The 56,668-nt window shown below is 70.7% G+C and carries 51 protein-coding genes, 3 tRNA genes and 2 pseudogenes (1 of these 56 cut by a window edge); 28 read left to right on the top strand and 28 right to left on the bottom strand.

Annotation, left to right across the window (positions count from 1 at the left end; genetic code table 11):
• Nucleotides 1–375: the 5' portion of a trypsin-like serine protease gene (locus tag ABZU25_RS13545; RefSeq protein ID WP_355029619.1), read on the bottom strand. 309 nt of this gene lie to the left of the window's left edge; 375 of the gene's 684 nt are visible here — the first part of the coding sequence; its start codon is at nt 373–375; its stop codon lies beyond the left edge, outside the window.
• Nucleotides 376–730: 355 nt separating this feature from the next.
• Here ABZU25_RS13545 and purS point away from each other — a divergent pair, with 355 nt between their 5' ends.
• The 4 genes from purS to ABZU25_RS13525 all read left to right on the top strand — a co-directional run bounded on the left by purS (nt 731) and on the right by ABZU25_RS13525 (nt 5,159).
• Nucleotides 731–994 carry a phosphoribosylformylglycinamidine synthase subunit PurS gene (gene purS / locus ABZU25_RS13540; protein ID WP_204942808.1) on the top strand — a complete coding sequence of 88 codons (264 nt, stop codon included), beginning with the start codon at nt 731–733 and terminating at the stop codon, nt 992–994.
• Nucleotides 991–1,674: a phosphoribosylformylglycinamidine synthase subunit PurQ gene (gene purQ / locus ABZU25_RS13535; protein ID WP_238685297.1), complete on the top strand. Its 684-nt coding sequence runs from the start codon at nt 991–993 to the stop codon at nt 1,672–1,674. Before purS ends, purQ begins: the two co-directional genes overlap by 4 nt.
• A 67-nt stretch (nt 1,675–1,741) precedes the next feature.
• A complete protein-coding gene (gene purL / locus ABZU25_RS13530; RefSeq protein WP_355029618.1) occupies nt 1,742–4,399 on the top strand; it encodes a phosphoribosylformylglycinamidine synthase subunit PurL in 2,658 nt (885 codons plus the stop codon).
• A gap of 4 nt (nt 4,400–4,403) precedes the next feature.
• Nucleotides 4,404–5,159, top strand: coding sequence for a 2-phosphosulfolactate phosphatase (locus tag ABZU25_RS13525; RefSeq protein WP_355029693.1), 756 nt, complete (start codon nt 4,404–4,406; stop codon nt 5,157–5,159).
• 101 nt (nt 5,160–5,260) lie between these two features.
• On the opposite strand, the gene ABZU25_RS13520 is transcribed toward ABZU25_RS13525, so the two are convergent.
• Complete coding sequence (locus ABZU25_RS13520; protein WP_355029617.1) at nt 5,261–7,327, bottom strand: hypothetical protein; 2,067 nt, start codon at nt 7,325–7,327, stop codon at nt 5,261–5,263.
• A 161-nt stretch (nt 7,328–7,488) separates the two neighbouring features.
• Between ABZU25_RS13520 and ABZU25_RS13515 the strand changes: the two genes are divergently transcribed.
• The 5 genes from ABZU25_RS13515 (at nt 7,489) to amcA (ending at nt 12,186) form a co-directional block, all read left to right on the top strand.
• The gene (locus tag ABZU25_RS13515; RefSeq protein ID WP_355029616.1) at nt 7,489–7,842 is read left to right on the top strand and encodes a sterol carrier family protein; all 354 of its coding nucleotides are present in this window, start codon (nt 7,489–7,491) and stop codon (nt 7,840–7,842) included.
• A gap of 165 nt (nt 7,843–8,007) precedes the next feature.
• A complete protein-coding gene (gene purF, locus ABZU25_RS13510) occupies nt 8,008–9,546 on the top strand; it encodes an amidophosphoribosyltransferase (protein WP_355029615.1) in 1,539 nt (512 codons plus the stop codon).
• Nucleotides 9,547–9,605: 59 nt separating this feature from the next.
• Complete coding sequence (purM, locus tag ABZU25_RS13505; RefSeq protein ID WP_355029614.1) at nt 9,606–10,760, top strand: phosphoribosylformylglycinamidine cyclo-ligase; 1,155 nt, start codon at nt 9,606–9,608, stop codon at nt 10,758–10,760.
• A gap of 126 nt (nt 10,761–10,886) precedes the next feature.
• The gene (gene amcB / locus ABZU25_RS13500; protein ID WP_355029692.1) at nt 10,887–11,990 is read left to right on the top strand and encodes a cyclophane-forming radical SAM peptide maturase AmcB; all 1,104 of its coding nucleotides are present in this window, start codon (nt 10,887–10,889) and stop codon (nt 11,988–11,990) included.
• Complete coding sequence (gene amcA / locus ABZU25_RS13495; protein WP_355029613.1) at nt 11,959–12,186, top strand: multiple cyclophane-containing RiPP AmcA; 228 nt, start codon at nt 11,959–11,961, stop codon at nt 12,184–12,186. Before amcB ends, amcA begins: the two co-directional genes overlap by 32 nt.
• Before the next feature lie 136 nt (nt 12,187–12,322).
• Here the strand turns inward: amcA and ABZU25_RS13490 are convergent, their stop codons facing one another.
• Nucleotides 12,323–12,538: a DUF3073 domain-containing protein gene (locus ABZU25_RS13490; RefSeq protein ID WP_272614600.1), complete on the bottom strand. Its 216-nt coding sequence runs from the start codon at nt 12,536–12,538 to the stop codon at nt 12,323–12,325.
• Nucleotides 12,539–12,839: 301 nt separating this feature from the next.
• On the bottom strand, nt 12,840–13,922 hold the full coding sequence (locus tag ABZU25_RS13485; protein WP_355029612.1) for a Glu/Leu/Phe/Val dehydrogenase: 1,083 nt from the start codon (nt 13,920–13,922) through the stop codon (nt 12,840–12,842).
• 193 nt (nt 13,923–14,115) lie between these two features.
• Between ABZU25_RS13485 and ABZU25_RS13480 the strand changes: the two genes are divergently transcribed.
• Together ABZU25_RS13480 and ABZU25_RS13475 are read left to right on the top strand one after the other, a co-directional pair.
• On the top strand, nt 14,116–14,955 hold the full coding sequence (locus tag ABZU25_RS13480) for a hypothetical protein (RefSeq protein ID WP_355029611.1): 840 nt from the start codon (nt 14,116–14,118) through the stop codon (nt 14,953–14,955).
• Nucleotides 14,956–15,205: 250 nt separating this feature from the next.
• Nucleotides 15,206–15,415 carry a BldC family transcriptional regulator gene (locus tag ABZU25_RS13475; RefSeq protein WP_007073996.1) on the top strand — a complete coding sequence of 70 codons (210 nt, stop codon included), beginning with the start codon at nt 15,206–15,208 and terminating at the stop codon, nt 15,413–15,415.
• A gap of 112 nt (nt 15,416–15,527) precedes the next feature.
• On the opposite strand, the gene ABZU25_RS13470 is transcribed toward ABZU25_RS13475, so the two are convergent.
• Complete coding sequence (locus ABZU25_RS13470; protein ID WP_355029610.1) at nt 15,528–15,917, bottom strand: PPOX class F420-dependent oxidoreductase; 390 nt, start codon at nt 15,915–15,917, stop codon at nt 15,528–15,530.
• Between the two features lie 54 nt (nt 15,918–15,971).
• Between ABZU25_RS13470 and ABZU25_RS13465 the strand changes: the two genes are divergently transcribed.
• Nucleotides 15,972–16,751, top strand: coding sequence for a class I SAM-dependent methyltransferase (locus ABZU25_RS13465; protein ID WP_355029609.1), 780 nt, complete (start codon nt 15,972–15,974; stop codon nt 16,749–16,751).
• A gap of 43 nt (nt 16,752–16,794) precedes the next feature.
• Here ABZU25_RS13465 and ABZU25_RS13460 read toward each other — a convergent pair whose 3' ends face one another.
• A complete protein-coding gene (locus tag ABZU25_RS13460; RefSeq protein WP_091396025.1) occupies nt 16,795–17,082 on the bottom strand; it encodes a hypothetical protein in 288 nt (95 codons plus the stop codon).
• Nucleotides 17,083–17,258: 176 nt separating this feature from the next.
• Between ABZU25_RS13460 and ABZU25_RS13455 the strand changes: the two genes are divergently transcribed.
• Nucleotides 17,259–18,116: a 3-hydroxyacyl-CoA dehydrogenase family protein gene (locus ABZU25_RS13455; RefSeq protein ID WP_355029608.1), complete on the top strand. Its 858-nt coding sequence runs from the start codon at nt 17,259–17,261 to the stop codon at nt 18,114–18,116.
• Complete coding sequence (locus ABZU25_RS13450; RefSeq protein WP_355029607.1) at nt 18,113–18,856, top strand: enoyl-CoA hydratase/isomerase family protein; 744 nt, start codon at nt 18,113–18,115, stop codon at nt 18,854–18,856. Before ABZU25_RS13455 ends, ABZU25_RS13450 begins: the two co-directional genes overlap by 4 nt.
• A 58-nt stretch (nt 18,857–18,914) precedes the next feature.
• Here ABZU25_RS13450 and ABZU25_RS13445 read toward each other — a convergent pair whose 3' ends face one another.
• The gene (locus tag ABZU25_RS13445) at nt 18,915–20,258 is read right to left on the bottom strand and encodes an ABC transporter substrate-binding protein (protein WP_355029606.1); all 1,344 of its coding nucleotides are present in this window, start codon (nt 20,256–20,258) and stop codon (nt 18,915–18,917) included.
• Between the two features lie 155 nt (nt 20,259–20,413).
• On the opposite strand from ABZU25_RS13445, the gene ABZU25_RS13440 reads away from it, so the two are divergent.
• On the top strand, nt 20,414–20,803 hold the full coding sequence (locus ABZU25_RS13440) for a hypothetical protein (protein ID WP_355029605.1): 390 nt from the start codon (nt 20,414–20,416) through the stop codon (nt 20,801–20,803).
• A gap of 54 nt (nt 20,804–20,857) precedes the next feature.
• On the opposite strand, the gene ABZU25_RS13435 is transcribed toward ABZU25_RS13440, so the two are convergent.
• Entirely contained in the window at nt 20,858–21,298 is a 441-nt protein-coding gene (locus tag ABZU25_RS13435; RefSeq protein WP_355029604.1) for a hypothetical protein, read from the bottom strand.
• Nucleotides 21,299–21,424: 126 nt separating this feature from the next.
• On the opposite strand from ABZU25_RS13435, the gene ABZU25_RS13430 reads away from it, so the two are divergent.
• Nucleotides 21,425–22,132 carry a DUF2786 domain-containing protein gene (locus ABZU25_RS13430; RefSeq protein ID WP_355029603.1) on the top strand — a complete coding sequence of 236 codons (708 nt, stop codon included), beginning with the start codon at nt 21,425–21,427 and terminating at the stop codon, nt 22,130–22,132.
• A 20-nt stretch (nt 22,133–22,152) separates the two neighbouring features.
• On the opposite strand, the gene ABZU25_RS13425 is transcribed toward ABZU25_RS13430, so the two are convergent.
• Entirely contained in the window at nt 22,153–22,680 is a 528-nt protein-coding gene (locus ABZU25_RS13425; protein WP_355029602.1) for an SRPBCC family protein, read from the bottom strand.
• A gap of 164 nt (nt 22,681–22,844) precedes the next feature.
• Between ABZU25_RS13425 and ABZU25_RS13420 the strand changes: the two genes are divergently transcribed.
• Complete coding sequence (locus tag ABZU25_RS13420) at nt 22,845–23,981, top strand: hypothetical protein (protein WP_355029601.1); 1,137 nt, start codon at nt 22,845–22,847, stop codon at nt 23,979–23,981.
• A 264-nt stretch (nt 23,982–24,245) separates the two neighbouring features.
• Here ABZU25_RS13420 and ABZU25_RS13415 read toward each other — a convergent pair whose 3' ends face one another.
• The 9 genes from ABZU25_RS13415 to ABZU25_RS13375 all read right to left on the bottom strand — a co-directional run bounded on the left by ABZU25_RS13415 (nt 24,246) and on the right by ABZU25_RS13375 (nt 30,778).
• Nucleotides 24,246–24,644 (bottom strand): tyrosine-type recombinase/integrase, encoded by a 399-nt coding sequence (locus ABZU25_RS13415; RefSeq protein ID WP_355029600.1) that lies wholly within the window; start codon nt 24,642–24,644, stop codon nt 24,246–24,248.
• A gap of 567 nt (nt 24,645–25,211) precedes the next feature.
• Nucleotides 25,212–25,285: transfer RNA gene (locus ABZU25_RS13410), tRNA-Phe, on the bottom strand.
• A gap of 102 nt (nt 25,286–25,387) precedes the next feature.
• Nucleotides 25,388–25,461 (bottom strand) — tRNA-Asp (locus tag ABZU25_RS13405).
• A 31-nt stretch (nt 25,462–25,492) separates the two neighbouring features.
• Nucleotides 25,493–25,565, bottom strand: a tRNA-Glu gene (locus ABZU25_RS13400).
• A gap of 154 nt (nt 25,566–25,719) precedes the next feature.
• The gene (locus tag ABZU25_RS13395; RefSeq protein WP_355029599.1) at nt 25,720–26,550 is read right to left on the bottom strand and encodes a polysaccharide deacetylase family protein; all 831 of its coding nucleotides are present in this window, start codon (nt 26,548–26,550) and stop codon (nt 25,720–25,722) included.
• Between the two features lie 24 nt (nt 26,551–26,574).
• Nucleotides 26,575–27,519, bottom strand: coding sequence for a MerR family transcriptional regulator (locus ABZU25_RS13390; protein WP_355029691.1), 945 nt, complete (start codon nt 27,517–27,519; stop codon nt 26,575–26,577).
• On the bottom strand, nt 27,509–28,129 hold the full coding sequence (gene idi, locus ABZU25_RS13385; protein WP_355029598.1) for an isopentenyl-diphosphate Delta-isomerase: 621 nt from the start codon (nt 28,127–28,129) through the stop codon (nt 27,509–27,511). Before idi ends, ABZU25_RS13390 begins: the two co-directional genes overlap by 11 nt.
• Complete coding sequence (gene crtI, locus ABZU25_RS13380) at nt 28,126–29,607, bottom strand: phytoene desaturase family protein (RefSeq protein ID WP_355029597.1); 1,482 nt, start codon at nt 29,605–29,607, stop codon at nt 28,126–28,128. The genes idi and crtI overlap by 4 nt, the downstream gene beginning before the upstream one ends.
• A gap of 28 nt (nt 29,608–29,635) precedes the next feature.
• Nucleotides 29,636–30,778, bottom strand: coding sequence for a polyprenyl synthetase family protein (locus tag ABZU25_RS13375; RefSeq protein ID WP_355029596.1), 1,143 nt, complete (start codon nt 30,776–30,778; stop codon nt 29,636–29,638).
• A gap of 65 nt (nt 30,779–30,843) precedes the next feature.
• On the opposite strand from ABZU25_RS13375, the gene ABZU25_RS13370 reads away from it, so the two are divergent.
• Nucleotides 30,844–31,767 (top strand): phytoene/squalene synthase family protein, encoded by a 924-nt coding sequence (locus tag ABZU25_RS13370; RefSeq protein ID WP_355029595.1) that lies wholly within the window; start codon nt 30,844–30,846, stop codon nt 31,765–31,767.
• Nucleotides 31,764–33,089, top strand: a complete 1,326-nt coding sequence (locus tag ABZU25_RS13365; RefSeq protein ID WP_355029594.1) for a deoxyribodipyrimidine photo-lyase — start codon at nt 31,764–31,766, stop codon at nt 33,087–33,089. The genes ABZU25_RS13370 and ABZU25_RS13365 overlap by 4 nt, the downstream gene beginning before the upstream one ends.
• On the opposite strand, the gene ABZU25_RS13360 is transcribed toward ABZU25_RS13365, so the two are convergent.
• Nucleotides 33,090–34,166, bottom strand: a complete 1,077-nt coding sequence (locus tag ABZU25_RS13360; RefSeq protein WP_355029593.1) for a serine hydrolase domain-containing protein — start codon at nt 34,164–34,166, stop codon at nt 33,090–33,092.
• A 79-nt stretch (nt 34,167–34,245) separates the two neighbouring features.
• Here ABZU25_RS13360 and ABZU25_RS13355 point away from each other — a divergent pair, with 79 nt between their 5' ends.
• From ABZU25_RS13355 to ABZU25_RS13320, 8 genes are all read left to right on the top strand, one after another.
• Nucleotides 34,246–35,721 (top strand): FAD-dependent oxidoreductase, encoded by a 1,476-nt coding sequence (locus ABZU25_RS13355; protein ID WP_355029592.1) that lies wholly within the window; start codon nt 34,246–34,248, stop codon nt 35,719–35,721.
• Between the two features lie 460 nt (nt 35,722–36,181).
• The gene (locus tag ABZU25_RS13350) at nt 36,182–37,186 is read left to right on the top strand and encodes a LacI family DNA-binding transcriptional regulator (protein ID WP_355029591.1); all 1,005 of its coding nucleotides are present in this window, start codon (nt 36,182–36,184) and stop codon (nt 37,184–37,186) included.
• A 359-nt stretch (nt 37,187–37,545) separates the two neighbouring features.
• Complete coding sequence (locus ABZU25_RS13345; RefSeq protein ID WP_355029590.1) at nt 37,546–38,925, top strand: extracellular solute-binding protein; 1,380 nt, start codon at nt 37,546–37,548, stop codon at nt 38,923–38,925.
• Nucleotides 38,926–39,012: 87 nt separating this feature from the next.
• Complete coding sequence (locus tag ABZU25_RS13340) at nt 39,013–39,969, top strand: sugar ABC transporter permease (RefSeq protein ID WP_355029589.1); 957 nt, start codon at nt 39,013–39,015, stop codon at nt 39,967–39,969.
• 11 nt (nt 39,970–39,980) lie between these two features.
• Nucleotides 39,981–40,868: a carbohydrate ABC transporter permease gene (locus tag ABZU25_RS13335; protein WP_355029588.1), complete on the top strand. Its 888-nt coding sequence runs from the start codon at nt 39,981–39,983 to the stop codon at nt 40,866–40,868.
• Between the two features lie 137 nt (nt 40,869–41,005).
• Nucleotides 41,006–42,631, top strand: coding sequence for a glycoside hydrolase family 13 protein (locus ABZU25_RS13330; protein ID WP_355029587.1), 1,626 nt, complete (start codon nt 41,006–41,008; stop codon nt 42,629–42,631).
• Nucleotides 42,632–42,762: 131 nt separating this feature from the next.
• Nucleotides 42,763–45,663, top strand: coding sequence for a discoidin domain-containing protein (locus ABZU25_RS13325; RefSeq protein ID WP_355029586.1), 2,901 nt, complete (start codon nt 42,763–42,765; stop codon nt 45,661–45,663).
• Between the two features lie 191 nt (nt 45,664–45,854).
• The gene (locus ABZU25_RS13320; RefSeq protein WP_355029585.1) at nt 45,855–49,541 is read left to right on the top strand and encodes a discoidin domain-containing protein; all 3,687 of its coding nucleotides are present in this window, start codon (nt 45,855–45,857) and stop codon (nt 49,539–49,541) included.
• Between the two features lies 1 nt (nt 49,542).
• Here the strand turns inward: ABZU25_RS13320 and ABZU25_RS13315 are convergent, their stop codons facing one another.
• A complete protein-coding gene (locus ABZU25_RS13315; RefSeq protein ID WP_355029584.1) occupies nt 49,543–50,343 on the bottom strand; it encodes a crotonase/enoyl-CoA hydratase family protein in 801 nt (266 codons plus the stop codon).
• A gap of 176 nt (nt 50,344–50,519) precedes the next feature.
• Between ABZU25_RS13315 and ABZU25_RS13310 the strand changes: the two genes are divergently transcribed.
• Entirely contained in the window at nt 50,520–51,374 is an 855-nt protein-coding gene (locus ABZU25_RS13310; RefSeq protein WP_355029583.1) for a Rieske 2Fe-2S domain-containing protein, read from the top strand.
• Between the two features lie 415 nt (nt 51,375–51,789).
• Here the strand turns inward: ABZU25_RS13310 and ABZU25_RS13305 are convergent.
• The 8 genes and pseudogenes from ABZU25_RS13305 to ABZU25_RS13270 all read right to left on the bottom strand — a co-directional run.
• A pseudogene (locus ABZU25_RS13305) lies at nt 51,790–52,818 on the bottom strand (LysM domain-containing protein); the annotation flags it as partial.
• A 15-nt stretch (nt 52,819–52,833) separates the two neighbouring features.
• Nucleotides 52,834–53,286: a pilus assembly protein TadG-related protein gene (locus ABZU25_RS13300; protein WP_355029582.1), complete on the bottom strand. Its 453-nt coding sequence runs from the start codon at nt 53,284–53,286 to the stop codon at nt 52,834–52,836.
• Nucleotides 53,283–53,750 (bottom strand): TadE/TadG family type IV pilus assembly protein, encoded by a 468-nt coding sequence (locus ABZU25_RS13295; RefSeq protein ID WP_355029581.1) that lies wholly within the window; start codon nt 53,748–53,750, stop codon nt 53,283–53,285. Before ABZU25_RS13295 ends, ABZU25_RS13300 begins: the two co-directional genes overlap by 4 nt.
• The gene (locus tag ABZU25_RS13290) at nt 53,747–54,193 is read right to left on the bottom strand and encodes a TadE/TadG family type IV pilus assembly protein (protein WP_355029580.1); all 447 of its coding nucleotides are present in this window, start codon (nt 54,191–54,193) and stop codon (nt 53,747–53,749) included. Before ABZU25_RS13290 ends, ABZU25_RS13295 begins: the two co-directional genes overlap by 4 nt.
• Nucleotides 54,194–54,201: 8 nt before the next feature.
• Nucleotides 54,202–54,408, bottom strand: a complete 207-nt coding sequence (locus ABZU25_RS13285; RefSeq protein WP_355029579.1) for a hypothetical protein — start codon at nt 54,406–54,408, stop codon at nt 54,202–54,204.
• A gap of 24 nt (nt 54,409–54,432) precedes the next feature.
• On the bottom strand, nt 54,433–55,302 hold the full coding sequence (locus ABZU25_RS13280) for a type II secretion system F family protein (protein ID WP_355029690.1): 870 nt from the start codon (nt 55,300–55,302) through the stop codon (nt 54,433–54,435).
• Entirely contained in the window at nt 55,302–56,204 is a 903-nt protein-coding gene (locus tag ABZU25_RS13275) for a type II secretion system F family protein (RefSeq protein WP_355029689.1), read from the bottom strand. The genes ABZU25_RS13280 and ABZU25_RS13275 overlap by 1 nt, the downstream gene beginning before the upstream one ends.
• A gap of 4 nt (nt 56,205–56,208) precedes the next feature.
• Nucleotides 56,209–56,668 (bottom strand): annotated as a pseudogene (locus ABZU25_RS13270) (CpaF family protein); the annotation flags it as partial.

Genomic DNA, 56,668 nt, shown 5'->3' with positions numbered 1-56,668 from the left:
GTTGCTGCTGGCCAGGGTGACCGTCGACGTGCTGACGGTGCTGGAGAGCCGCATGAGGGCGAGGTCGTTGCGGGTGTAGGTGGCGCTGACCGTGCGGGTGACCCCGCCCGAGGCGCGGTAGACGCTGCCGACCCGGACCGACATGGTGCCGCTGATGCAGTGGCGGGCGGTGAGCACCCACTGCGCGGCGATGACGCTGCCGGAGCAGGTGAACGAGCCGTTGCTCAGCACCGCGGCGGCCCAGGGCGCGGACGTGACGGTGTTGCCGCCGATGATGGGTTGCGGGCCGGGCGGGGCGGCGGACGCGGCGGACGCGGCGCCGAGGGCGCCGACCAACGCGGTGCTGAGTACGGCGAGCAGGGGGCGGATGCGCATCGGGGGGACTCCTTGGACGGGGCGGACCCGGGGTCGCCGGGTGCGGGAGGGCGACAGCGGGGGTTCCCGCCGTCGCCTGAATCGACTTACGTCGATGTACAGTAGGGCCCGAGGTCAGCGTTATCAAGATTTTGATCAAGATTGATCAATGTAACGATTCGGCCACCGGAAGCGCCGTGTATGTCCTGCTGAGGCCGCCTGTCGCGCTCCCTGGGTCACAGTGAGCGCCGGTAATGTCGATCACTGCCTGAAGTGCACCCGGCCGGTGCGCCCGTGGCGATATCTGCCAGGTACGCTGGCTGCGCTCGCCCGTTGTGGGTCGGCACCCAACTGCGTACACAGTCAGGAGTGCCCAGTGCCTCGCGTCGTCGTCGACGTCATGCTCAAGCCCGAGATCCTCGATCCGCAGGGCCAGGCCGTCGCAAACGCGCTGCCCCGGCTCGGCGTCGGTGACGTCGCCTCGGTTCGGATCGGCAGGCGGATCGAGATCGAGTTCACCGGTGAACCGGACCTGGACCGCGCTCGGGAGATTGCCGACAAGTTGCTCGCCAACCCGGTCATCGAGGACTTCACCATCCGCGTGGTCGAGGCCGACGAGACCGCGGACGCCCGCTCGTGACCGCCCGGGTCGGTGTCGTCACCTTCCCTGGCTCGCTCGACGACGGGGACGCGGCCCGCGCCGTCCGGATCGCCGGTGCCGAGCCGGTCCGGCTCTGGCACGGTGACCCGGATCTGCACGGCGTCGACGCGGTCGTGCTGCCCGGCGGCTTCTCCTACGGTGACTACCTGCGCTGCGGCGCCATCGCCCGGTTCGCCCCGGTGATGGAGACGATCGTGGACGCCGCCCAGGGTGGCCTGCCGGTGCTCGGCATCTGCAACGGCTTCCAGATCCTGTGCGAGGCGCACCTGCTGCCCGGTGCGCTCACCCGCAACCAGCACCTGCACTTCCGCAACCGGGACCAGGTCCTGCGCATCGAGTCGGCCGGCACCGCGTGGACCAACGCGTTCCAGCCCGGCCAGGAGGTGCTCATCCCGGTCAAGAACGGCGAGGGCTGCTACGTCGCGGACACCGCGACGCTGGACCAGCTCGAAGCCGAGGGCCGGGTGGTCGCCCGGTACGTCGGCGGCAACCCCAACGGGTCGCAGCGCGACATCGCCGCGATCACCAACGCCGCGGGCAACGTGGTCGGCATCATGCCGCACCCCGAGCACGCGGTGGAGGCACTCACCGGTCCTTCGTTGGACGGCCTCGGCTTCTTCACGTCGGTCCTCAAGCACCTGGTGGGGGCGCCGGCATGACCGGCGACACGATCATCGGTCTGCTCAACCGCCGGTCTGGCGGGCACGAGCGCAGCGAGGAGAGGTCATGACCACCCATCCGGACCCGGTACGCGACACGCCCGAGGCGTACTCCGCCCCGGCGCAGCCGACCGAGCCGAGCCCGGTGCAGCCCGCCGCCCCGGCCCCGCTGGACACCGCCGTGTGGACCGAGGGCGTGGACACCGTGCCGCGCGCCGGTGGCACTCCGGGCGAGCTCCAGCCGTACACCGAGCTTGGTCTGCGCGACGACGAGTACGACCGGATCCGGCAGATCCTCGGCCGTCGGCCCACGCAGTCCGAACTCGCGATGTACTCGATCATGTGGAGCGAGCACTGCTCCTACAAGTCGAGCAAGGTGCACCTGCGCCAGTTCGGTGAGAAGGCCCCGCACAGCGACCGGCTGCTCGCCGGCATCGGCGAGAACGCCGGCGTCGTACAGATCTCCGACGAGCTGGCGGTGACCTTCAAGGTCGAGTCGCACAACCACCCGAGCTTCGTCGAGCCGTACCAGGGCGCGGCGACCGGCGTCGGTGGCATCGTCCGGGACATCCTCGCCATGGGTGCCCGCCCGGTCGCGGTGATGGACCCGCTGCGCTTCGGTGCCGCGGACCACCCGGACACCGCCCGGGTGCTCACCGGCGTGGTCGCCGGCGTCGGCGGCTACGGCAACTGCCTCGGCCTGCCCAACATCGGTGGTGAGCTGGTCTTCGACCCCTCCTACCAGGGCAACCCGCTGCTCAACGCGCTGTGCCTCGGTGTGCTGCCGGTGGACCGGCTGCAGAACAAGGCTGCCGCCGGCCCGGGCAACGTTGTCGTCCTGATGGGCGCCAAGACCGGCCGGGACGGCATCGGCGGCGTGTCGGTGCTGGCCAGCGCCACCTTCGACGAGGGCAGCGAGGCGCGCCGCCCCGCCGTGCAGGTAGGCGACCCGTTCACCGAGAAGCTGCTGATCGAGGCGTGCCTCGAGCTGTACGACGGCCAGCTGGTCGTCGGTATCCAGGACCTCGGTGGCGCCGGCCTGACCTGCGCGCTCACCGAGACCGCCGCCGCGGCCGGCACCGGCATGCGGGTCTGGCTGGAGCGGGTGCCGCTGCGCGAGCCGTCGATGGACCCGCACGAGATCCTGGCCAGCGAGTCGCAGGAGCGGATGCTGCTTGTCGTCGAGCCGGACAAGCTCGACGCGGTGCTCAAGACCTGCGAGAAGTGGGGGGTCCTCGGCACCGCGATCGGTGAGGTCACCGCACCGGAGCCGGACGGCCGCCCGGGTCGACTGCTGATCACCTGGCAGGACCACCTGGTCGTCGACGTGCCGCCGGGTTCGCTTGTCGACGACGGCCCGGTCTACGCCCGGCCGATGCGTGAGCCGGCCGACCTGATCCTGCTCCAGGCCGACCGGGCCGAGACGCTGCCCCGCCCGGCCGACCCGGAGGCGCTGCGGGAGACAGTGCTGCGCATGATCGCGTCGCCGAACCTGGCCGACAAGACCTGGGTCACCGAGCAGTACGACCGCTACGTGCTGGGCAACACCGTGCTCGCCCAGCCGGAGGACGGCGGCGTGATCCGGATCGACGAGCGGACCGGGTTGGGTGTGGCGCTGTCGGTGGACGGCAACGGCCGGTACGCCCGACTGGACCCGTACAACGGCACCAAGCTGGCCCTGGCCGAGGCGTACCGGAACGTGGCGGTGACCGGCGCGAAGCCGATTGCCGTGACCAACTGCCTCAACTTCGGCTCCCCGGAGGACCCGGGCGTGATGTGGCAGTTCGCCGAGGCCGTGCGTGGCCTGGCGGACGGTTGCCTGGAGCTGGGCATCCCGGTGACCGGCGGCAACGTCAGCTTCTACAACCAGACCGGCGCGGCGGCCATCCACCCGACCCCCGTGGTCGGTGTGCTGGGTGTGCTGGACAACGTCGCTGACCGGGTGCCGATGGGCTTCGTCCCGCGTGCCGGTGGTGACCACGACCAGCTCTACCTGCTCGGCGAGACGAACGTGGAGCTGTCCGGCTCGGAGTGGGCCTGGGTGACGCACGAGCACCTCGGCGGCATCCCGCCGCAGGTCGACCTGGCCCGGGAGAAGGCGCTCGCCGACCTGCTGGCCGAGGCCGCCCGGGTGGGTCACCTGGCCTCCGCGCACGACCTCTCCGACGGTGGCCTCGCCCAGAGCCTGGTCGAGTCCTGCCTGCGCCGCGGCGTCGGTGCCCGGGTCGCGGTGCCGGAGCAGTTCGCCGAGGGCTCGATGCCGTTCGTCTACCTGTTCAGCGAGTCCGCCACGCGGGCGCTGGTGTCGGTGCCGCGCGGCCACGACAAGGCGTTCGCGGCGCTCTGCGCCGAGCGGGGGGTGCCGTTGGAGCTGATCGGCGTCACCGACCCGTCCGGCGGCGCGCTTGAGGTGCACGGTCAGTTCCGGATCGACCTGGACGAGCTGCGCAGGGCGCACACCGAGACGTTGCCGCGCCTCTTCGGGGGTTCGGCGACCGTCGAGGTGCCCGCGCCGGCCGCCGGCGTGGCGGGCGCGGTCGAGGCCGTCCCGCTGCCGGTCGCCCCGGCCGAGCCGGTCGACCCGGCCGAGGTGGTCTCCGAGCCGATCGCCTCTTCGGGGCCTTCCCCGGAGACCGGCGCTGTCGAGCCGATCGGTCCGGCACAGCCCGGGCGGTCGTCCGAGTCTGACACCGGTGTCACCGAACCGTCGCCTGACGAGCGCTGAGGCGTTGGCGGCCGCTGTCTACGGCCAACCCGGTTCCGGTGCCCGGTTCGACTGGGGGCTGACCGGGGCGGCCGAGCTCGGCCGGGTCTGCGCGGCGCTGGTGGTGGTGGACGTGCTGTCGTTCACCACCGCCGTGGAGGTGGCGGTCGCCCGGGGCATGCGGGTGCACCCGTTCCCCTGGGGTGAGCAGGCCGCCGAGTACGCGGTGCGCGTCGGCGCGGTCGCCGCGGTGGGCCGACGTCGGGTGAACGCGGAGCATCCGTGGTCGCTCTCGCCCGCCGCACTGAGCACCGCACCGGTGGTGGCGGACCTGGTACTACCCTCGCCGAACGGTTCCGCCATCAGCGCCGCCGCCAGCGCCACCGGCCTCCCGGTGGTCGCGGCGTGCCTGCGTAACGCGCGGGCCGTCGGGCGTTGGCTGCGCCGCCAGGGGTACGGCACCGTGGACGCTCCGATCGGCGTGATCGCCTCGGGGGAGCGGTGGCCCGACGGGTCGCTGCGCCCGTCGGTGGAGGACCAACTCGGCGCCGCCTTGGTGCTCGACGCTCTCTCCGGCGTACCGGGCGGGTTGTCCGTGGAGGCTGCCATGGCACTTGCCGCGCTGGCGAGCACCCCGGATGTGGCTGCCGCTGTGCGGGGGAGCGTTTCCGGGCGGGAACTGACCGAGGGCGGCTTCGCCGAGGACGTGGACGTCGCCGTCCGGGTCGGCGTCTCGGACGTCGTGCCGGTGCTCAACCAGGGCGTCTTCTCCGCCGCCTGATCGGTGCGGGATACACCACGACTTCATTGACCACGAGTAGATCTTGAGTGCGAAACGGCCACCCGGAGATCCGGGTGGCCGTTTCCGTGCGCTGTGGTCGGTCAGTCGTCCAGCCAGTCGAGGCGTCGGCCGCCCCGGTCGGTCGGCGGCGGGGTCTCCGGTCGGGACCGACCGGCGGCCGGTTGGCCGTAGCCGCCCTGCTCGTAGCCTCGGTCGTCGTAGCCGCCGCGCTGCTGCGGCGGAGGCTCCTGACCGTAGGTGCCGCCCTGGTCGTACCCGCCGGCCGGTTGACCGTAGCCGCCCTGCTCGTAGCCTCGGTCGTCGTAGCCGCCGCGCTGCTGCGGCGGAGGCTCCTGACCGTAGGTGCCGCCCTGGTCGTACCCGCCAGCCGGTTGACCGTAGCCGCCCTGCTCGTAGCCGCCGGCCTGCTGGCCGCCATACCCGGCGGTCGGCTCGGCGGTCCGGCCGCCGTACGGAGCCGGGTCGGGTTGGCCGTACCCCTGTCCCTGCTCCGGCTGGTAGACGCCGGTGGCGTACGGGTCGGCCGGTGCCGGGTACTGGGTGTCGCCGGTGTACCGGCCGGTCGGCTCGTCGTACCGCTCGCCGTAGGCCGCTCCACCAGCGGGAGCCGGCGGGTAGGCGGCGGTCCCCCCGGCCGGAGCCGCGTAGTCGCGGCTGCCGTAACCGCCGCCGGAGGCCGGCGCGTTGCCGTAGCCGCCACCGGACGCGGGCGCGCCGCCGTAGCCGCCGCCGGAGGCCGGCGCGCCGCCGTAACCAGCGCCGGAACCGGGTGTCGCACCGTAGCCGTCACCGGCGCCGTAGCCGCCCTCGGCACCTGCCGGGGCGCCGTAACCGCCACCGGAGGCGGGCGCGTTGCCGTAACCGCCACCCGACGCGGGGGCGTTGCCGTAACCGCCGGCCCCGTACCCGCCGGGTGCTGGCTCGTCGCCGTAGCCGGCGCCGCCCCAACCCTGCTGCCCCGCACCGCCGTACGCCTGCGCCGGCGCACCGTACGGGTCCGGTGGGACGTCGTCGACCACCGGGCGGTGCATCATCGTCGGTGCCTCGCTCAGCGCCGCACCGCCGACCATGGTCGGGTCCGCCCCGCCACCGGGCCGGCCGCCGACCATCCGGGTCTGGTCGTCGGGGCCGCGGAAACCGCCCCGTGCCGGCGGCACCACACCGCCGCCACCAGCCGCAGCCGGGGCGTCGTCGTCGCCGCCGCTTTCCTTGCGCTTCATCCAGAGCAGGACGATCGTGCCCACACCAGCGGCCACCAGCAGACCACCGAGCAGAATGATCAGGTACGAGCCCGCGCCGCCGCCGTCCTCGTTCTTCGAGGCGTTCGCCGGAGGGCCGGCGCTGGCGTCGTCGGCGGCCTCGTCCTCCGCGCCCTCGTCGGCCGGCTCCTCCGGGGGAGTCGCCTCGGCGGTGGCGGACGGTGTGGCGCTGGGCGTCACCTCGACCTTGATCGCGAGGCTGATCCGTTGCCCGGTGATGGACTGCCCGGCAGCGGCGTTCAGAGTCTTCCGGGCCTGCACGTTGTCGAAGGTGGCACCCAGGTCGATCCGACCCGGTGTGATCGGGTTGCTCGTGCTGCCGGTGAAGCGGAAGTTGCCGCTGCCGTCGCTTGTGGTGTCGAAGCGCTTGCCGGTGCTGTCCAGCAGCATGACCACCGCGTTCGGCACCGCCTTGCTGTCGGCCTGTACGACCACCTTGCCGGAGATCGACTGCACGGTCTGCACCTGCGGGGGCGGAGCGGCCTTGGCTGCGAGGTTGACCGTGGTCGAGCCCTGCCCGTTCCCAAGCCCAGCACTGGCCTTGACGGTGATGCGGGTGGACCCGTTCGAGGCGTCGTCTGCCAACTTGAACTTGGCGGTGTAGGTCTTGGCCTCGCTCACGTTCCCCTGCGAGCAGCCCTCAATGCACTGGAGCTTGGAGTTGTCGGAGCTGACAGTTACATCAGCGGGCACTGCCGGGTCGTCAAAGCTGAGCGTGTAGCTCACTGTCGTCTCGCCGCCCGCTTGGACGGTGCCTGGTGAGGCTGAGACGTCGGTGACCTTGGGAGCGGCCATTGCTGGTGTGGCGGGGACGGTGAGCAGAGCGCCGGCAACCAGCGCTACGACCACACCGGCCCGCTGGTTCCAGGCACGTCGGTGTGTTGACACGTCCACCGCCTTCCGGGCTGACTTCCCTCCGACCGGCGGGGCGCCGGGCCGGGGATCATCACGGTTCGAATACGCCGTCGGCAACTATGCCTTGTCCGACTGGATCGGCGCGACCCAGGGCCAACGTCAGGTGTTCGGCCTGGGGGTCGTATCGTCCCTTCGTGTCCTCTCCGCACAGTAAGTCCGCTGCCGTTGCGGCGGCGTTGTCGGCGCTCGACGAGGGGCGTACACCCGAACGGCCGGTGTTCCGAGAGGCGGTCCGGTCGCTGTTGGCCGTCCTCGCGGAGCGCGCCCCCGGCCGATCGGTGGAGGTGCGCGTCCCACCATACGGTGCGATCCAGTGCGTACCCGGTCCTCGACACACCAGGGGAAACCCGTCAAACGTGGTCGAGATGGCCGCCGACACGTGGTTGGAGCTGGCTACCGGACGGATCGGGTGGGCGGAGGCGGTCACCGAGGGTCGTGTCCAGATGAGCGGCGTCCGGGCTGACCTCTCTGCCTATCTGCCCCTCTGATCGTCCGATGTCCTACTGATCGTGACGCTCAGCATGGGAAACGTGACTATCTGTGTCGATGGCGATTCGCGTACACTGTCAGGCGATGAGAGTGGTCCCGGCAGACGAGTGTGGATCCGCCAGTGATCCCGCCCAGCCGGTCCAGACCAGCATGAGGGAGCGGTAGTGCCCCGAGGCGACGGCCGGCTGAGCCACGACCTTGACCCACAACGACCTGGCCCCCAAGACGCCTGTGGTGTCTTCGGCGTCTGGGCGCCCGGCGAAGAGGTTGCCAATCTGACCTACTTCGGCCTCTACGCCCTGCAGCACCGCGGCCAGGAGGCAGCGGGCATCGCGGTCAGCGATGGCTCCGGTGTGGTGGTCTACAAGGATCTTGGCCTGGTGGCCCAGGTCTTCGACGAGCCCACCCTGGCGAGCCTGCGCGGCCACCTGGCCATCGGGCACGCCCGTTACTCCACTACCGGCGCGTCCAACTGGGAGAACGCCCAGCCGACGATCCGGTCCACCACCTCCGGCACGACCATCGCGCTGGCCCACAACGGCAACCTGGTCAACACCGCCGAGCTGGAGAAGGAGGTCGCCGAGCGCGGCCTCATCGCGGACGGTTCGACAAACGACACCTCCCTGGTGACGATGCTGCTCGCCAGCCGACCGGATCTGTCGGTCGAGGCGGCCGCACTGGAGGTGCTGCCGCAGCTGCGCGGCGCGTTCAGTTTCGTCTTCATGGACGAGTCGACCCTCTACGCGGCCCGCGATCCGCACGGCGTCCGCCCGCTGGTGCTCGGCCGTCTGGAGCGCGGATGGGTGGTGGCCAGTGAGACTGCCGCCCTGGACATCGTCGGCGCGAGTGTGGTCCGCGAGGTCGAGCCGGGCGAGCTGATCGCGATCGACGAGAACGGGCTGCGCTCCACCCGGTTCGCCGCGCCCGAGCCGAAGGGCTGCCTCTTCGAGTACGTCTACATCGCCCGCCCGGACGCCACGATCGCCGGGCGCAACGTCCACGCGGCGCGGGTGCAGATTGGTCGGCAGTTGGCCAAGGAGCACCCGGTCGAGGCCGACCTGGTGATCCCGGTGCCGGAGTCCGGCACCCCGGCCGCGATCGGCTACGCGGAGGCGTCCGGCATCACCTACGGCGCCGGCCTCATGAAGAACCCGTACGTGGGCCGCACGTTCATCCAGCCGTCGCAGACCCTGCGTCAGCTCGGCATCCGCCTCAAGCTCAACCCGCTGCGGGAGAACGTCCGGGGCAAGCGGTTGGTGGTCGTTGACGACTCGATCGTGCGGGGCAACACCCAGCGCGCCATCGTCCGGATGCTGCGCGAGGCGGGGGCGCTGGAGGTGCACGTCCGGATCTCCTCCCCGCCCGTCAGTTGGCCGTGCTTCTACGGCATCGACTTCGCCACCCGGGCGGAGCTGCTGGCCAACGGGTTGGACAACGACGGCATCCGGCGCTCGATCGGCGCCGACACGCTGGGTTACGTTTCCCTTCCTGGTCTGATCGCCGCAACCGAGCAGCCGAAGACCCGGCTGTGTCGGGCATGTTTCGATGGGGAGTACCCGATCGAGTTGCCGGAAGGCAACCTGATCGGCAAGCACGTGCTCGAAGGGGTGGGGCGACGGGTCGCGAACTCGACGCCGGAAGCCCCGCACACCAACGGCTCGTCCGTCGCCACTCCGGGTGGCGTTACCGCAAACCGCCCGTAGCACCAACCGGCGCGGCCCGGCCACCGTCGGCGCGGCACCGAGAACCAAAGGGGAGAACCGTGACGCACGTGTCCGAGCGCAACGGCGCAGGAAGCAGCCCGACCGGCGCCGGCGGCGACCGACAGCCCTGGACGGCCGGCACCAGCCGGCAGGCCCGCAAACGCTCGGTTTCGTACGCCGACGCCGGAGTCTCCATCGACGCGGGCGACCGCGCGGTGGAGCTGCTCAAGTCGAAGGTGCGCCAGACCCGCCGCCCTGAGGTGCTGGGTGACCTCGGTGGGTTCGCCGGTCTGTTCCGACTGGACACGAAGAAGTACAAGAGCCCGATCCTGGCGTCCTCCACCGACGGCGTGGGCACCAAGCTGGTGATCGCTCAGCAGATGGACATCCACGACACCGTCGGCATCGACCTGGTCGCGATGGTCGTGGACGACCTGGTGGCCTGTGGTGCCGAGCCGCTGTTCCTGCTCGACTACATCGCCACCGGCGAGGTCGTGCCGGACAAGGTCGCCGAGATCGGCGCGGGCATCGCGGACGGCTGCCGCTACGCCGGCTGCGCCCTGCTGGGTGGGGAGACCGCGGAGCACCCCGGAGTGCTTCGCCCGGACGAGTACGACATCTCCGCGACCGGCGTCGGCGTGGTCGAGGAAGCCGACATCCTCAGCCCGGAGCGGGTCGAGGTGGGCGACGTGGTGATCGCCATGCGCTCGTCCGGCCTGCACTCCAACGGCTACTCGCTGGTCCGGCACGTGCTGCTCGGCGCCGCCCGGATGCGACTGGACATCGTGATCGACGACTTCGGTCGGCAGCGGACCCTGGGCGAGGAGCTGCTCACTCCGACGAAGATCTACGCCAAGGACTGCCTCAAGCTGATCGCCGAGGCGGAGGTGCGGGCGTTGTCCCACATCACCGGCGGCGGCATCCCCGGCAACCTGGTCCGGGTGCTGCCGGAGCACGTCGACGCGGTGGTCAACCGGTCCACGTGGAAGCCGCAGCCGATCTTCGACCTGATCCAGTCGAAGGGTCGCATCGACGACCAGGACATGGAGTCGACGTTCAACATGGGCGTCGGCATGTTCGCGATCGTGTCGGCCGAGGACGCTGACCGCGCGCTGGCCACGCTGACCGGCCGTGGGGTCGAGGCGTGGCCGGCTGGCGAGATCATCGAGGGCACCGGCAATGTGCAGATGGTCGGTCAGCACACCCGAGGTTGATCACACGCTGGTGATCGTACGGGCACCTGATCAGGGCTTCACCCGAGTGGCCAATGCCGCCTAGCCTGAAGGGCTCAGGCTAGGCGGAGGAGGGTGATGGCTGCTCGGGGACAGTCGTTCAGCGGGATGCGCGGTCTGGCGGCCGTCCCGTCGTACGTCGTCATGCAGCCGACCACCCTCTGCAACCTCGATTGCACGTACTGCTATCTGCCGTTTCGGGCCGCCGACCAGCGGATGCCGGTGGCGGTCGCGGTGGCGGTCGCGGCGGCGGTCAACCCCTGGGCGACGACGGGCCGGTTCTCGGTGGTGTGGCACGGCGGTGAGCCGCTGGCGGCCGGCCGGGAGCACCTGGCCGACCTGATGGCCCCGTTCGGGCCCGAGGTCGAGCATCACGTGCAGACCAACGCCACCCTGATCGACGACGACTGGTGTGACTTCTTCACCCGGCACGAGATGCGGGTGAGCGTGAGCGTCGACGGGCCCCGGGCGCGCAACGGTGACCGGGTCAACCGGGGCGGCCAGCCGGCGTACGACCGGATCGTGCGGGGCGTCGCCGCGCTGCGTCGGCACGGCCTGCCGTTCTCCGCGCTGGCAGTGGTGTCCCGTCCGGAGCCGGGGCTCGCCACCGAGCTGTACGACTACTTCCTCGACCTGGGTTGCGACGTGTTGGGCGTCAACATCGAGGAGACCGAAGGGGTCAACACCCGCGACAACAGCCACGACCCGGCGGCGGTGACCGGTTTCTGGGCCGAACTGGTCGCGGCCTGGCGTCGGGAGCCCCGAATCCACCTGCGTGAGATCGAGTGGTCGCTGCGCTACGCCGCGGCCGTGCTCGACAACTCGGCCGACGGGGTGCTGCCCCGCCAGTTGGACCCGATCCCGACGATCGGTCACGACGGCTCGGTGATCGTGCTGTCCCCGGAGTTGGCCGGCTTCAGCGACCCTCGCTATGGCGACTTCAGCAGTGGCAACGTGTTGCAGACCCCGCTGGCGGAGATCCTCGCCGGTGCGGGGGCGACGCCGTGGGTCGGCGAGTTCCTGGCTGGGGTGGAGGCGTGCCGGGTCTCCTGCCCGTACTTCGGCTTCTGCGGGGGTGGCCATGCCGCCAACCGATACTTCGAGCTGGGGCGTTTTGACGGTACCGAGACCGAGCACTGCCGCAACAGCAAGATCCGCCTATTGGAGGGAGTGTTGGAGCATGCCCGAGACCACCAGTCACCGGCGCCCTGAGCGCGAAGCGGACGACGGCGTCACCGAACGGGTGCGGGAGGCGGGTCCCGCGCTCATCGCGCTGCTGCAGGAGGCCGAGGACGCGCGGAGGCTGCGCTCCGAGGTTTCGGGAAGCGACGGCGCCAGCGCGGTCTGCGCCTGGAACCACTTCGAGAACATCCCGACGTTCTACAACTGGAACAACCGCCCACGCTGAGGGGAGCCACGATCGGGGGCCTGTCGAGCGACCGGAGTGACTCCGGTCGGGTCAGGCCCCTGATCGTCGGCTACTGCACCTGCACGGAACGTGCGTGAGCACGCGGACTTACCGCGTGCTCAGTTGCGTCGAGCGGTCAGCGGGTCGGACGGACCCAGGGATCCGGATCGTCGTCCGCGTGATCCTCATCATCGTCGTCGACGGACTCTTTCGAGTCGTCGACGAAGTGGTGCTCAGACTTACCAGCACCCGCCAGTTCGCGCTGCAAGGCGGTGAGGTCGGTGTTCGGGGAGTGGTACTTCAACTCCCGGGCCACCTTTGTCTGCTTGGCCTTAGCACGGCCGCGCCCCATGGCTCGACCCCCTCGCACAGAATGCGGGGCAGCCCGAAGGCGGGCCCCGATGACGTCAGGCATCTCTCGTGGCTCTTACGGTACATGGGGATGCCATCGTTCGGCACCTCGGGTTACCGTCAGCCGGCTCTGCGCGTCGCGTCGATCCGGCCGTCACCCAGTGTACCGGGTAAGGAGCGGAACGGTTAGCACCCGTGACACCGGACAAACCGCATCAAAGTTGACCCGACTTCAGCTTACCCAGGCGAGCCGGCCATGGGGGCCCGGAGGCGGATCCCGTCGATCCGCCTCCGGGGAACGCTCAGCGCAGGTGGATCCCGCGCAGCCGGCCGATGTCCGCCATCCGCCGCTCCGCCAGCCGGTCCGCGGCCACCGCCGGCGGCACACCCTCGGCGTCAGCCAGGCGCAGGATCTCGCGGGTGGTGTCGTAGATCCGGGTCGCCCGCAGCTTCGCCCGCTCGAAGTTGAAGCCCTCGATCTCGTCGGCCACCTGGATGACGCCGCCCGCGTTGACGACGTAGTCCGGGGTGTAGAGGATGCCCCGGTCGGCCAGCAGCTTCTCGATGCCCGGGTGGGCGAGCTGGTTGTTCGCCGCGCCGGCCACCACCTTGGCGCGCAGCGCCGGCACGGTGTCGTCGTTCAGGGCGCCACCCAGCGCGCAGGGCGCGTACACGTCGATGTCCGCGGCGGCCAGCGCGCTGGCGTCGTCCAGCAGGGTGACCTGCGGGTGGTTGGTGCGTACCCAGGCCAGGGCCTTCGGGTTGACGTCGGTGGCGACCACCTCGGCGCCATCTTCGAGCAGGTGCCCGGTGAGGTATTTGCCGACCTTGCCCAACCCGGCCACACCGATCCGCCGGCCCCGCAGGCTCGGAGTGCCCCAGACGTGCTCGGCCGCCGCCCGCATGCCCTGGAAGACGCCCCAGGCGGTGAGGATCGACGAGTCGCCGGCGCCGCCGTGCTCCACGCTGCGCCCGGTCACGTAGCGGGTCTCCCGGGCCACGACGTCCATGTCCGCCACGTACGTGCCGACGTCGCAGGCGGTGTAGTAGCGACCGCCCAGCGACTCCACGAAGCGACCGTACGCGCGCAGCAACGCCTCGCTCTTGATCTGCTCCGGGTCGCCCCAGATGACGGCCTTGCCACCGCCCAGGTCCAGCCCGGCGAGCGCGTTCTTGTACGCCATCCCGCGCGATAGGTCGAGCACGTCGGCGAGGGCGTCCTCCTCGCTGGCGTACGGGTAGAAGCGGGTGCCGCCGAGCGCCGGACCCAGCGCGGTGGAGTAGATCCCGATGATCGCCTTCAGGCCACTCTGCTTGTCCTGGCAGAACACGACCTGTTCGTGACCGGTCGATACCGGGTCGTCGGTGCTCGCGAATACACCCATTGTTGGCTCCTGGAGTGGTGTGCGCCCTTGTGGGACGCGGACCTGGTGGACGCCGGCGGGGATGCTGCCGGTGTGATCGAGCCTAGTATCGGCCGCCGTGCGAGCGCTCGACGCGCCGCCGCCGTCCCATGTTGCGGCGCGTGTGGTCCGGCCGCTGACCGCGTACGGGTGCGGTTCGTGGGAGGATCGCGCCGTGCCGTCGCTCTTCGCTTCTTACCTGCGCGTGTACGAACCGTTGACCGCCTTCGACCGAGACCGGCAGAGCTACTGGCGCCGCTACGTCTCGGAGGGGCGGGCGGTGGCCCCGGTCGAGGGTCCCGGCCGGCAACGGACGGCGGTGATCGAGGCGCTGGGCGCTGGCTGGACCCGGCTGCCGGACCTGCCGGAGGAGGCGTACGTCCTGGAGACGGACGACAGCCTGCTGGTCTGCCCGTGGAACCTGCGGATCCGGGTCGCTGAGGCGGCGCTCAGCGCCCGGGACGGGGTGCCCTCGGTGCTCGCCGACGCCTTCGTGCCGCCGGTGCTGGCCGGGCAGGCCCGGGCGGTGGTCGACGACTGGCGCAGCGGGGCCCGGGTGCTGGAGCACGGCGTGCCCCGGGTGCACGAGCAGATCGCCACGTGGGGCGTGCCGCTGCGCTGGTTCGTGCTCTTCGAGCCCGCCGAACGGGATCTGGTGACCCAGCCGGGCCGACGGGCGCTGCGCTACCGCACGGAGATCTCCAAGGCCCGTCGTCGGTCGTCACGGGCGTTGTCGGTGCTGCGCAAGTCGGTGGGCGAGGCGCCGATCACCGAGGCGGTGGAGGAGGCGGCTCGCTGGCTGGAGGAGTTCCATCCTCGGTCGGTTGTCGAATTGGACTACGGCGGCCTGGTTGACCTGCTCTCCGACGAGACTCTCGCGGCGGATGACTCGCCCGAACTGGTCGCCGAGGGCCTGGCGGGGCTGTCGCGGGGTGAGGCCGAGGAGGCGTCCGCCGCGTACGACAAGTTGGTGGCCCGGTGGCGCGCTGTGCAGCTGCTGGAGCGGTGCAACTAGGGCAAATGGTCGTAGGAGCGCTCCCAAGGTGAGTTGTGCTCGTAGTTGACGCATCACGAACCGTGATCATGAGTCCGAATAAGGTAGATTCTGCCGTGTAAAAGTCGTAAAAATCGGGCATGGTTCATCCGTCCGTCTAGGGACCTTCATCCGTTCGGCCCATGTCGGACATCGGGGACTAGCCGGACCATGGGAGACGCGTCGGCCGGCGGGACCCCGGCCGATGTCTATACACGTGGAGGAGTGACCGATGGCATCGCGAACGCACGAACCAGAGCCGCTACTCACGCCGGCCGAGGTGGCGTCGATGTTCCGTGTCGACCCGAAGACGGTGACCCGGTGGGCGAAGGCGGGCAAGCTCAGTGCCATCCGCACTCTGGGTGGCCACCGTCGATACCGCGAGTCGGAGGTCAGGGCGCTGCTGCAGGGTCAGATCCCGCAGCAGCGGCAGGGCGACTGAGAGCGGCACCAGTTTTTCCGGTCAGGGGCGGTGGATCTCGATCCGCCGCCCCTTTCCATGGCCGGGGCGAGGTGCGACCGACCTCAGCGTCGGCCCTCGGTCAGCGTCACGCTCAACGCGGGCCCTCGGTCAGCGTCACGCGGATGCCGACCGTGCTGCCCTCGCCGCGGCGCAACCGGCTGCCCAGCAGGCTCAGCCGGCCGATCAGCCGGTACTTGTGCTTGAGCAGATCACGAACCCGGCCGGTGTCACCGCCGCCACAGATCGTGGCGTGAGCTGACACCTCCGCCCCGTGCGGACGCCCCCGCACGTCGCAGGGTGCCACTGTCACCTGGCCGTTGTTCCGGATCCGTCTGACCTTGCCCGAGTCGGCCCGGGTCCAGACCGCCAGCGCCTCACCGTCGCGGACCGCCCAGACCGGGGTCGGCACCGCCCGACCGTCCTTGCGGAAGGTCGTGAGCAGGATGTACTTCTCGGCCGCCAGCCGGTCCAGCGTGGTCACGCCGCCAGGATACGGCCGCTACCGGCCGCTGAGTGGACAGATAGCGTGAACGTCGTGACGGGCGAGCCTCAAATCGGTGACGTGATCGGCGAACTGCTGCGGGACACGCTTGCCGTGGCCACCGGGGTGGGCCCCCGACCGCTTGTCGGCGGCCGACTACCCCGGCCGGTCATCGAGATCATCGAGCGGGACGACGGTCTGATCAATGGCGCTCCGGCCGCGCACTACCTGGACGGGCCGCGGGAGTGGCAGCCGTACGACCACCGGGCCGTGGACCGGGTACGCGGCGAGACGCTCGACATCGGCACCGGCGCCGGCCGGATCGCGCTGCTGCTCCAGGAGCGCGGCGTACCGGTCACCGGGCTGGACACCTCCGCGGGCGCGCTCGCGGTCAGCCGGCGTCGTGGCGTCCGGCGGCTGGTGCACGGCACCGTCGACACGCACGTCGCCGACGGTCAGCGGTACGACACGTTCCTGCTGCTCGGCAACAACCTCGGGTTGTTCGAGGGTCGGCAGCGTGCCCCCGGATTCCTGGCCGCGCTCGCCGCGCTGGCCCGACCGGGAGCGCAGATCATCGCGCACGGCACCGACCCGTACGGCACCCGCGACCCGCTGCACACCAGCTACCACGAGCGCAACCGCCGTCGGGGCCGGCTCGGCGGTCAACTCCGGCTCCGGCTGCGCTACCGCGAGCTGAGCACCGAATGGTTCGACTACCTGGTTTGTTCGGCCGACGAGTTCGCCTCGCTGGTGCACGGCACCGGCTGGCGGCTGACCGATGTGGACGACCGGGACGCCCCCTACTACCTGGCCACCCTGCGCCTCGCCGAGTGAGCGACGGCCCCTGCGCCAGCCAGCGCAGGGGCCGTCGTTCCGCTCAGACCTGGACGGTCGGCGGGAGCTGCTCGGGCGGGAGGCCGCCGTCGCCGTCGACCACCTCGTCCGGCTGGCCGTCCTCGTCGATGTCGACCATGGTGATGTCCACCTTGCCGTCACCGTCGGTGTCGAACTGGAACAGGTCGGCCTTGCCGTCGCCGTCGGTGTCCACCACCCACACATCGGTCTTGCCGTCGTTGTTGGTGTCCGCGCGCAGCAGCTCGACCCGCTCGTCGCCCCGGGTCTCCACGATCTCCCCGTCGGTGACGCTCTCCGGTGCCTGGCTCATGTCGACTGGTCCTTCCCTCGATTGACGGGCCGTCATTACCCGATCCCGCGCTCCCCCAAGCATGGACCGGATCGTCGAGCTGTCTAGGGTCGCAGCATGAGCGAGCGGAGCAGGCGAAACACCCAGCTCGGTGTGGCGGGGACCCCGCGCGCCGGCAGGCGGGACAGGGAGGCGTGATGAGCGGACGTTTCGTGGTTGTCGGTGCCGGCACGATGGGGCTCGGCATCGCGTACGTGGCGGCCGGGGCCGGGCACACCGTCGAACTGGTCGAGGTGGACCCGGAGCGGGGCAGGACCGCGCTGAACCGGCTCGCCGAGCTGTGGGAGCGGGCCGTGCAGCGCGGAATGCTGAGCGCCGACGAGGCCGCCACGCACCGGCAGCTGGTCACGCTGCGTCCGACGCTCGCCGAGGTCGCCCCCGCCCCCGAGGTGATCGTGGAGGCGGTGCCGGAGCGGCTCGACCTGAAGCGGGCGGTGCTGCGCGACGCCGAGGCACTGCGCCCGGCGTTGCTGGCCAGCAACACCTCCAGCATCGCCATCGGTGAACTGGCCGCCGGGCTGGACGCGCCCGAGCGTTTCCTCGGCCTGCACTTCTTCAACCCGGTCTGGGCGATGGCCCTCCTGGAGGTCGTGGTCGGCCCGGCCACCGCCGAGGAGACCACCGCCGCGGCCGTCGCGCTCGCCGGCCGGTTGGGCAAGGACCCCGTCGTCGTACGCGACCTGCCCGGCTTCGCCACCTCCCGACTCGGGGTCACCCTCGGGCTGGAGGCGATCCGGATGGTCGCCGACGGGGTGGCCAGCCCAGCCGACATCGACAAGGCGATGGTGCTCGGCTACCGGCACCCGATCGGGCCGTTGGAGCTCACCGACCTGGTTGGCCTCGACGTCCGGCTGGACATCGCCCGTACCCTGCAGGCCGCGTACGGGGACCGCTTCGCGCCGCCGCCGCTGCTCGTGGAGATGGTGGACGAGGGGCGGCTGGGTAAGAAGTCGGGGCACGGCTTCTACCTGTGGAACGGCGGGGTCAAGCAGTGAGCGGGCTGCGGATCGAGGAGCGGCCGGACCGGCTGGTGGTGACCCTGGACCGGCCGGAGAAGCGCAACGCCATCGACGCTGACCTGATCGCCGAGCTGCACCAGGTCTGCGCCGAGTTGGAAGCGCGCCCCCGGCTGCTGCTGCTCACCGGTGGCACGGCCGGCATCTTCGCCGGTGGCGCCGACATCGCTCAGCTCCGGGAGCGGGGCCGCACGGACGCCCTGGCCGCTATCAATTCCGCCGCCTTCGCTCGGATCCGGGCGTTGCCGATGCCCACCGTCGCGGCCGTCGACGGACCGGCGCTGGGCGGTGGCGCGGAACTGGCGTACGCCTGCGATCTGCGGGTGTGCACGGCGCGGGCGGTCTTCGGTCAGCCGGAGGTGCGGTTGGGGATTCTGGCCGGCGCGGGCGCGACCCACCGGCTACCCGCGTTGATCGGTGAGGGCAGGGCCAAGGAGCTGCTGTTCACCGGCCGGCGGGTGGACGCCGCAGAGGCGCTGCGGATCGGTCTGGTTAACCGGGTGGTGGACGAGCCCGAGGAACTGCTCACTGTGGCGCACGCGGTGCTGGACGAGATCGCCCTGGGCTCGCCGCTGGCGCTGCGGCTGACGAAGCTGGCGGTGGACGCACCCGCCGCCGCGCACCCACACCTCGACCTGGTCAGCCAGGCGGTGCTCTTCGAGGACGAGGAGAAGCACCGGCGGATGACCGAGTTCCTGGAGCGCCGCCGGACCCGTTGATCGCTGAACGGCCGCACCGGCGGTTGCCGGTGCGGCCGTTTCGGGGCTGCGGTGGGGCTCAGTGCCGGATCTGCACCCCGCTGTCGGCCAGCGAACGGATCACCGAGGCCGACTCGCCGAAGCCGATGATCAGTACGGCGTCCGCGCCGAAGTCCTTGATCTCGTTGGCACCACCGGAAAAGTCCACCGGGGGAGCCTTGGCGTCGGCGGGCGGCTCGTAGGTGAGCAGCTTGAGGCGGTCGCCGGCGATGCCGGCCTTCTCCAGCTCGTCACGGACGGTGGCCTGAAGGCCCTCACCGTAGGAGTCCTTGCGGGCGACGATGACGATCTTCTGCGAGCCGTCGCGGAGGATCACGTCAGCCAGTGCGCGGCCCTGCAGGCTGTCCGGCGGGGCAGTGCGGAAGTAGAGGCCCCGGTCCTCGACGTCGGTCAGGCCGCTGTCGGTGTTGGACGGGGAGAAGAGGATCCTTCCCGCCTGCACCACGTCCGGCAGTACCTCCCGGGAGATACCCGAGCCGCCAGCGCCGATGATCACGCTGACACCGTCCGTCACGTGCCTGGCCACCGTTGCCTTGGCCACCACCGGGCTGGTGCCGTCGTCGCCATCCAGCCAGGTCACCGGCTTGCCCAGCGCACCGCCGGCGGCGTTGACCTCCCTGATCGCCAACGCGGCACCGGCCGCCATCGGCGGGTAGGCGATCGCCAGGTCACCGGTCTTCGGCAGCAGGCCGCCCAGGATCAGCGGCTTCTGGTCGGGGTCCACGTTCGGCCGCTGCTTCTTCGCCTTTGGCGGCGTCTTGGTGCTCGCCGCCGACTCGATGCCCGCCCCGACGAACTCGGTCTTTCCGTCGTTGATCTGCTGCCCGTCGAAGGTCAGCGTGGCGTAGCTCGCAGTGGCCGGCTCACCCTTGTCGGTGAACCCCGCCCGGGTCAGCGAAACGCTGCGGTACTCGATGTCCTGCCCGGCACGGGCCAGCGTGAGACAACTGGCCGGGTCCTCGCAGCGCTGCCCGTCGTTTGTCACACCGACGATCTGCTTGGCGATGGCAGCCGGGTCGGTGCTGCCGGCCAACTGGGCGGCGAGCACGGCGATCACCACCGCGTCGTACGTCTCGGCGGAGTACAGGTAGTCCGTCAGCGCCGGATTGACGACCCGTAACCGGCTCTTGAAGTCGTCCGGCAACGGGGTGAGCGGCGTGGTCCCCTTCATCCCGTCGACGAGACTTGCACGTTCCTTCAACTCCGCGGGATAGGAGTTGAGCATGTTGCCGTCCGTGCCATAGAGGCGCACCTGTTGGGCGCTTGACTCCTTGGCCTTTTCATCCCCGCAGGCGCTTGTGGCGAGCAGGATCGTCGCGCAGGCAGCCAGTGAGGCCACCCGCGAGCGGCGTGATACGAGCATGGTCGTCCTTCCTCCGGCGAAGGTCCGCTGCGCACATTAGCGTGCCGGCGCCAGCGGCGGGACCGTGGAGGTGGCGTAAAGCGCAGGTAGCTCGCGTTGAACACGGACAGTGACGGCCGCCAGGTCACTTGACCGCCCGTCCTACTGTGCGCTGCGTGACGGACCTACCACAGCAGACGTTCGACGACGCGGCCGCCGTGCTCCGCTCGGCGCTGACCGGAGATGGGGACGCGGTGGTGGGAGCGTTCGACGCGGTTGTCGACCGGGCTGGCCTCGACGGCGCGTACGGGGTGGCGTGGTGCCTGGCCGCGACGATGGTCGGCGACGCGCCAGCGGCCAGCGGGGCGGCGCTCGACTTTCCGGGCATCGAGCAGGCTGACTACGACACCCGCTGGGTGGCCCGCTTCGTCAGCGCGTACGCCAATCGGGACGAACCGACCGGAGCGGCGCTGTTCGGTGCCGCGGCGGCCGACGGGCTGCTCCCGGACTGCCTGCTCACCCTCGCCGGCTCGACGATCGCCACCCTGCGCAGCCGCGCCGAGTGACGCCCGTCGGGTCGCGGCGTCCGGCGGGACGGACGCCGCGACCGCACGGGTCACTCAGAACGCGTGGTACGCGATCAGCGGCTCGTACTCGTAACGCAGGTTCTCGAAGCGGACCTGGAAGTTCACCCCGTCCCGGACGTTGGTCGCCACCGTGATCCAGCCCGAGTTGGCCGGGAGGTAGGTCCAGTAGTTGCAGGCGCTCGTCTTGTCGACGAAGATCACGCACGCCTCGGTGGCGTACACGCTCGCGTTGCGGACGTTGATGTCGCGACAGCGGGTCGTGGTGCGGAACTGGCCGGCCTGGCCACCGTAGCGGCCGGTTTCGAAGTACGACCGGACCGCGCCGCCGTAGCAGGTGGCGAGCGGGGCGAAGATGTTCGGCCCGGCGCTGACCGGTGTGACCGGTCCGGTCGGTTCGGCCTGTGCGGGCGCGCCGACGAAGAGCAGTGCGGTGGCCGTGGCGACGGCGAACAGCCGAGCGGTTGGGGATGACATGCATTCCTCCGGAAGCGGTTGACTGACCGTCCGTATTGGACTGATCATCGATCGTGACGATGATAACGATCGATTGATCGCAGTGCCGCCCCGGTGGTGTCCGACCCGTGTGATAGCTCTGTAGTCATGTCCGAGGCCATGCTGAGCAAGGTGCGTAAGCTGCTCGCCCAAGCCGAGGACCCGGCCTGCACACCCGCCGAGGCGGAGGCGTTCACCGCCAAGGCGACCCAGTTGATCGCCCGCTACGGCGTGGACCGGGCGCTGCTCGCCGCCCGTGACCCGACCACCGACCCGGTCGGCGACCGGGTCCTGGACATCGTCGCCCCCTACGCCCGCGACAAGGTCGGCCTGCTCGCCGCGGTCGCCGAACCACTGCGCTGCCGCTGCGTACGCCGCCGGCAGGGCAACGGCTTCGCGCTGCACCTGTTCGGCTTCGCCAGCGATCTGGAACGGGTGGACCTGCTCTTCACCTCACTGCTCGTGCAGGCGGCGCACGGCCTGGCCGCCACTGCGGTGCCGTCGGACGACCATCCCGCCGCCTTCCGCCGGTCCTGGCTGGCCGGGTTCGCGGAGGTGATCGGAGGCCGGCTCTGGGCTGCGGAAACGGCGGCGGCCAGCGAGTCGGGGACCCCGTCGGTGGCACTGGTGCTGGCCGACCGGTCCGACCGGGTGCAGCGGCGGCTCGCCGAGCAGTACCCGCGGCTGCGCACCGCACCGCCACGCAGGTTGGGCGGCACCGGCTTCGGGTCGGGGGCGGAGGCCGGCCGCCACGCGGACCTGGGTGGTCGGAACCTCGGCGGCAGCACCGCACCGGCACGGCAACTCGGCCACTGACGACCGCGTGACGGCGGCGGTCAGGCGGGGTTGGTGGGCTGGTGCCGTGACACCGACGCGACGTAGCGGGTGAGCAACTCGTGCCAGCCGACGGTGAGCGCCTCGCGATATCCCTCGGCAGCCTCGCCGTGCCGGTCGAAGTGTCGGTGCTCCAGCTCGACCCGGGTGCGCTCCGGCCCCTCGGACTGGAACAGCACCTCGACCTCGCTCGCGCGGGCCGGGTCCGGCACCGGCGCCCGGTCGGGGCCGATCTGCCAGACGAAGACCAACCGGCGCGGCGGATCCCAGGTGAGCACCCGACCCCAGTCGGCGCGGAAGCCGTACGGGCCGATCTCGTAGAGCATGCCGCCAGCCTGCGGCTCCATGCCCAGCTCGGCCAGCGCGTCCGGGCCGGACCAGGTGTATTCGGTGACCCACCAGTCCGTCAGCTCGTCGGTGAAGACCGCGAATGCCTGCTCGGCGGAACTCGGGACGTGGAGGCTGCACCGTAAGGAGAACCGGTCGACGTCCTGCCGGATGTCGGCCGGATCAGTCATTTCCTGTCCCATAGGCCCGGACCATACCGGCTGATGCCCGCGTGTGCAGCTTCACAGGTGCCCGGTTCCGGACAGGCCGTGGTCGATGCGCCACGGACGGGATGCCCCGCCGGAAAGCGGGTAACCGCGCCGAACGGCCCGGACGACCGGGTCGGTGTGCAGGCGGGCGGGAGAGCATGAGCGAGAGCGCACAGCAGCGGGAGCCGGACCGGGTGGACCCGGACGTCCTGCTCGACATTCCGAAGGTTTCCGTCGACTCGATCCGGCTGGCGGTCGACGGCCTGGACGCCGACCTCTCGCTGCGGGCCCGGGTGGCCAACCTGATCCAGGTCGACGCCGGCGTACGGGTGCACCTGACCAGCGCTGAGCTGGACATCAACGGGGTGCACGCCGAGGCGCAGCTGCGGGTGCGGTTGGAGCAGTTGACCATGATCCTCGGGCGAGCGCTCGACACACTCGACCACAACCCGCAGATCATCGAGGCGCTCGCTCGGACGGCTGCCACCGCCCTCGACGACGTGAACCGCAGCGCACAGCAGTCAGCCCACGAGGCCGTGGCGGTCGAGGCGTCGGCGCGCCGCTCCGACGGCGTACTCGGCGGGCCGGGCCAGCCGGTGGGCGCTGCCGGCACCGTCGCCGGCCCGACCCGAGAGGGCGCCGACCGGTCGAGCGCCGACCGGTCGAGCGCCGACCGAGTGGGCGCCGATCGGTCGGGCGCCGATCGACCGGGAATGGGTCGGCCAGGAGCGGGTCGGCCAGGTTCTGATCGGCCGGGAGCGGGTAGGCCGGGCGTCGATCGGCCAGGTTCTGATCGGCCGGGCGTCGGTCGGCCGGGCTCGGGGCCACCTGCGGGAGGCCCCGAGCCGCACGCTGGTGGTCCGGGACCCAGCGCTGGGGGACCCGGGGCCCCCTTTGGGCCAGCGGAACAGCTACGACCGGAGTCCGGCGGTACGCAGGACCACCAACCGGCAGGCCGGCAACACGGGGAGCGGCACCACCCCGAAGGGCAGCGGCCGGCAGATTCGGGTGATGGGCAGCGGCCGTCCGGGGCGGGTCGGGGCACCGAGGGCCCGGCGGAGTCGTCGACCGGGCAGGCCCGCAACCGACCCGATCAGTCGCCCGCCGCCGGCCCGAGCCCGTCTGGGGCTGGTGACGGCGGTAGTGGTCCCCTGGGTGGGGCGCAGGCCGCAGCGCAGAGCGCGGCTCAGCTCGCCGAGCAGGCGGGGGAGACGCTGCGACAGGCCGGGCGCAGCGTGTGGGAGGCGATCCAGAGCGGCATGGCGCAGCACCGCCAGCAGGGGCGCGAGGACTGACGGCCGGGCAGCGAACCCAGCGCCAACTCATGATCGACGCGATTGTGGCAATGTCGCGGCATCCCGCGTATCCGGATGCCCTGATATCCGGTAAGCCGAGTGGATCACATTCCGGCGGACCGCCGAGAAAAGGTGCCCGAACAGCAAGATTCCCACCTGCGTTTCCGCTGGTGGGGACCTCTGTAGCCCGGCGAAAGGCCATGTGGCCAGGGGCGGGGTCGAACCGCCGACCTTCCGATTTTTAGGCACGTACATTTTTGCAGGTCAGAGCACCGCAGAGGGCCACCGTGCGATCACCGTGCGACTAGCTCTGCATCGTGATGTGCCGGGGCAGCCGTGCGACATCACCGTGTGCGGCGAGTTCCGACAGCCCTTTGCGATCTCGCGGTCACGCCCGTCGACGGCGTGCAGGTACCGGCGAGCGGCCGCCATGGACGAGTGCCCGAGTCGCTTCATCAGGTCGGCCAGGGTCGCGCCGGTCTGCGCGGCGAGGGTCTGCCCGGTGTGCCGTAGGTCGTGGAAGGTCAGGTCATCAAGGCGGCCCGCAAGCGGGCCGCGCCGGCCCGGCCGGCTGCGTTGGTGTCCCGTCCGGCTGTAGTTGGCACCACCGTGGCACCTGTCCGGATCGACTTGGCATCTACGCAGGGCCGCGCTGTTGCTCATGACCCCGTGGCTTCCGCTCGCTGTCCACCCCCGGGGCACTCCTCGGGCGGGGCGTAGGCGCGAATGGTGCCGTTGTGCCGCGCAACTCTTCCGTCGGAGGTGAGGGCTACGAGGCGTTTACAGACGGGGCACCGTCCCCGCTGGTGCTGCGGGCGCTGAGTCACCTTGCCTCCCCGGGTAGGTAGTTGCACGTCTTCAGTTTCATCCGCCGAACCATGCCGCCCACCCCATCGTTGCCGATCGAGGCTCGGAAGCGGGCTGGCCACGGAAGGTGCCAGGTTCGGCCGGACAGGACAGTTGGCGGACTGCAAGAGCTATTGCCCTGCGGGCGGGGATCTTCGACAGAGATGGGGGAGGCCGTCCGGACGGCGCGGTAGTCGGTGGTTGCGCGGGTCGCCATGTGGGGGAGGGTGCGGCGTGCGATCTACGTGCGATAGGCGGCGGACATCACAGCTCAAGAGCGGTCAGCCAAGGGCAACGTCGATCGTTGCGAGATGAGGGCATACAGCAAGATCCCCACCTGCGTTTCCGCTGGTGGGGACCTCTGTAGCCCGGCGAAAGGCTATGTGGCCAGGGGCGGGGTCGAACCGCCGACCTTCCGATTTTCAGTCGGACGCTCGTACCAACTGAGCTACCTGGCCGTACCGCTGCTCGGCCCATGTTACCCAACAACCGGACGAACCGACGGGAGGGCGACATGCTCCGATACGCAGAACGCCGCGCGAGGCGCGGCGTCAGCGCTGCGGTCCTGACGGGACTTGAACCCGCGACCTCCGCCTTGACAGGGCGGCGAGCACTCCAACTGCTCCACAGGACCTAGCTTGTGTTGCTCCGGCTTGCGCCGGTCGTGCCCCCAACGGGATTCGAACCCGTGCTACCGCCTTGAAAGGGCGGCGTCCTGGGCCGCTAGACGATGAGGGCGGCCCCGCCATCATTGCACATCTGCAACTTCAAGCGGACTTGCTCCCATCCGGCCCCGCCGGAGGCTTGGAAAGCATACGTGATGCCCGGTCGGTGAACAAAATCGGTATCGGCAATGGCTTGGATCGGGTCATAACCGCAGCTCAAGGGTGTTCTAACGGAGTCGGGTGATGCCGAAGCGCTGCTTCAGGTCCGCGATCAGATGGGGGCAGGCGGCGAGCGTCGCGGCCCGATTGCCGCCCCCGTCGTGCAGCAGCACGATGGCACCGGGGCGGGCGGCGGCGTGGACCCGCTTGCCGATCGTGGCGGCGGTCGGCTTGTCCCAGTCCTGGGGGTCGACCGACCAGTGCAGGGGGCGCATGCCGAGATCCTTAGCCACCCCGAGCACCTCCGACGTCCACCGGCCGCCCGGCTGCCGGTAGAAGGACACCTTCGTCCCGGGTGCCGCCGCCTGGATGGCCTTGTTGGTGCGGTCCAGGTCGGCCCTGATCTCGGCGACAGGTCGCCGTGCCAGGTCGAGATCGTGCCGCCAACTGTGGTTGCAGAGCTGGTGTCCCTCGCGGATGATCCGGCGGACCAGCTCCGGGTGCCGCTGCACCTCCCGGCCGACGACGCAGAAGGTGGCAGTCACCTTGGAGGCCCGCAGTTGGTCGAGCACCTTCGGTGTCCAGGCCGGGCTGGGCCCGTCGTCGAAGGTCAGGACCACCGGTCGCGCGCCGGTGTTGCGCCGCAGGCCGGCGGGGAGCTTGGCCGGCAGTGGTCGCAGCGGAGGCTTGGGCGGCTTGGCGAGGGTGGGGTGCGGCGACGGGGTGGGCGTTGTCGATTGCACCGGCTGCGGTGTGCCGGCGGCTGCGATGGTGCGGTCCGGCTGGGCGCAACCGGACAAGACCAGCGCCATGGCGAGGACGGACGCCAGAACGGCGCGGGCTTGCATCTGCTCGCTCCCGGAGGGGTCGGGGTAGGCGGACCCCCGACGGTAGTTCACGCCGCAATTGAGGCGACAGTGCGGTCAGTCACGCCTCGACTGGTCCAGCGAGTCACGGACCGCGACGGCGAGCGAGACGGCCTCGGCCAGGTCGATCGGCCGCACCACCCCCGCCGGCAGCGTGTCGGCTCGCCAGCCGGGGCCGGCGGCGAGCACCAACAACGGGCGGCGGGGTGCTGCCAGCAGCGCGCTGAGCTGGCCCGGGTCGGCGGTGGCCCGGGTGTGCGACCAGAGCACCACAGCGGCCGGTCCGGTCCGGTTGACCGCCTCCAGGAGGGCGGCGACCGGCACCCGGGCGCCGAGCGTCCGGTAGCTGACCCCGGCCTCCGCGAGAGCGGCGGCCAACGCCTCCAGCGGCAGGGTGTGCTGCTCCTCGTCGGCGCAGGAGAGCAGGATGCGGGCCGGCCCGGTGGGAACCTTGGCCCGACTGGCCGCCGCGAGCGCCTCCGAGACGCAGCGGGACACCAGGTGTTCCACCTCGATCAGGCCGGCGGTGGCGGCGTGGCGTTCGCCGATGCCGGCGAGGACCGGGCGGAGCAGCCCCTCCCAGGTGGCGACGACCCCGCCAGCGGCCAGGGCGTGCGCGATCGTCTCGCTGATCACCGCCGCGTCCAGCCGCACGGCGGCGCGGGCCAACCCACGGGCTGCTGGTCCGGCGCGGCCCACCGGGATGGTTCCGCCGCCATCCCGGCCCGGTCGGTGGATCCGACCGGGGGCGACGGTCTCGGTGGGCATCGGGTCCGGTGCCTGGCGGGCCCAGCGGGCCGCCTCGGCGGGGCTCACCCCCTCGGCGGTGAGTCGTCGCATGATCTCGAGGCGGGCCAGGTCGGTGGGCGTGTACCGGCGGTGGTGACCGGGAATGTGCTCGCTGGGCCCGAGCCCGTAGCGCTGGTGCCAGGTGCGCAGGGTCGTCACCGCGACCCCCAGCCGGCGTGCGACAGCGCCCGCGCTCAGCGCCTCATCGACCACCCGACCGCTCCGCCGTGTCATCCGCCGACGATCCGGGCGGGGTCACGGCCGGAGCGGGTGCGCCCGACGCGGCGCCCAAGGGGTGCAGTAGCCGGTTCATCACCCCGCCCAGCCAGGGCGCGTACGACCGAGGGTCGAGATCCAGGTCGGCTGCGAGTGCGGCGGGGTCAGCCCACCGCAACTCGGCGACCTCGTCCGGGTCCGGCAGCAGTGGAGCCGCGGGCAGGAAATCGCCCCGCAGCACGTGGTCGTACTCGAATTCGACCCGACCGGTGGCCGGGTCCTCGGCGTAGTAGACGTAGACGCCGACCTCGGTCAGCTCGACCGGGCCCGCGCCCAACTCCTCGCGTAGCCGCCGGTTGGCCGCCTCGGCGAGTGACTCGCCTGGCCGGGGGTGGCCGCAGCAGGAGTTGGCCCAGCGCAGCGGGAACCGGGTCTTGACGGCGGCCCGGCGTTGGAGCAGCACCTGGCCGTCCGGGTCCACCAGCAGCACCGAGAAGGCCCGGTGCAGTTGCCCCGGAGGCTGGTGCGCGGCCGCCACGGTCAACGTGCCGTGGGCCTTGCCGGTCTCGTCGACCAGCTCGACGAGATGATCCTCGCGGCTTTTCATCGGCCTTCCCCACTGATCCGGCCGGCGGCGAGCTTGCCGGAGATGAGCACCATCGGTACGCCCACCCCGGGCTGGGTGCCGGAACCGACGAAGACCACGTTCGGCAGGTCGCGGTGCAGGTTCGACGGGCGGAACGGGCCGGTCTGGAAGAGGGTGTGCGCGGCGGCGAACGGGGTGCCCGCGGCCATCCCCTGCTCTTCCCACTCGGCGGGGGTGATCGCCCGCAGCACCTCGACCCCGGCGCCGAAGCCGACGTAACCGCGTTCCTCCAGGGTGCCGATCAGCTGGTCGCTGTAGCGCTGGGTCAGGTCGCCGCGCCAGTCGAACGGGGCCCGGTGCAGGTTGGGCACCGGGGCGAGCACGTAGTAGCTGTGCCGGTCCGGTGGGGCCACAGTGGGGTCGGTCCGACTCGGGTTGGTCACCAACAGCGACGGGTCGGTCATCAACTCCCCCCGCCGGATGACCTCATCGAAGGTGCCCTTCCACGCGCGCCCGAAGTGGATGTTGTGATGGGCGATCTTCGCATATCCCTGTCGGGACCCGACGTGCAGAACGACGCAGGACGGGGAGTAGGTGAGGCGACGCTGCGAAGCGGCGGGGAGCAGGTCCCGGTAGGCGACAGGTAGGTCGGGGTTGAGCACCACCACGTCCGCCTGCACCAGCTCGCCGTCGGCGGTGAGCACACCGGTGGCCCGGCCGTGCGCCGTCTCCACCCGGGTCACCGTCGTGTCGTACCGGATCTGCACGCCGTGCTTCTCCGCGGCGCCCGCCATGGCCTTGGAGACCGCGTGGATGCCACCGCGCGGGAAGTAGACCCCGGCCACCGAGTCGAGGTACGCGATGACCGCGTAGATGGCGAGCGCGTCGTGCGGCGCGAGGCCGGCGTACATCGCCTGGAAGGAGAAGATCCGCTGGGTACGCGGGTCGCGGAAGAATTGGTTGATCTTCGTCTGGAGGCGGCGGAAGGCCCCGCCGCCGAGCAGCTTGAGGAGGTTGCCGGTGATCAGGTCGGTCGGCGCGTCCAGGTTGCGCTCGATGAAGTCGGTCCGCTCCAGCCGCCACAGTTCGCGGGCGTAGTCGACGAAGCGCAGGTAACCGTCGGCCTCGCGCGGCCCGCAGACCCGGGAGATCTCGGCGGCCATCCGAGTGGTGTCGGTGAGCACGTCCAGTGTCGAACCGTCCGGGTAGTACGCCCGGTAGGCGGGATCGAGCGGGGTCAGGTCGAGCCAGTCGTGCAGCTCCTCACCGACCGCGCCGAGCGCCTCGGCGATCAGGTCGGGCATGGTGAGCACTGTCGGGCCGGTGTCGAACTCGTAGCCGTCCACGGCGAGCCGGCCGGCTCGACCGCCGGGCACCGGCTCACGCTCCAGCACGGTGACCTGTCGCCCGCTGCCCGCCAGGTGCAGCGCGCAGGCGAGCCCGCCCAAGCCGGCCCCGACGACCACCACCCGGTCCGTCCGTCCTGTCACCGTCCGCACGTGACCACCTCCTCGAGAAAGTCGCTCATCAGGCCCGCCGGTTGGTCGCGGCGGTGGCCAGCCCGGTCAGCGCGGTCCGCGCCGTCCGGTCCACGGGTGCGGCGTCGAGCGCGGCCAGCGCGTCGCTCACCCGCTCGGCGATCATCCGTTCCACCCGGGCCACCGCGCCGGTCTCGGCCACCAGTTCGGCGAGCCGGTCGACCGGTTCGTCGCCGGCCCGATCCAACGCCCTCAGCTGGGCCGGCGTGGCCAGCTCCCGAGCCAGCATGAGCAGCGCTGTCGGCTTGCCGGTGCGCAGGTCGTCGCCGGCCGGCTTGCCGGTGGCGGCCGGATCGCCGTAGACGCCGAGCAGGTCGTCGCGGAGCTGGAACGCCTCGCCGACGGCCAGGCCGTAGCGGGTGTACGCGGAGACCAGTGGGTCGTCGGCGGGCACCCCGGCCAGGCAGGCGCCGAAGAGCAGTGGTCGCTGGACGGTGTAGCTGGCGGTCTTGTAGCGGGCCACCCGCAGCGCCCGGTCGACAGACCAGCTGGCCGGGTCGTTCTCGCCGAGCACGTCGAGATACTGCCCGGCGACCGTCTCCACCCGCATCTGGTCGTAGCAGCGGCGCACCTCGAACAGGCGGCCCGGTGGCACCGTGGCGTGGGCCAGCAACTGATCGGCCCAGACCATGCAGAGGTCGCCGATGAGCACGGCGACGGCCTCGCCGAACCGCCCGGGATCACCGCGGTGGCCGGCCTCGATGTGCTGTTCGGCGAGCGCGACGTGTGCGGTGGGTCGGCCGCGACGGGTGGTGGAGGCGTCCATCACGTCGTCGTGCACCAGGGCGAAGGTGTGCAGCAACTCCAGCGCGGCCAGCGCGGGCAGCACTGGCGACAGGGACTCCGCGCCGCCGACCGCCCCGCGCCAACCCCAGTAGGCGAACGTCGGCCGGATCCGCTTGCCGCCGACGAGGACGGCCTCCCGCGCGGAGGCGGCGAAGGCCCCCATCGAGGTGTCGATCTCGGCGAGGGAGTCGACCTCGGCGGCGAGGAAGGCCGTCAGGGTCTCGTCGACCGCCGTGACCAGCTCCTGGGTGTACGCGGCCAGAACGGCCTGGACCGGGTCGTCCCGGTCGACCGGCACTGCCGCCGCCACACGAGTCGCATTGCCCGCAACTGCGTCGTTGGCCATGCGGCTGAGCGTACCCTAGGCTACGAGTTGCGTCGATTGGTGCGTCGATAATTGAGGGAGGGCCGGTGGACACTGATCTCACCGCTGCCTATGACCGGTGCCGTGAGCTGCACAAACGTCACGGCCGCACCTACTATCTCGCCACCCGCCTGCTTCCCGCCTGGAAACGGCGACATGTGCACGCCCTCTACGGGTTCACCCGCTACGCGGACGAGATCGTCGACCGCACCGAGGATCTGCCGCCGGCCGAGCGGGCCGCCCGCCTCGACGACTGGGCCAGCCAGTTCCTCGCTGGCCTGCGCGGCGCGTCCGTCGACGACCCGCTGCTGCCGGCCGTGCTGCACACGATCGCCGTCTTCGATCTCGACCCTGACGACTTCGCGTCGTTTCTGAAGAGCATGGCGATGGATCTGACCGTCACCGCGTACCCGACCTACGACCATCTGCTCGACTACATGGAGGGCTCGGCGGCGGTCATCGGCACCATGATGCTGCCGATCCTGGGCAGCTCCGATCCGGCGGCGGCACGGGAGCCGGCCCGGCAGCTCGGGTTCGCCTTCCAACTCACCAACTTCATCCGGGACGTCGCGGAGGACCTCGACCGGGGCCGCACCTACCTGCCGGACGAGGACCTGGCGAAGTTCGGGGTCACCCGCGACGAGCTGGTCGAGGCCCGCGCCCGGGGCCGCGGCACGCCCCGCACCCGTGAGCTGATCGAGTACGAGGTGACCCGCGCCCAGGCGCACTACGCGGCCGCAGCGCCGGGCATCACCATGCTGGCGTCGGCTTCGCAGGCCTGCATGCGCACCGCGTACGCCCTCTACGGCGGCATCCTCGACGAGGTCGCCGCGTACGACTACGACGTCTTCGCCCGGCGCGCCATCGTGCCGCAGCGGCGACGGATGGCGGTGGCCGCACGCGCTCTGCTCACCTCGACCGGTACGCCGGTCGCCATCCCCGGGCCGACGGTCGACCCGGAGACCCGGTGAGCGCAGGCACCGGAATCGTGCTCCTCACCCGCGACCTGCGGGTGCACGACCACCCGGCCCTGGCCACCACCTGCGCGGCCTTCGACCGGGTGGTGCCGCTGTACGTGCTCGACCCGGAGCTGGCCGACCGGTCGGCCAACCGCACCCGGTTCCTGCACCAGGCCCTCGCCGACCTGCGCGCCGAGCTGCGCGAGCGCGGCGGCGACCTGGTGGTACGACACGGTGACCCGGTGACCGAGACGATCCGGCTGGCCGGCGAGGTCGGTGCCACGGCGATCGCGCTCTCCGCCGACGTCAGCCACTACGCCCGCCGCCGGGAGCGGCGACTGCGCGCCGAGTGCGAGCGGCACCGGCTGCACCTGCGACTGTTCCCCGGGCTGACAGTTGTCGAACCCGGGGCGTTACGGCCCGGTGGCGGAGGCGACCACTACCGGGTGTTCAGCCCCTACCACCGGGCCTGGGCGGCCAACCGGTGGCGCGAGGAGTTGGCCGCGCCACGCCGCGTGACGTTGCCCGACGGGGTGCGCGTGGGCAGCCTGCCGAAGCCGCCGGTCGGGGACTCGCCGGACGCGGCGGTCGGCGGCGAACGGGTCGCCCGGCAGCGGCTCACCGACTGGCTGCCCGACCTGGACCGCTACGGCGACCAGCACGACGACATGGCCGGCGACGACACCTCCCGACTCAGCCCGTACCTGCGCTTCGGCTGCGTGTCTCCGCTGGCGGTGGCCGGTCGCGCCGGGGACCGGTCCGGGCCGTTCGTCCGGCAGCTCTGCTGGCGGGACTTCTACTACCAGGTCACCGCCGCCTTTCCGGAGATCTCGACCTCGGCGTACCGGCGGGGCGCCACCGAGCAGTGGCGCTACGACGACGACGCGCTGGCGGCCTGGACCGAGGGGCGGACCGGGATGCCGATCGTCGACGCCGGGATGCGGCAGCTGCGTGCGCAGGGCTGGATGCACAACCGGGCCCGGTTGATCACCGCCGGCTACCTGACCAAGCACCTCGGGCAGGACTGGCGTGCGGGGGTGAAGGTGTTCTTCCGCTGGCTGCTGGACGGGGACGTGGCGAACAACTCCGGCAACTGGCAGTGGGTCGCCGGCACCGGCAACGACACCAAGCCGTACCGGGGGTTCAACCCGGTCCGGCAGGCCGAGCGGTACGACCCGGCCGGCGACTACGTGCGTCGGTGGGTGCCGGAGCTGGCGACCGTGCAGGGCAAGGCCATCCACCAACCGTGGCGGCTGCCCGAGGCCCTCCGCCAGACGCTCGACTACCCGCCGCCGCTCTCGGTACCGGGCACCGACCCGGTCTGGCTGCGCTGATCAGAGGCAGGAGTGCAACACCTCGACCAGCTCGTCCACCCGATCGTGCTCGGCGAGCTGCGCGGTGGCGTACGCGAAGGTGTAGCCGCGCCGCGGGTCGGCCCACGCGCTGCTGCCGCCGAGGCCGCCCATGCCCCAACTGCCGTCCGGCTCCCACTGCATGCCCAGCGTCCATCGGACCTGGCGGTCCAGCAGCAGGTCCGGCCCGTCGTACTGGACCCGGGTCGCCTCGGTGACCAACTCCGGGCTGACCAGCCGGACGCCGTCCAGGACGCCACCGGCCAGCAGGCCGGTGTAGAGCCGGGCCAGGCCGGCCGCGGTGGCGTGCAGGTTGACCGCCGGCATCTCGGCACCCCGCCAGAGCGAGCTGTTCAACACGGCGAGGTCCAGCCCGCCGGCCGGGTTACCCATCGCGCGTGCCCGCAGTGAACCGGGCTCGCCGAGCTTCCGACCCGGCCACCCCGGGTCGCCGTAGCGCATCTCGGCGCAGCGCCGCTGGTCCGCCTCGGCCAGCCCGAAGCCGATGTCGAGCCGCCACGGACCGGCGACCTCCTCGGCCAGGAACCGGCCCACCGACCGCCCGTCGACCCGGCGAACCAGCTCACCCACCAGGTGCCCGTACGTCCAGGCGTGCTCGCCGGCCACCGAGCCGGGCGACCACTCGGGGTCGGCGGCGGCCAGGTCGCCGGCGAGCAGCGCCCAGTCGGCGATCGCGGTGGCGGGCCTGGGCACCGGGAAGGCTGGCAGCCCGGCGGTGTGCGACAACACCTGGCGCACCGTGGCGGGGGTGCGGAACTCCGGCCAGTACCGCTCGACCGGCGAGTCGAGGTCGACACTTCCCCGGTCGACGAGCATCAGCAGACAGAGCGCGGCCACCGGCTTGCCGACCGAGTAGACGTTGGCCAGGGTGTCCGGCCGCCACTGTTCACCGTCGGGTCCGGCGCCGGTCCGGAAACCGCCGACCAGGTCGACGACCGGCTGTCCGTCGTACCAGATGGTCAGGCCGGCGCCGGTCTCCCGGCCGGAGGCGAACAGGTCGTGGAAACAGTCCCGGACCGGTGCGAAACGTGCGTGCATCCCGCCACGGTAAGCGCCCCGGACTGACTTTTCGCCCACCCCGTTGGTTGCGGTGGTGTCGCTGGGGGATGCTGTTCCGGTGGCGGAGCCGGAGCTGGTGGATGTGGTCGTGGTGGGGCTCGGAGTCGGCGGCGAGGAGGTCGCCGAGCGACTCGCCGAGGCCGGCCTGAGTGTCGTCGGCATCGAACGGGACCTGGTCGGTGGGGAGTGCCCGTACTGGGGCTGTATCCCCAGCAAGATGATGATCAGGGCCGCCAACGCGCTCGCCGAGGCCCGCCGGGTCGACGGGCTGGCCGGGACGGCGCAGGTCCAGCCGGACTGGGCGCCGGTGGCCAGGCGGATCCGCGAGGAGGCCACCGACACCTGGGACGACACGGTTGCCGCCGACCGGTTCACGGGCCTCGGCGGCCGGCTCGTGCGAGGCAGTGGCCGCCTCGACGGCCCAGGCCGGGTCCGCGTCGGTGACCAGGTGTTCCAGGCCCGGCACGGGGTCGTGCTGGGCACCGGCACCCGTCCGTCGGTGCCGCCGATCGACGGCCTGGCCGACACCCCGTACTGGACCAACCACCAGGCGATCGAGGCCGACCAACTGCCGGAGTCGCTGCTGGTGCTCGGCGGCGGCGCGATCGGCCTGGAACTGGCCCAGGTCTTCGCCCGCTTCGGGGTGCGGGTCACAGTGGTGGAGGCACTCGACCGGGTGCTGGCCGTCGAGGAGCCGGAGGCGTCCGACGTCGCCGCCGCGGCGCTGCGCGCCGACGGCGTGGAGATCCACACCGGGGTACGCGCCGAGCGGGTCGAGCACGACGGGACCCGGTTCACCCTGCACGGTGGCGGCGGGGCGGAGTTCACCGCCGACCGGCTGCTGGTGGTGACCGGGCGCAAGGCCCACCTGGAAGAGCTGGGGTTGGACACGATCGGGATGGACGCCGGCCAGCGTTACCTGCCGGTCGACGACCGGTTGCACGTCACCGACCACGTCTGGGCGGTCGGCGACCTGACCGGCGAGGGCGCCTTCACCCACATCGCCATGTACCAGGCCGGGATCGTGATCGCCGACATCCTGGCCCGCGCCCGGCAGGCGAGTGCGGGGGCGGACGCCAGCGGCACCTCCAGCGTGGTCGGTGGCGCGATGGGGGCGTCCAGCTCGCTGGCCGCCAGCGGGTCGAGCGGGTCGGCCGGCACCGTCCCGCGAGCCGACTACCGCGCGCTGCCCCGGGTGACCTTCACCGATCCCGAGGTGGGCGCGGTCGGACTCACCGAGCGGCAGGCCCGCGAGCGGGGCATCAACGTGCAGGTCGGTTTCACGAAGCTCGGCAGCTCGACCCGTGGTTGGATCCACCGGGTCGGCGACGACGGTTTCATCAAGCTCGTAGCGGACGCCGACCAGGGCGTGCTGATCGGCGCGACGTCGGTCGGCCCGGCCGGCGGCGAGGTGCTCTCCGCACTGGTGGTGGCGGTGCACGCGGCGGTGCCGCTGAGTCAGCTCCGCCACATGATCTACGCCTACCCGACCTTCCACCGGGCCATCGAGTCCGCGTTGCACGACCTGTCCTGACGCCCGCGCCGTGTGCCTTCGCGTCCTGCGCCGCGCCCCCACGCCCTGCGCTCCGCGCTCAAGATCCGAGCAACTTCCCGGATGTTGCTGCCTCCGACGTGCAGGAGACACCAACATCCCTGATGTTGCTCGGATCTTGGCAAGCGGGCATTCGGCGTGACCGGAGAACGGCACGAGCTGGTGTTGGGCGCCGTGCATGGGATGGCACTGGTACTGGCGGTGGCACTGGCACTGGCACTGGCACTAGGGCTGGCACTAGGGCTGGCACTGGCGGCGCGTGCGGCGCGGGCTGGTGTGTGACGCGGCTGTTCAACCTGACCGATTTTCCCGCGAAGGCCCACCGTGCGGTCTAGTGGACGCGCCTGTTTAGTAGTCGATGGGAAGAATGCGGCAGCTAGCCAGCAAACGTCGGGCACTTTGCTGTTCATTTCTTGCATTCTGGTGACGTACGATTGCGACCGTGACCAAGCGGTTGACTGAAGTTGCCAAGAAGGCCGGCGTCAGCGAGGCCACCGTCAGCCGGGTGCTCAACGGCCGTGACGGGGTTTCCGAGGCGACCCGGACCGCCGTGCTGACCGCGCTCGACGTGCTCGGTTACGAGCGGCCGACCAAGCTGCGTGGCGAACGCGCCCGGCTGGTCGGGCTGGTGTTGCCCGAGTTGCAGAACCCGATCTTCCCGGCGCTGGCCGAGGTCGTCACCGGGACTCTCGCCCAGCGTGGTTACACCCCGGCTCTCTGCGCCCGGACCATCGGCGGGGTGTCCGAGATGGACTACGTGGAGATGCTCCTCGACCATCAGGTCTCCGGGGTGATCTTCGCTGGTGGCTCGTACGCGCTCACCGACGCCCGACACGACCACTACCGCCGACTGACCGACCGGGGCCTTCCCGTCGTGCTGGTCAACGCGGGCGTTGACGAGTTGGGCTTCCCGCGGGTCTCCACCGATGACGCGGTTGCGGTCGAGCAGGCGTACGGGCACCTGCGCTCACTCGGGCACGAACGGATCGGGATGGTGCTCGGCCCGGAGGGGCACGTGCCGTCCCGGCGCAAGCTGGACGCGATGATCCGGGCCGCAGGGTGGGACGAGGCCGACACCGAGTGTGTGGAGCGGTCCAGCTTCTCGATGGAGGGCGCGCGGGTCGCCGCGACGAAACTGGTCGAGCGCGGCGTGACCGGCATCATCTGCGCCAGCGACGTACTGGCGTTGGGCACGATCCGTGCGGCCCGGCGGTTGGGGCGTTCGGTGCCGACCGACGTGTCGGTGGTGGGCTTCGACGACTCCGCTTTCATGACGTGCACCGACCCGCCGTTGACCACGGTGCGGCAGCCGATCGAGACGATGGGGCAGGCTGCCGTGGACCTGCTTGTCACCCAGATCGAGGGTGCCGGCGTGCTGCACGACGAGTTGCTGTTCGAGCCCGAGTTGGTGGTACGCGGCTCGACCGCTCCCGCCCCCGGTCGCTGACGACCGCTCCCGCCCCCGGTCGCTGACGACCGCTCCAGACGAGGCTTCGGCCGTCGACCGCTCCAGGCGGTCGGCGGCCGTTTTCGTCGTTGCTCACGGCGAGCAGCATCGACCTGTCCGAATGCCCCTTCATAAGGGGCCAAAGGCTGCCATATCCGGCTGCTTTCACAGGCTTGCCAACATCTGCCGTAATCACGTCGTGTCCTTTCGGAACAGGGTCGATACCTTGCCGAAATGAGTCCTCCTCGCTACAGTGACTCCACTCACACCTGGCTCCGACGCAGCTACTGGGCGTCAGGTCGTATCACCGCAGATCAGCGAAGGTCATTGGAGTCACCCGTTCCCGAAGGGATGGACAGATGTCCGTACCGCAATATCGAAAGGCTGCGGCGGTTGCGCTCGTGGCCGGCCTGGGGCTCAGCCTCACGGCGTGCTCCACGAAGAGCGACGACAAGGACACGACCGCCGGCGGCAAGGTCACCATCACTGTCGACTGCCAGCCGGTCGGCGCCCAGAAAGAGCTGTTGAAGAACTGGAACGACGACGTCGCCGAGTTCCAGCGGCAGAACCCGGACATCGTCGTCAAGAGCGTCAGCGTCGGGGAGCAGTGCAACAACCCGCCGGACTTCACCGCCCGCCTCGCCGGCGGCACCGTGACCGACGTGTTCTACGGCTACATGACCGACCTTCAGCAGGTGCTGGACTCGGGCCAGGCGATGGACATCACCCAGTACGCCAACAAGGACACCATCTCCACCTGGGACAGCGTCGACCCGGCGCTCAAGGGGGTCTTCACCGACGGCGGCAAGCTCTACGCCGTGCCGGTCAAGAACTACTCGATGGGTCTGGTCTACAACAAGGCCCTGTTCCAGCAGGCTGGGCTCGACGTGAACAACCCGCCGAAGACCTGGGCCGACGTCCGGGCCGCCGCCAAGAAGATCTCCGCACTCGGCAAGGGCATCGCGGGCTACTCGGAGTACAGCGCCGGCAACACCGGTGGCTGGCACTTCACCTCCCTGCTGTACTCGCAGGGCGGTCGCATGCTGACCGAGGACGGCAAGAAGGCCGACTTCAACAACGCCACGGGCAAGCAGGTCCTGCAGAACATCAAGGACATGCGGTACGGCGACAACAGCATGGGCGCCCGTCAGCTGCTGCAGTGGGGCGACCTGCTGACGAACGCCGGCGCGGGCAAGGTCGGCATGTTCATCGGCGCACCGGACGCCACCCAGGCGATCGTCAGCCAGTTCCAGGGCAAGTTCCAGGACTGGGCGATGAGCCCGCTGCCCGGCCAGGACGGCCCGGCAAAGGGGACGCTCGGTGGCGGCGAGGGCTACTTCTTCAAGAAGGACCTGACCCCCGAGCAGGTCAAGGCCGGCATGAAGTGGATCGCGTACCAGAAGCTGACGCCGGGCAAGGGTCAGTTCGACTACGTCCGGGCCAAGCCGCAGAACTACCCGGTGGGTCTGCCCCAGCCGCTGCTCTTCGCCAACGGCAGCGAGGCGCAGAAGCAGGAGCTGGAGCTGCGCAAGGCGAACGCGAACGTCGACACTGCGAACTTCGCGCTCTTCGAGGCCACCCCGGTGCCGATCAAGGGTGAGCCGCGCAACGCACAGGCGGTCTACGCGGTGCTCGACGCTGCGATGTCCGGTGTGCTGACCAACCCGAACGCGAACATCGACGCGCTGCTCAAGACCGCCGAGGAGAAGGTCAACCAGCTCCTCGCCGCAGAGAGCTGACAGTTCGTGTGGGGGCCGGGACGCCGACCCGGCCCCCACACCATCCGCACCACATCGTCGACGTCACCGACTCACCCAGGAGTTGCCTTGGCGATCACCACCGTCCCGGAGACCCCCAGGAAACCGGGCCGCCCGCCGTCGCCGTACTCGGCGGGGCCGCAGCGCACCAGCCTCGGCCGCAAGGTACGGGACAACCTCACCGGGCACGCGTTCCTGATCGGCGCGGTGCTCTGCTTCGTCGTCTTCTCCTGGTACCCGATGGTCCGCGGCATCGTGATGAGCTTCCAGCGGACCCGGCGCGGCGAGACCACCTGGGTGGGTTGGGACAACTACTCCCGCATCATCGCCGACCCGAGCTTCTGGACGGCCTGGCAGAACACCTTCTACTTCACGATGCTCGCGCTCGTCCTCGGGTACGCGGTGCCGTTCTTCGTGGCGATCCTGCTCAACGAGTTCCGGCACGCCAAGGGGTACCTGCGGATCCTGGTCTACCTGCCGGTGATGCTGCCGCCGGCCTCGGCGCTGTTCCTGTTCAAGTTCTACGCGTACGACCCCAGCGAGGCCGGGCTCTTCAACGCCATCCTCAAGGCACTGCACCTGCCCACCTCGCAGTGGATGCAGTCGCCGGAGATGACGATGCCGGCGATGGTGGTCGCGTCGACCTGGATGAACATGGGCGGCGCGGTGCTGATCTACCTGGCGTCGTTGCAGAACATCCCCGGCGAGCTGTACGAGGCGGCGGAGCTCGACGGTGCCGGGATCTGGCGGCGGATCCGCCACGTGACGATCCCGCAGACCCGGCTGATCCTCGCGCTCCTGGCGATGTTGCAGATCGTCGCCACGATGCAGCTCTTCATCGAGCCCCTGATCCTCGCCAACGGCGCGGGCGCGGAGGACTCGGCGACCTCGGTGGCGTACCTCATCTACCAGCACGGGTTCTTCCAGAACGACCTCAACGGCGCCGCCGCCCTGGGCGTGATCATGCTCGTGGTGCTGGCCGGCTTCTCCGCCGTGTACGTGCGGCTGACTGCGAAACAGGACTAGGACGGCGAGGAATGGCACAGGATTCCGGAACCCGGACCCTCATCTCCCACTCCCAGCTGAGCCGGGGGCGCGGCAAGGTCATCTACTGGACGCTGCTGGTCGTCGTGGTGGCGGGGTTCACGCTCGTGTTCCTCGGACCGCTCTACTGGATGGTCACCGGCGCGCTCAAGTCCGGCCAGGAGATCGCGCAGACCCCACCGTCGCTGTTCCCGAAGGATCCGCAGCCGCAGAACTACATCGACGCGTGGAACAACCTGGCCCTCGCCAAGCTGCTGTTCAACACGTTCTACTACGCGATCGGCGCGGTGCTGTTCCAACTCGTCTTCGACAGCGCCGCGGCGTACTCGCTGTCCAAGCTTCGGCCGATCTTCGGCAACGCGATCCTCGCCCTGATGCTCGGGACCCTGATGATCCCGGCGATGGTCCTCATCGTCCCGCAGTACGTGACGGTGCTCGACCTGCCGATCCTGCACCTCAACCTGCTCGACTCGCCGTTCGCGATCTGGCTGCCGATGGTCGCGAACGCGTTCAACATCTTCCTGTTGAAGCGGTTCTTCGACTCGATCCCCGAGGAGCTGATGGCGGCGGCTCTCATGGACGGGGCGTCGTCGCTGCGCACGCTCTGGTCGATCATCCTGCCGCTGTCGCGTCCCATCCTCGGCGTCGTCTCGATCTTCGCCGTGACGGCGGTCTGGAAGGACTTCCTCTGGCCGAAGCTGGTCATGCCGTCGCCCGAGACCCGGACGGTGAGCGTCGGCATCTACACCTTCGCCGGCGGCACACCGATGAACGTGGTGATCGCCGCGTCGGTCATCGCCGCGATCCCGACTGTCATCATCTTCCTGATCTTCCAACGGAACATCATGTCCGGTCTGACCACGGGCAGCATCAAGGGATAACCACCACCGCATCTCCCACGCGGCGAACAACGACCGTTCGCCCGACATATCTTCCTCCGGCGGATCCGCCGACGTACTGACGCAGAAAGCAGGTGCTCGTGTCCACAGCTGACAGAAGTCCGTGGTGGCGTGGAGCCGTGATCTACCAGGTGTATCCCCGGAGCTTCGCCGACGGCAACGGCGACGGCATCGGTGACATCGCCGGCATCCGGTCCCGGCTGAACCACCTGTCCGCGCTCGGCGTCGACGCGATCTGGTTCAGCCCCTGGTATCCCTCGCCGATGGCCGACGCCGGCTACGACGTGTCCGACTACCGCGACATCGACCCGGTCTTCGGCACCCTGGCCGAGGTGGAGGCGCTGATCGCGGAGGCACACGCGCTGGGCATCCGGACGATCGTCGACGTGGTGCCGAACCACTGCTCCGACGCGCACCCCTGGTTCCAGGCGGCGCTCGCCGGCAGGCCCGGAGCGCCGGAACGGGACCTGTTCTGGTTCCGGCCCGGCCGGGGCCCCAACGGTGACCAGCGGCCCACCGACTGGATCGGCGAGTTCGGCGGCGAGACCTGGACCCGCACCACCAACCCGGACGGCACCCCCGGTGACTGGTACCTCCACCTGTTCGCGCCGCAGCAGCCGGACTTCAACTGGGACCACCCGCGGGTCCGGGCGGAATTCGAGGATGTCCTGCGGTTCTGGTTCGACCGGGGGGTCGACGGTATCCGGATCGACTCGGCCGGGCTGCTGGTCAAGGACGGGACGCTGCCCGAGGTCCGACCGGACCAGCCGCACCCGTTCCAGGACCTGGACGGGGTGCACGAGATCTACCGGGGCTGGCGTCGGGTCGCCGACGAGTACGCCGATCGGGCGTTGATCGGTGAGGTGTGGCTGCCGGATCGGCAGCGGTTCGCCAACTACCTGCGTCCGGACGAGCTGCACGCCGCGTTCAACTTCGACTTTCTCGGCTGCGCGTGGGACGCCTCGGCGCTGCGGGAGAGCATCGACGGGACGCTGAGCGCGCACGCGCCGGTCGACGCTCCGGCCACCTGGGTGCTGTCGAACCACGACGTCACCCGGCACGTCACCCGCTACGGTCGGGCCGACACCCGGTTCAGCTTCGCCGCCAAGCGCGAGGGGATCCCCACCGACCTGGAGTTGGGCACCCGCCGGGCCCGCGCCGCCGCGCTGCTCTCGCTGTCGCTGCCCGGCGCCGCCTACGTCTACCAGGGCGAGGAGTTGGGCCTCTACGAGGTGGAGGACATTCCGTACGCGCTGCGTCAGGACCCGATGTGGGAACGGTCCGGCCGGATCGATCCGGGTCGGGACGGCTGCCGCGTACCGCTGCCGTGGGGCGGGGACGAGCCGCCGTTCGAGTTCAGCCCAGCGGGTGCCGCGGCGCCCTGGCTGCCCCAGCCGGCCGACTGGAAGGACCGGACCGCCCGTGCGCAGACCGGTGACTCGGCCTCGATGCTGGAGCTGTACCGGGCGGCCATCCAGGCCCGGCGGGCCGACCCGGCGCTCGGTGACGGCGAGCTGACCTGGCTGCCCGCACCGGACGGGGTGCTCGCCTTCAGCCGTGGCGGTGGCTTCACCTGCCTGGTCAACCTCTCCGACGCGCCGGTGCCGATGCCGGCCGAGGGGGAACTGCTGCTGGCCAGCGGTCCCCTCGACGACGGGTTGCTGCCGTCGGACACCGCGGTCTGGCTGCGTACCCCCGGATCGGCGGACGAGCCGCGCGCGGCGGACGGACCCGGCCTGACCTGATTCTGCTCGCGGTGGTGCCGGCGGCTCGTCCCGGCCGCCGGCACCACCCCACCCGAGGAAAGGAGGACCGAGGGAACGCCGCACCGACACGGGGGGATCTGGCCTGCCTGACGAAAGGGAGAGCGCAGCTCATGGCCAACCACACCACCGGCACCCGGCACCACCTTCGACACCCGACCCGGGCAGGGTTGGCCGCCATCGCCGCCACCCTGCTCGCCGCCACATCGGTGACCGTCCTCGCGGTCACCGGCACCGCGACTCCGGCCTCGGCGGCCGGGTTGTCCCCCTTCGACATTTCCGGCCGGGGCGCCACCGTCCCGTTCGTCGAGCAGGAGGCGGAGGAGGCCGCCCACAACGGCTCGAAGATCGGCCCGGACCGGCGCTACGGCACGCTGCCGTCCGAGGCGTCCGGCCGGGAGGCGGTCACCCTCGACACCGTCGGTGAGTACGTCGAGTTCACCCTCACCGCGCCGGCCAACGCTGTCACCTTCCGGTACAGCCTGCCGGACAGCCCGTCCGGCACCGGCCGGGACGCCGCCATCGATTTGCGGGCCAACGGGTCGCTGCTGAAATCGGTGCCGGTGACCTCGAGGTACGGCTGGTACTACGGCGGATACCCGTTCAACAACAACCCGGGCGACACCAACCCGCACCACTTCTACGACGAGACCCGGGCGATGTTCGGCAGCACCCAGCCGGCCGGCACGAAGATCCGGTTCCAGGTCTCCTCGACCGCCCAGTCGCCCTCGTTCACCATCGACCTGGCCGACTTCGAGCTGGTCGCCCCGGCGATCACCAAGCCCTCCGGTGTGCTCGACGTGGTCACCGACTTCGGCGCCGACCCGAGCGGCGCGACCGACTCGACAGCGAAGTTCCAGGCGGCGGTCGACGCCGGGAAGGCCCAGGGACGAGCGGTCTGGATCCCGACCGGCACCTTCACCCTCTGGGACCACGTGGTGGTCGACGGGGTGACACTGCGCGGCGCCGGCCCCTGGTATTCGGTGCTCGGCGGCCGGCACCCCACCGACCGGAACAGGTCCGTCGGCATCTACGGCAAGTACGTCCCCGGTGGCGGCTACACCGGCCCGGTCCGCTCGCACGAGGCGAACGGGCCGAGCCGCAACGTCACGCTGCGGGACTTCGCCATCATCGGCGACATCCGCGAGCGGATCGACGACGACCAGGTCAACGCCCTGGGTGGGGCGATGACCAACTCGGTGGTCGACAACCTGTGGCTGGAGAACACCAAGGTCGGGGCGTGGATGGACGGCCCGATGGACAACTTCACCATCCGCAACAGTCGGATCCTGGACCAGACCGCGGACGGGGTGAACTTCCACACCGGCGTGACCAACTCGACTGTGACGAACACGTTCGTCCGCAACACCGGCGACGACGCGTTGGCGATGTGGGCGCAGAGCGTGCCCAACGTCAACAACTCCTTCACCCACAACACCATCGGCGTGACCCTGCTGGCGAACCACCTGGTCAGCTACGGCGGTCGGGACATCAAGATCACCGACAACGTGACGGCCGACTCGCTCACCAACGGCGGCGGCATCCACGTGGCCAACCGCTATCCGGGTGTGCAGGGCGACACCGCGGTCCGGGGCACCTGGACGATCGCCCGGAACACGTTGATCCGCAACGGCAACTCGGACTACAACTGGAACTTCGGCGTCGGGGCGATCTGGTTCTCCGCCCTCAACGAGGCGTTCCAGCAGGCCACCATCAACATCACCGACACCGACATCCTGGACAGCTCGTACGCGGCGCTGCACTGGATCGAGGGCCAGACCAGCGGCATCAACCTCACAAACGTGCGGATCGACGGCGCCGGCACATACGCCCTCCAGGTGCAGGCACCCAGCCAGGTGTCCTTCACGAACGTGCGGGCCACCAACATCGCGCAGAGCAACCCGATGCACAACTGCGTGGGCAGTGGCTTCCAGATCACCCAGGGCAGCGGCAACTCCGGCTGGTACACGTCGACCCCGTACTGCGGCCCGTGGCCGAACCCGCAGTGGGGCGGCGGACCGACCACGCCGCCGCCGACCACCCCGGCACCCACCACTCCGGCACCGACCACGCCGCCGCCCACCACGCCGCCGCCGACCACCCCGCCGCCCACCAGCGGGGGGAACCTGGCGCTGAACCGGTCGGCGACCGCGACCAGCACCAACCAGAGCTACACGGCGGCCAACGTGGTGGACGGCAACGCGGCCAGCTACTGGGAGAGCGCCAACAACGCCTTCCCGCAGTCGGTCACCGTCGACCTGGGCTCGGCCCGATCGGTCGACCGGGTGTTGCTCAAACTGCCAAGCGGTTGGGAGCAACGCACGCAGACCCTGTCGGTGCTCGGCTCCACCGACGGTTCGTCCTACAGCACACTGGCGTCGTCCGCCGGTCGGGTCTTCAGCCCCGGCAGTGGCAACACCGTGTCGATCGGCCTGCCCACCGGTGACCGCCGCTACCTCCGGGTGACAGTCACCGGCAACACCGGATGGCCGGCCGCCCAACTGTCCGAGGTCGAGGTGTACGGCGGCACGCAGACCACGGCGCCGCCCACCACCCCGCCCCCGACCACACCGCCGCCCACGACCCCGCCGCCCAGCGGCAACCTGGCGGCCGGGCGGTCGGTCACCGAGACCAGCCACTCCGACGTGTACGCGGCCGCCAACACCGTGGACGGCAACCCGAACACCTACTGGGAGAGCGCCAACAACGCCTTCCCGCAGTCGCTGACGGTGGACCTGGGCGCCAACCGGACGGTTTCCCGGGTCGTCCTGAAACTCCCACCGTCGTCGGCCTGGCAGACGCGTACGCAGACGCTGGCGGTGCTCGGCTCCACAAACGGCTCGTCCTTCAGCACCCTGAAGGCGTCCGCCGGCTACACCTTCAACCCGGCCAGCGGCAACACGGTCACCGTGACCTTCACGGCGACCAGCCAGCGGTACCTGCGGCTGACCGTCACCGGTAACACCGGCTGGCCAGCCGGTCAGCTCAGCGAGTTCGAGGTCTATTCCAGCTAGCTCGGGCGCCCCCGCCCGTCCAGGGCGGGGGCCATCCGATCCGGGCGGTCCGGGGCGACGCGGCCCCGGCCCTCCCACCCCGTCCCCCCACCCGCACCGTCCCCCACCTGTCGCGGAACGACGGGCGTACCCCTGCACCCGTCGCCGGGCAACGCACCCGCACCCACCCCCGAAAGAGGTGTAGCGACACCATGTCCAGTACCGGCACCAGACGAGGCACGCCGCCGAGCGGCGCGCCCAATCCCGTCCTCCGCACCCGCGGCCGGCGACTCCTCGCCGGCGCACTCGCCGGGATGCTCCTGGCCACCGCCCCGGTCGTCACCCCCGCGGCGACCGCGGCACCGGCGGCCGACCCGTCCGCGGCCGCCGCGCGCGTGGCGATGCTCGCCGGGCTCTCGGCCACAATGACCGCCAGCAGCTACAACCAGAACTACGTGGCGGCCAACGCCAACGACGGCAACGCGTCGACCTACTGGGAGAGCGCCAACAACGCGTTCCCGCAGTGGATCCAGGCGGACCTGGGCGCCACTGTCAGCGTCGACCGGGTGGTGCTCAAGCTGCCGCCGTCGTCGGACTGGCAGACCCGCACCCAGACGCTGTCGGTGCTCGGCTCCACAAACGGCTCGTCCTTCAGCACCCTGAAGGCGTCCGCCGGCTACACCTTCAACCCGGCCAGCGGCAACACCGCGACCGTCAGCTTCACCGCCGCCAGCACCCGCTACGTGCGGGTGCAGGTCACCGGCAACACCGGCTGGCCGGCCGCACAGCTCTCCGAGGTCGAGGTGTACGGCGCCACCGGCAGCACCGACACCCAGGCCCCCAGCGCCCCCGGCAACCTGGCGTACACCCAGCCCGCCAGCGGGCAGATCCGGCTCACCTGGTCCGCGTCCTCCGACAACGTCGGGGTCGCCGGTTACGACGTGTACGCGGGCGGCGCGCTGCGCGGCAGCGTCAACGGCTCGACGCTGACCTACACCGACAGCCAGTCGGACAGCGCCACTGTCTCGTACTACGTGCGGGCCAGGGACGCGGCCGGCAACCAGTCGGCGAACAGCAACACCGTGACCCGGACCGGCACCGGCAACCCGCCCACCGGGAGCAACCTGGCGGTCGGCAAGCCGATCACCGCCTCCGGGTTCGTGCACACGTTCGTGGCCGCCAACGCCAACGACAACAACGTGGCCACCTACTGGGAGGGCAACGGCAACCCGAGCACGTTGACAGTGCAGCTCGGCGCGAACGCCAGCCTCAGCCAGGTCGTTGTGAAACTGAACCCGGACTCGGCCTGGGGTGCGCGTACGCAGAACATCACGGTGCTCGGCCGGGACCAGAGCTCGTCGTCCTTCACCACGCTGGTGGGCGCGGCGAACTACTCCTTCAACCCGGGCAGCGGCAACACGGTGACCATCCCGGTCTCCGGCGCGGCAGCCGACGTCCGGCTCTCGATCGCCTCGAACACCGGCGCTCCGGCCGGACAGGTGGCCGAGTTCCAGGTCTTCGGCACCCCCGCGCCGAACCCGGACCTGACAGTGACCGGCATGTCGTTCAGCCCGTCCGCACCCGTGGAGACCAGCACCATCACGCTCTCCGCGACCGTCCGCAACGCGGGCTCGGCGACCTCCGGCGCGACGAACGTCAACTTCTACCTGGGCTCCACCCGGGTCGGCACGGCGTCGGTCGGCAGCCTCGCGGCCGGAGCCTCGACCACGGTCAGCGCGAGCATCGGCACCCGCGACTCGGGCAGCTACCCGCTCAGCGCCAAGGTCGACGAGTCGAACACCGTCGTCGAGCAGGACGACACCAACAACAGCTACACCAACCCCAGCCCCTTGGTCGTCGCAGCGGTGGCCAGTTCCGACCTGGTCGCCTCGGCGGTCGCCTGGTCGCCGGGCAACCCGTCGGCGGGCAACACGGTGACCTTCTCCGTGTCCATCCGTAACGCCGGCAACCAGGCTTCCGCGTCCGGTGCGCACGGCATCACCCTGACCGTGCTCAACGAGTCCGGCACCGTGGTCCGTACCCTGACCGGCTCGTACTCCGGCGTGATCAACGCCGGCGCGACGGTCGGCCCGGTCAACCTGGGCACCTGGACCGCCGCGAACGGCAAGTACACGGTCCGGGTGGTGCTCGCCGTGGACGGCAACGAGTTGCCGGTCAAGCAGGCGAACAACACGAGTGACCGTCCGCTCTTCGTGGGGCGCGGCGCCAACATGCCGTACGACATGTACGAGGCTGAGGACGGCGTGATCGGCGGCGGCGCCACCGTCGTCGGACCGAACCGGGAGGTCGGCGACCTGGCCGGCGAGGCGTCCGGTCGGCGGGCGGTGACCCTCAACTCGACCGGCAGCTACGTCGAGTTCACCACCCGGGCCAGCACCAACACGCTTGTCACCCGCTTCTCCATTCCGGACGCCTCCGGTGGCGGCGGGATCAACTCGACGCTGAACGTCTACGTCAACGGCACGTTCCACAAGGCCATCGACCTGACGTCCCGGTACGCCTGGCTGTACGGCAACGAAACAAGCCCGGGCAACTCGCCGAGCGCGGGCGGACCGCGGCACATCTACGACGAAGCCAACGTCATGCTCAACTCCACAGTCCCGGCCGGCAGCAAGATCCGCCTTCAGAAGGACCCGGCCAACACCACCACGTACGCGATCGACTTCATAAACACCGAGCAGGTCTCGCCGATCGCCAACCCGGACCCGGCGCGCTACGCCACCCCGGCCGGCTTCACCCACCAGGACGTGCAGAACGCCCTGGACCGGGTCCGGATGGACACCACCGGCAACCTGATCGGTGTCTACCTGCCGGCCGGCAACTACTCCACCTCGTCAAAGTTCCAGGTGTACGGCAAGGCGGTCCAGGTGACCGGCGCCGGACCCTGGTACACCCGGTTCAACGCGCCGTCGGGCCAGGACAACACCGACATCGGCTTCCGGGCCGAGGCGTCGGCGGCGAACTCGTCGTTCAAGAACTTCGCGTACTTCGGTAACTACACCTCGCGGATCGACGGTCCGGGCAAGGTGTTCGACTTCTCCAACGTGTCGAACATCGTGATCGACAACATCTGGGTCGAGCACATGGTGTGCCTCTACTGGGGCGCGAACACCGACTACATGACGATCAAGAACTCCCGGATCCGGAACATGTTCGCCGACGGCATCAACATGACCAACGGGAGCACCAACAACCTGGTCAGCAACAACGACGCCCGGGCCACCGGCGACGACAGCTTCGCGCTGTTCTCGGCCATCGACGCGGGCGGCGCCGACATGAGGGACAACATCTACGAGAACCTGACCTCAACCCTCACCTGGCGGGCTGCCGGCGTCGCCGTCTATGGCGGTTACGGCAACACGTTCCGCAACATCTACATCGCGGACACGCTCGTCTACTCCGGCATCACCATCAGCTCGCTCGACTTCGGCTATCCGATGAACGGCTTCGGCGCCAGCCCGCCCACCCGGTTCGAAAACATTTCGATCGTGCGGGCCGGTGGGCATTTCTGGGGCTCACAGACCTTCCCGGCGATCTGGGTCTTCTCCGCCTCGAAGGTGTTCCAGGGCATCCGGGTCAGCGATGTCGACATCATCGATCCGACCTACAGCGGCATCATGTTCCAGACCAACTACGTCGGCGGGCAGCCGCAGAACCCGATCACCGACACGGTCTTCACGAACATCTCCATCAGCGGCGCCCGTAAGAGCGGGGACGCCTACGACGCGAAGTCCGGCTTCGCCATCTGGGCGAACCCGATGCCGGAGGCCGGGCAGGGGCCGGCCGTCGGGTCGGTCACCTTCAACAACCTCCGGTTGAGCAACAACGCGGTGGACATCCAGAACCCCACGACAACCTTCACCATCAACCGCAACTGAGCTAGCCGGTAGCCGACGCCGCCGGGAGGTGCACCCCTCCCGGCGGCGTCGTGCCGTGTCGGCCCTCGCCCGCCACGAACCGGGCCGCGCCGGCGGCGGCATCCGTGGCCAGCGAATCCATCCCGTACGCCAACTCGGTCGCCAGCGCCTCCGACTCACTGCGACCGCCGCCCACCAGCACCGCCGCCCGGTCGTTGCGCAGGCAGGTCTGCGGGTGCCGGGCGATCGCCGCCGCCAACTCCTCGGCCGCGGCCCGCGCCTGGCCGGGCGGCACCAACCGATTGACCAACCCCATCGAGTACGCCTCATCCGCCGGCACCGGCCGGCCGGTGAGGATCAGATCCATGGCCCGGCTCTCGCCGATCAACCGGGGTAACCGCACGGTGCCACCATCGATCAGCGGCACCCCCCAGCGGCGGCAGAACACCCCGAGCGTCGCGTCGGACTCGGCGACCCGCAGGTCGCACCAGAGCGCCAACTCAAGCCCACCCGCCACCGCGTACCCGGAGATCGCCGCGATCACCGGTTTACTGAGCGTCATCCGGGTCGGGCCCATCGGGCCGTCGCCCTCCGGCTCGACCCGGTTGCCGCTCGGCGTGCCGAGGGCCTTGAGGTCGGCTCCGGCGCAGAACGTGCCACCGGCCCCCCAGAGCACTGCCACCGCCGCGTCCCGGTCGGCCTCGAAGGCCCGGAACGCGTCCGCCAGTGCCCGGGCCGTCGGCCCGTCGACGGCGTTGCGAGCGGCCATCCGATCGAGCACGACAGTGGTGACCGGCCCGGCACGCTCCACCCGTACACCCATCGACCCAGCATGCCCGCCCCACCCCGCGCCCACAATCCCCGTCGATCTTGCACGCGGTGCCGTGGCCCGGCCAGTTGTCGGCGGTTTGCCGGGGCAGCAACTGCAAGATCGCGCTCGGTGACGAATTTGTCGCCGGAGACCGGTTTGCGGCCCTCTTCGCCGGGAAGTCGGTACCCGTGCGAGCACTTTTGACGAAGGTTGAGCAGGACTCCCGGCTGGACCGCGCGGGTGACCGGCTGCAGAAGGTCGTCCTGAGCACGCTGCGTCCGCGGCGACTGCGGGACCTGCTGCACGGGGTGACCCTCGGGCATCCACTACACCCGGCGATGGTGCAGGTGCCGGTCGGCGCGTGGATCAGCGCCGCCGTGCTGGACCTCATGCCCGGACAACGTCGACCCGCCACCGTGCTGGTCGGCCTGGGCACCGTCAGCGCGCTGCCGGCGGCGGTTGCCGGGCTGAACGACTGGGCGGCACTCGCCCGGGACCAGCGCCGGGTCGGCCTCGTGCACGCCGCCGCCAACACCGTCGGCCTGACGCTGTACGCCGGCTCGCTGGCCGCACGGCTGTCCGGTCGGCACGGCGTCGGCCGCGCGCTCGGCTTCCTCGGGCTCTCGACAGTGAGCCTCGGGGCGTACATCGGGGGTCACCTCGCGTACAAGCAGGGGGCGCAGGTCAACCAGAGCATCTCCGAGCTGCGCCGGATGACCGACGGCTGGCACTCGCTGGCCGACATGGCGACGTTGCCGCAACGCACCCTGATCACCCGAGAGGTGGACGACGACATCTCGGTGATCCTCTACCGGCACGGTGACGAGGTGACAGTGATGTTGGAGCGTTGCCCGCACCAGAGCGGGCCGCTCGGCGAGGGCGAGGTGCAGGAGATCGACGGCCACGCCTGCGTGGTCTGCCCGTGGCACGGCAGCGCGTTCCGGCTCAACGGCGGCGAGGTCGTGCAGGGACCCTCCGGCAACGACCAGCAGATCCTGCCCACCCGGATTGAGAACGGCGTGCTCCAGACCCGCCTGCCCTGACAGCCACCTCCCGCTGCCCGGGTGCCTCCAGCGTCGTCGCGTGCCACCGACCCCGAAACTCTCCAGAAGCCACGCTTCGCCCCGAGCGGCTCAGCGGCACGCATCAACTGAGTCGGTGTCGGCCTACCGGCGGTCCGTCCGGTACGGAACCCAGACCGTGCCCGCCGCCGAGCAGCCTGCCTCCGGCACCGTCGTCAACCCAACCCTCGTCAGCCCAACCGTCGCCACCACCCAAGCCCGGTTCAGCGGCGGGTGCCATACCGCCGCCGGGAGGTGCGATCCGACCTTCGGCTGGCGCCGTGTCGGGGTTGCCGCTCGTGTTCCCGCCGACCCGGTCAGTGTTCCTGCCGGTGCTCCACTCCGCGCCGCCCCGGGTCCTGCGGGAGGACAGGGCCAACCGGGGAGCCGCTCCGGCGGTGGCCGGGCGGCGGCGCAGCCCCAGGACCGCGCCGATCTGAGCGCCGACAATGCTCGCCACGGCCAGTACGGCCGAGACGGCGAGCGGTCGGTTCACCCGGTCCTCCGTGCTGGCTCGGGCGGCGCCGACGGTCATCGCGGGTGGTTGGCCTGCCGAATCCGTACCGCTTGGTGGTGTGGGGGCCGACGGCGCCGGTGCGGTCCGTTCGGGCGCCGGCCGGGGCGCGGGCGGCTTCGGTGCCGCCGGCCGGTCGACGAGCCGTCCGGTGGCGTGCTGCCGGGTGCCCTGGTCGGCGGCCTCCGTGGGTAGTCGGAGCAGCTGACCAGGGCGGATGCGGTCCGGGTCGTCGAGCTTGTTCAGCTTGGCGAGCTGTCGGTAGTCGCCGAACTCGTCCAGATAACGCTCGGCCACCTCGCCGAGGTAGTCGCCCCGCGCCACCCGGTACACCGGCGCGGCCTCGTCGTTGGCTGTCGAGCCAGCGGGTGCGGCGAACCCTGCCCTGCCGATCAGCCCGCTTGCCGCCAGCGGGGCCGCCGTGTCGGGCGTCGCGCCGACCCGGGTCGGCGCGGCCAGGGTGGCGGCGGCCGGTGCGTTCGTGCTCGCGTACGCCGGAGCGCCGTAGACCGCCGCGGCGCTGGCGGCGGCCGGACTGGCGGCGAGGATCAGCGCGACCGAGCCGACCAGTGCGGCGGCGGCCTTCTGCTGGCGACCCATCCCGGGCAGCTTCGGCGCCGGGCGGCGCAGGCTCTGTGCCCCCAACTCGACGAGGACGGAGAAGGCGAACGTGGCCCAGCCGAACCAGCCGGCCACCGCGAGTGCCCGCAGGAAGAGCTGGCCGTCGTCCCTGCTGGTCAGCGCGGTGCCGATCTCGGCGATGGTGGGAAGGTGATCAGGCAGGGGATTGCCCGCGAAGGTGAGCAGCGCGATCGGCGCGCCAACCAGCAGCGCGCACAGCACGGCCAGCGCGCCGAAACCGGTGAGGATGCGTCCGGTCCGCCGTACGACGGACCCAGCCGATACGGGCATTGCTGCCTTCCCTTCCTACGGTGCTGCTGCGGTGATGGCCCGCGCTGTCGCATCGCCAGTGACGGTGACCGTCTTGTCGCTGACGAAGGGTCCGAGCATCGAGCGGTTGTAGGTGATCGTGACGGTGACCCGGATCAGGATCTCCCCGGCGACCTCGGGGAAGCTCACCGTGTGGCCGCTGGTGCCCGCGGCGGCGGCCAGGTAGTTGGCGACCGCCACGAGCGCCTCGTCCTCGTCGATCCGGGTCGGCCGACCATCGATCGCGGCCGCCCGGTCGATGGCCTGACCACCGGCGCGGGCGGCCTCGGCGGCCAGGTTCTCGGCCCGTTGCAGGGTGCGTAGCTGGCCGGCGCCGTCGAAGGACAGACCCACGATGGCCAGTACGCCGATCATCGTCACCGCCAGGAAGATGCTCACCCGGCCGTGTTCGCCCGAGGGGGTGCGTCGGGTATTCGCGGGGGCGGTCATTGCCGGCCCCGGTAACGGTCCAGTGGCGAGGTGAAGGTCGCGCTGATCTGCCGCTCGTCCGGCATTCCCGGCAGGATGTCGAGCGAGATGTCCCGGAACGACACCAGGCAGACAAGCGTCACCGTGACCGTCGCGTCCGTACCGATCGTGCTGCTGAAGGCGTCGTCGAAGCTGGTCGAGGTGCCGCCCACCTTCGCGGTGAATTCCGGGCTCAGTTCGTTGGCGCAGGCCAACCCGCGCCAGTCCAGCTGATCCTGGATGGCTTCCAGCGCGGCTTCCCGGGCCGTGACCGAGTCCCGGGAGATCGACGCGGCGCGGGCGGCGTCGTGTGCCGCGGCCTCGATCGCCTCCGCCGCCACCGCGCTGCGCCCGACCACGCCGGCCAGCACCATCAGCGCGATGAACGCGGGCGCAAGCACCGCCACCTCGATGGAGACGGAGCCCCGTTCGGCGGTGCGGTTCATGGCTGGGTCAACCTCTCCACCGTCCCGTGGGCGGTCTGGTTTACCGCGAAGTCCACGCCCGGCACCACCGACAGGGACCGTCCGCTCACCGTGCAGGTGACCTCGACGCCGTCGATGATCACGCAGGTCGGGCCGGTCGTGTCCCAGCCCACCAGCCAACCGCCGGCGGCCTGGAGGAACTGGGTGGCGCTGGCCACGCCGGCCCCGTTCCCCGCCTGGTAGGGCCGTTGCGCGTTGACCCCGCTCTGTGCGGCGTTCAACGCGGTCGAGCGGGCGAGGAAGACGGCCGCGACCTGGACCGAGGCGAAGAGCAGCACCAGGATCAGCGGCATCATCACGGCCAGCTCCACCGGATTGGCACCCCGCTCCCGGTCGCCGCCCGCGAGTCGGCGCCGGGTGGCGGTGACCGCCCGGCGCCACCTCGGGTACGTGGCTCGACTCATGTTGGTTGCTACGGGACCGGGTTCGTGAATGTCGGGATGTTGGTCATCCAGCTGTTGGCCCGGTTCAGGGCCAGGCCGGTGACGACCGTCGCCACGAAGACCAGCCCGAAGATGATCACCGCGGTGGGCACCGGGCTGTCGCCGCGCTCGCCGTCGTGGCGCAGCTCGGCCAGGCGCGTCGCCAGCACGACGTGCAGATAGCTCAGGATGGACATGGCGTGCTCCTTCAGGGGATGGGGTCAGATGCGGGCGATGAACGGATAGACGACGAAGCCGAGCAGCACGAAGACGAGCAGTGCGCCAGGGATGTCGAGTCGGCTGGTGATCCCCTCGGCGCGGGCGAGGTTGTCGGTGCGGATCTGGTCGCGAAGCGAGTCGGCCCGGCTGCGCAGGGTCTCGTGCACCTGTGCTCCCTCGCTGCCGGACGAGCGCATGATCGCGCCGACATCGCCCAGCTCCGGAATGCCGATCTTGTCGGCGAGGTCGCGCAGCTCGTCCCAGGGTGCGTGCATCTGCATCTGGGCGATCCGCAGCGACTCCTGGAGCCGGTCGAACACCCAGCCGTCGCAGACCGCCGCGGCGCGCTCCAACGACTGCACCGGACCGTGCGCGGCGGAGAGCTGCAACGCCACCAGGTCGAGGTAGGTGCAGACCGCCGCGCGGAACTCGTCCCGGGCGGCCTCGGCCTTGGTCAGTACGGCCCGGTGTGCCAGCAGCCCGCCCATCAGTGCCAGGCCGAGGCTGCCGAGCACCGGTACGACGAGCGGAAACGAGATGCCGAGCACCAGCAGCGCCACCCCGAGCAGGGTCGGCGTGGCCAGCCCGATCAGTGCGGAGAGCAGCACCGACAGCGCGTACTGCTCGGGGGTCTGGCCGATCAGGGCGAGCTGCCGGTGTGGCGGGCGTAGCCAACGGGACAACCCGGTCAGCGAGTCCAACCGTCGGGAGGCGGGAGTGGCGACCCGGCCGGTGCCCGGCGGCTGGTGCAGCCGGCGCAGCGCCGGACCGAGCGCCGGGGTCGCCGGCACCAGTTCCCGGACCACCAGGAACACGCCCAACCCGATGCCGGCACCACCACAGACCGCCATGGCGAGCTGCCAGTTCAGCATCATGCGATCACCTCGGCGGGGTCGGGCGCCGGCAGGAACCGGGACGGGCGCTGTGGCTGGCTCATCGACCGCACCCAGGCCAGCAGGCCGATGAAGGCCGCGCCGAGGGCGGCCATCACCACCTGACCCGTCGGAGTGCCGTACGGCTTGATGTACTCGGTGTTGAACAGCCCGTACGCCAGGGTGGCCAGGGTCATTCCGGTGAGGAAGCGGACCGCGAACCGGGGTTGCGTCCGCTTGGCCTCGATCTCCCGACGGGTGGCCACCTCCGCGGATGCCGCGCCGGCGATCGAGCCGAGCACGTCACCAAGCCGTTCGCCCCGGTCCGAGAGGTGCAGGATCAGCGCCGCCACCACCTGGTCGCAGACCGGGTCGGCGATCTCGTCGGCGAACGCCAGCAGCGCGGAACGGGCCGTCCAGCCGGCCTGGAGGCGGGCGGCGAGCAGGCGTACCTCGTCCTCGATGCCGGGTGGCACGCTGCCGATCGTGCCGATGATCGACTGTTGGAGGCCCTGCCCGGTGCCGGAGACGTCCTTGAGTCGGCGGGTCCACTCGCCCACCGCCTCGATCCGAGCGATCGCCTTCTGCTCGGCCTTGCCCACCCCGAACAGCCACGGGGTGCCGGGCACCGCCACCGCCACCAGCAGGCCCACCACCGGCAGCCCGGTCAGCAGGAACGCCAGTGCGCCGGCAACCAGCGCGGCGATCAGCAGCGCCTGGTAGGCCCGCTGCTCGGCCGGAGTGGCGCCCGGCCCGCGCCACAGTCGACCCAGACCCTGCCCGCCTCCCGGACGAGGCCCGGGGGGCCGGCGGGTGCCGACCAGCGCGACCACGGCCAGCAGCAACCCGGCCACACAGGCGGCCCCGGAGACCACCGCGATCAACTCCAGGCTGCCGAGCATCAGGTCACCGCCGGGCCAGTCGGGTCTGCCGGGGGCGTCGCCAGGCACCGGCGCCCGCCTCGACCCACCGGGTCAGCAATCGCGCGTCGTAACCCACCCGCAGCAACTGGTCGCGGACCCGCTCCGGCAGGTGCCGGGGGACCGCCCGACCGTCCGGGCCGGGCCCGAAGACGGTGGTGGTGGTGATCCGACCGGCTTCGCCGGCCCCGATCACCTCCTCCACATAGGAGACGAACCGGTGTTTACGCCCGCCGATGGCGGTCTCGTCCTCGATGGTGACGTAGACGATCAAGTCGAGGGCGTTGCCGGCCATCCGGCGGGCCTGGTCGACTGTCATCTCGCGGCCGTGCGCCAACGCCAGCTCGACGATCCGTTCGCCCACCCCGGAGGCCGTGCGGGCGTGGATGGTGCACATCGAGCCCCGGCTGGTGGTCATCGCCTGGAGCATCGGCACGATCTCCCGG

Source organism: Micromonospora sp. NPDC005215 (assembly GCF_040607915.1).
In the GTDB taxonomy this organism is placed as follows: Bacteria; Actinomycetota; Actinomycetes; order Mycobacteriales; family Micromonosporaceae; genus Micromonospora.
The sequence above is the reverse complement of the archived record's forward strand: the minus strand, read 5'-3'. Positions and strand labels throughout refer to the sequence as shown.

What these genes read in the sequence shown, in the direction of transcription:
- purL (WP_355029618.1), top strand. Translation starts at nt 1,742, where the DNA reads ATGACCACCCATCCGGACCCGGTACGCGACACGCCCGAGGCGTACTCC.
- amcB (WP_355029692.1), top strand. Translation starts at nt 10,887, where the DNA reads ATGCGCGGTCTGGCGGCCGTCCCGTCGTACGTCGTCATGCAGCCGACC.
- amcA (WP_355029613.1), top strand. Translation starts at nt 11,959, where the DNA reads ATGCCCGAGACCACCAGTCACCGGCGCCCTGAGCGCGAAGCGGACGAC.
- ABZU25_RS13490 (WP_272614600.1), bottom strand. Translation starts at nt 12,538, where the DNA reads ATGGGGCGCGGCCGTGCTAAGGCCAAGCAGACAAAGGTGGCCCGGGAG.
- ABZU25_RS13485 (WP_355029612.1), bottom strand. Translation starts at nt 13,922, where the DNA reads ATGGGTGTATTCGCGAGCACCGACGACCCGGTATCGACCGGTCACGAA.
- ABZU25_RS13475 (WP_007073996.1), top strand. Translation starts at nt 15,206, where the DNA reads ATGGCATCGCGAACGCACGAACCAGAGCCGCTACTCACGCCGGCCGAG.
- ABZU25_RS13460 (WP_091396025.1), bottom strand. Translation starts at nt 17,082, where the DNA reads ATGAGCCAGGCACCGGAGAGCGTCACCGACGGGGAGATCGTGGAGACC.
- ABZU25_RS13455 (WP_355029608.1), top strand. Translation starts at nt 17,259, where the DNA reads ATGAGCGGACGTTTCGTGGTTGTCGGTGCCGGCACGATGGGGCTCGGC.
- ABZU25_RS13445 (WP_355029606.1), bottom strand. Translation starts at nt 20,258, where the DNA reads ATGCTCGTATCACGCCGCTCGCGGGTGGCCTCACTGGCTGCCTGCGCG.
- ABZU25_RS13435 (WP_355029604.1), bottom strand. Translation starts at nt 21,298, where the DNA reads ATGTCATCCCCAACCGCTCGGCTGTTCGCCGTCGCCACGGCCACCGCA.
- ABZU25_RS13430 (WP_355029603.1), top strand. Translation starts at nt 21,425, where the DNA reads ATGTCCGAGGCCATGCTGAGCAAGGTGCGTAAGCTGCTCGCCCAAGCC.
- ABZU25_RS13425 (WP_355029602.1), bottom strand. Translation starts at nt 22,680, where the DNA reads ATGGGACAGGAAATGACTGATCCGGCCGACATCCGGCAGGACGTCGAC.
- ABZU25_RS13420 (WP_355029601.1), top strand. Translation starts at nt 22,845, where the DNA reads ATGAGCGAGAGCGCACAGCAGCGGGAGCCGGACCGGGTGGACCCGGAC.
- ABZU25_RS13415 (WP_355029600.1), bottom strand. Translation starts at nt 24,644, where the DNA reads ATGAGCAACAGCGCGGCCCTGCGTAGATGCCAAGTCGATCCGGACAGG.
- idi (WP_355029598.1), bottom strand. Translation starts at nt 28,129, where the DNA reads ATGAAAAGCCGCGAGGATCATCTCGTCGAGCTGGTCGACGAGACCGGC.
- ABZU25_RS13375 (WP_355029596.1), bottom strand. Translation starts at nt 30,778, where the DNA reads ATGGCCAACGACGCAGTTGCGGGCAATGCGACTCGTGTGGCGGCGGCA.
- ABZU25_RS13360 (WP_355029593.1), bottom strand. Translation starts at nt 34,166, where the DNA reads ATGCACGCACGTTTCGCACCGGTCCGGGACTGTTTCCACGACCTGTTC.
- ABZU25_RS13345 (WP_355029590.1), top strand. Translation starts at nt 37,546, where the DNA reads ATGTCCGTACCGCAATATCGAAAGGCTGCGGCGGTTGCGCTCGTGGCC.
- ABZU25_RS13335 (WP_355029588.1), top strand. Translation starts at nt 39,981, where the DNA reads ATGGCACAGGATTCCGGAACCCGGACCCTCATCTCCCACTCCCAGCTG.
- ABZU25_RS13325 (WP_355029586.1), top strand. Translation starts at nt 42,763, where the DNA reads ATGGCCAACCACACCACCGGCACCCGGCACCACCTTCGACACCCGACC.
- ABZU25_RS13320 (WP_355029585.1), top strand. Translation starts at nt 45,855, where the DNA reads ATGTCCAGTACCGGCACCAGACGAGGCACGCCGCCGAGCGGCGCGCCC.
- ABZU25_RS13315 (WP_355029584.1), bottom strand. Translation starts at nt 50,343, where the DNA reads ATGGGTGTACGGGTGGAGCGTGCCGGGCCGGTCACCACTGTCGTGCTC.
- ABZU25_RS13300 (WP_355029582.1), bottom strand. Translation starts at nt 53,286, where the DNA reads ATGACCGCCCCCGCGAATACCCGACGCACCCCCTCGGGCGAACACGGC.
- ABZU25_RS13295 (WP_355029581.1), bottom strand. Translation starts at nt 53,750, where the DNA reads ATGAACCGCACCGCCGAACGGGGCTCCGTCTCCATCGAGGTGGCGGTG.
- ABZU25_RS13290 (WP_355029580.1), bottom strand. Translation starts at nt 54,193, where the DNA reads ATGAGTCGAGCCACGTACCCGAGGTGGCGCCGGGCGGTCACCGCCACC.
- ABZU25_RS13285 (WP_355029579.1), bottom strand. Translation starts at nt 54,408, where the DNA reads ATGTCCATCCTGAGCTATCTGCACGTCGTGCTGGCGACGCGCCTGGCC.
- ABZU25_RS13280 (WP_355029690.1), bottom strand. Translation starts at nt 55,302, where the DNA reads ATGCTGAACTGGCAGCTCGCCATGGCGGTCTGTGGTGGTGCCGGCATC.
- ABZU25_RS13275 (WP_355029689.1), bottom strand. Translation starts at nt 56,204, where the DNA reads ATGCTCGGCAGCCTGGAGTTGATCGCGGTGGTCTCCGGGGCCGCCTGT.